The sequence below is a fragment of the Psychrobacter sp. S1-30-MNA-CIBAN-0213 genome (assembly GCF_040309845.1).
GTDB lineage: Bacteria > Pseudomonadota > Gammaproteobacteria > Pseudomonadales > Moraxellaceae > Psychrobacter.
Genome location: NZ_JBEOPE010000005.1, coordinates 173,015 through 229,162, shown reverse-complemented (window position 1 = coordinate 229,162; position 56,148 = coordinate 173,015). Strand labels below are relative to the sequence as shown.

General features: G+C 42.0%; 41 protein-coding genes and 2 tRNA genes. 31 read left to right on the top strand and 12 right to left on the bottom strand.

The window, feature by feature from the left end:
• Nucleotides 1-73 (bottom strand) — tRNA-Val (locus AAEY87_RS07420).
• Nucleotides 74-598: 525 nt separating this feature from the next.
• Here AAEY87_RS07420 and AAEY87_RS07415 point away from each other — a divergent pair.
• The 7 genes from AAEY87_RS07415 to AAEY87_RS07385 all read left to right on the top strand — a co-directional run bounded on the left by AAEY87_RS07415 (nucleotide 599) and on the right by AAEY87_RS07385 (nucleotide 11,138).
• Nucleotides 599-2,236: a cardiolipin synthase gene (locus AAEY87_RS07415; RefSeq protein WP_350656590.1), complete on the top strand. Its 1,638-nt coding sequence runs from the start codon at nucleotides 599-601 to the stop codon at nucleotides 2,234-2,236.
• Nucleotides 2,237-2,315: 79 nt separating this feature from the next.
• Entirely contained in the window at nucleotides 2,316-3,785 is a 1,470-nt protein-coding gene (locus AAEY87_RS07410; RefSeq protein ID WP_350656589.1) for a tetratricopeptide repeat protein, read from the top strand.
• 295 nt (nucleotides 3,786-4,080) lie between these two features.
• Nucleotides 4,081-5,652 carry a 3-deoxy-D-manno-octulosonic acid transferase gene (locus AAEY87_RS07405; protein WP_350656588.1) on the top strand — a complete coding sequence of 524 codons (1,572 nt, stop codon included), beginning with the start codon at nucleotides 4,081-4,083 and terminating at the stop codon, nucleotides 5,650-5,652.
• Between the two features lie 186 nt (nucleotides 5,653-5,838).
• On the top strand, nucleotides 5,839-6,600 hold the full coding sequence (locus tag AAEY87_RS07400; RefSeq protein WP_350656587.1) for a 16S rRNA (uracil(1498)-N(3))-methyltransferase: 762 nt from the start codon (nucleotides 5,839-5,841) through the stop codon (nucleotides 6,598-6,600).
• A gap of 206 nt (nucleotides 6,601-6,806) precedes the next feature.
• Nucleotides 6,807-7,943, top strand: coding sequence for an extracellular solute-binding protein (locus AAEY87_RS07395; RefSeq protein WP_350656586.1), 1,137 nt, complete (start codon nucleotides 6,807-6,809; stop codon nucleotides 7,941-7,943).
• Nucleotides 7,944-7,996: 53 nt separating this feature from the next.
• Nucleotides 7,997-9,673, top strand: coding sequence for an ABC transporter permease (locus AAEY87_RS07390; RefSeq protein WP_502945456.1), 1,677 nt, complete (start codon nucleotides 7,997-7,999; stop codon nucleotides 9,671-9,673).
• A gap of 277 nt (nucleotides 9,674-9,950) precedes the next feature.
• Entirely contained in the window at nucleotides 9,951-11,138 is a 1,188-nt protein-coding gene (locus AAEY87_RS07385; protein WP_502945457.1) for an ABC transporter ATP-binding protein, read from the top strand.
• Between the two features lie 81 nt (nucleotides 11,139-11,219).
• Here AAEY87_RS07385 and AAEY87_RS07380 read toward each other — a convergent pair whose 3' ends face one another.
• Nucleotides 11,220-12,068, bottom strand: coding sequence for a methyltransferase domain-containing protein (locus AAEY87_RS07380; protein WP_068328272.1), 849 nt, complete (start codon nucleotides 12,066-12,068; stop codon nucleotides 11,220-11,222).
• 67 nt (nucleotides 12,069-12,135) lie between these two features.
• Entirely contained in the window at nucleotides 12,136-12,411 is a 276-nt protein-coding gene (locus AAEY87_RS07375; protein WP_068036394.1) for a hypothetical protein, read from the bottom strand.
• Nucleotides 12,412-12,757: 346 nt separating this feature from the next.
• Between AAEY87_RS07375 and AAEY87_RS07370 the strand changes: the two genes are divergently transcribed.
• The 8 genes from AAEY87_RS07370 (at nucleotide 12,758) to AAEY87_RS07335 (ending at nucleotide 22,772) form a co-directional block, all read left to right on the top strand.
• A complete protein-coding gene (locus AAEY87_RS07370) occupies nucleotides 12,758-14,479 on the top strand; it encodes an alpha/beta hydrolase family protein (RefSeq protein WP_350656584.1) in 1,722 nt (573 codons plus the stop codon).
• A 110-nt stretch (nucleotides 14,480-14,589) separates the two neighbouring features.
• Nucleotides 14,590-14,769, top strand: coding sequence for a YdcA family protein (locus AAEY87_RS07365; protein ID WP_082787220.1), 180 nt, complete (start codon nucleotides 14,590-14,592; stop codon nucleotides 14,767-14,769).
• Between the two features lie 325 nt (nucleotides 14,770-15,094).
• A complete protein-coding gene (gene gyrA, locus AAEY87_RS07360) occupies nucleotides 15,095-17,863 on the top strand; it encodes a DNA gyrase subunit A (protein ID WP_350656583.1) in 2,769 nt (922 codons plus the stop codon).
• Between the two features lie 148 nt (nucleotides 17,864-18,011).
• Nucleotides 18,012-19,082, top strand: a complete 1,071-nt coding sequence (gene rarD, locus AAEY87_RS07355) for an EamA family transporter RarD (protein ID WP_068036388.1) — start codon at nucleotides 18,012-18,014, stop codon at nucleotides 19,080-19,082.
• 237 nt (nucleotides 19,083-19,319) lie between these two features.
• Entirely contained in the window at nucleotides 19,320-20,390 is a 1,071-nt protein-coding gene (gene rarD, locus AAEY87_RS07350; protein WP_350656582.1) for an EamA family transporter RarD, read from the top strand.
• A gap of 148 nt (nucleotides 20,391-20,538) precedes the next feature.
• Nucleotides 20,539-21,207, top strand: coding sequence for a glutathione S-transferase (locus AAEY87_RS07345; RefSeq protein ID WP_068036384.1), 669 nt, complete (start codon nucleotides 20,539-20,541; stop codon nucleotides 21,205-21,207).
• Nucleotides 21,208-21,363: 156 nt separating this feature from the next.
• Complete coding sequence (locus tag AAEY87_RS07340; protein WP_350656581.1) at nucleotides 21,364-21,612, top strand: hypothetical protein; 249 nt, start codon at nucleotides 21,364-21,366, stop codon at nucleotides 21,610-21,612.
• Nucleotides 21,613-21,656: 44 nt separating this feature from the next.
• Entirely contained in the window at nucleotides 21,657-22,772 is a 1,116-nt protein-coding gene (locus AAEY87_RS07335; RefSeq protein ID WP_350656580.1) for a ribonuclease Z, read from the top strand.
• 1 nt (nucleotide 22,773) lies between these two features.
• Here AAEY87_RS07335 and AAEY87_RS07330 read toward each other — a convergent pair whose 3' ends face one another.
• Nucleotides 22,774-23,772, bottom strand: a complete 999-nt coding sequence (locus tag AAEY87_RS07330) for an ATP-binding protein (RefSeq protein WP_350656579.1) — start codon at nucleotides 23,770-23,772, stop codon at nucleotides 22,774-22,776.
• A 68-nt stretch (nucleotides 23,773-23,840) separates the two neighbouring features.
• Here AAEY87_RS07330 and AAEY87_RS07325 point away from each other — a divergent pair, with 68 nt between their 5' ends.
• Entirely contained in the window at nucleotides 23,841-24,836 is a 996-nt protein-coding gene (locus AAEY87_RS07325) for a serine/threonine-protein kinase (RefSeq protein ID WP_350656578.1), read from the top strand.
• Nucleotides 24,837-24,917: 81 nt separating this feature from the next.
• Here the strand turns inward: AAEY87_RS07325 and AAEY87_RS07320 are convergent.
• From AAEY87_RS07320 to AAEY87_RS07310, 3 genes are all read right to left on the bottom strand, one after another.
• A tRNA-Leu gene (locus tag AAEY87_RS07320) sits at nucleotides 24,918-25,002 on the bottom strand.
• A 255-nt stretch (nucleotides 25,003-25,257) separates the two neighbouring features.
• Entirely contained in the window at nucleotides 25,258-27,018 is a 1,761-nt protein-coding gene (locus tag AAEY87_RS07315) for a sigma 54-interacting transcriptional regulator (RefSeq protein WP_350656577.1), read from the bottom strand.
• A gap of 82 nt (nucleotides 27,019-27,100) precedes the next feature.
• Entirely contained in the window at nucleotides 27,101-28,459 is a 1,359-nt protein-coding gene (locus AAEY87_RS07310) for a two-component system sensor histidine kinase NtrB (RefSeq protein ID WP_350656575.1), read from the bottom strand.
• Between the two features lie 135 nt (nucleotides 28,460-28,594).
• Here AAEY87_RS07310 and rimO point away from each other — a divergent pair, with 135 nt between their 5' ends.
• The 12 genes from rimO to AAEY87_RS07250 all read left to right on the top strand — a co-directional run bounded on the left by rimO (nucleotide 28,595) and on the right by AAEY87_RS07250 (nucleotide 43,620).
• Nucleotides 28,595-30,190 (top strand): 30S ribosomal protein S12 methylthiotransferase RimO, encoded by a 1,596-nt coding sequence (gene rimO, locus AAEY87_RS07305; protein ID WP_350656573.1) that lies wholly within the window; start codon nucleotides 28,595-28,597, stop codon nucleotides 30,188-30,190.
• Nucleotides 30,191-30,412: 222 nt separating this feature from the next.
• The gene (pyrH, locus tag AAEY87_RS07300; RefSeq protein WP_068036369.1) at nucleotides 30,413-31,138 is read left to right on the top strand and encodes a UMP kinase; all 726 of its coding nucleotides are present in this window, start codon (nucleotides 30,413-30,415) and stop codon (nucleotides 31,136-31,138) included.
• A gap of 130 nt (nucleotides 31,139-31,268) precedes the next feature.
• Nucleotides 31,269-31,823: a ribosome recycling factor gene (frr, locus tag AAEY87_RS07295; protein ID WP_068036368.1), complete on the top strand. Its 555-nt coding sequence runs from the start codon at nucleotides 31,269-31,271 to the stop codon at nucleotides 31,821-31,823.
• A 284-nt stretch (nucleotides 31,824-32,107) separates the two neighbouring features.
• A complete protein-coding gene (gene uppS, locus AAEY87_RS07290) occupies nucleotides 32,108-32,863 on the top strand; it encodes a polyprenyl diphosphate synthase (RefSeq protein WP_068328241.1) in 756 nt (251 codons plus the stop codon).
• Between the two features lie 73 nt (nucleotides 32,864-32,936).
• Complete coding sequence (locus tag AAEY87_RS07285) at nucleotides 32,937-33,746, top strand: phosphatidate cytidylyltransferase (RefSeq protein WP_068036365.1); 810 nt, start codon at nucleotides 32,937-32,939, stop codon at nucleotides 33,744-33,746.
• A 149-nt stretch (nucleotides 33,747-33,895) separates the two neighbouring features.
• The gene (gene ispC / locus AAEY87_RS07280; RefSeq protein WP_350656572.1) at nucleotides 33,896-35,098 is read left to right on the top strand and encodes a 1-deoxy-D-xylulose-5-phosphate reductoisomerase; all 1,203 of its coding nucleotides are present in this window, start codon (nucleotides 33,896-33,898) and stop codon (nucleotides 35,096-35,098) included.
• 33 nt (nucleotides 35,099-35,131) lie between these two features.
• Entirely contained in the window at nucleotides 35,132-36,508 is a 1,377-nt protein-coding gene (gene rseP, locus AAEY87_RS07275; protein ID WP_350656571.1) for an RIP metalloprotease RseP, read from the top strand.
• A gap of 264 nt (nucleotides 36,509-36,772) precedes the next feature.
• Nucleotides 36,773-39,235: an outer membrane protein assembly factor BamA gene (bamA, locus tag AAEY87_RS07270; RefSeq protein WP_350656570.1), complete on the top strand. Its 2,463-nt coding sequence runs from the start codon at nucleotides 36,773-36,775 to the stop codon at nucleotides 39,233-39,235.
• 151 nt (nucleotides 39,236-39,386) lie between these two features.
• A complete protein-coding gene (gene lpxD, locus AAEY87_RS07265) occupies nucleotides 39,387-40,403 on the top strand; it encodes a UDP-3-O-(3-hydroxymyristoyl)glucosamine N-acyltransferase (RefSeq protein WP_068036357.1) in 1,017 nt (338 codons plus the stop codon).
• A gap of 111 nt (nucleotides 40,404-40,514) precedes the next feature.
• Nucleotides 40,515-41,024, top strand: coding sequence for a 3-hydroxyacyl-ACP dehydratase FabZ (gene fabZ / locus AAEY87_RS07260; protein ID WP_068036355.1), 510 nt, complete (start codon nucleotides 40,515-40,517; stop codon nucleotides 41,022-41,024).
• 189 nt (nucleotides 41,025-41,213) lie between these two features.
• Nucleotides 41,214-41,993: an acyl-ACP--UDP-N-acetylglucosamine O-acyltransferase gene (gene lpxA / locus AAEY87_RS07255; RefSeq protein ID WP_068328231.1), complete on the top strand. Its 780-nt coding sequence runs from the start codon at nucleotides 41,214-41,216 to the stop codon at nucleotides 41,991-41,993.
• A 274-nt stretch (nucleotides 41,994-42,267) separates the two neighbouring features.
• Complete coding sequence (locus tag AAEY87_RS07250; protein WP_350656567.1) at nucleotides 42,268-43,620, top strand: sodium-dependent transporter; 1,353 nt, start codon at nucleotides 42,268-42,270, stop codon at nucleotides 43,618-43,620.
• A gap of 100 nt (nucleotides 43,621-43,720) precedes the next feature.
• Here AAEY87_RS07250 and tgt read toward each other — a convergent pair whose 3' ends face one another.
• Nucleotides 43,721-44,872: a tRNA guanosine(34) transglycosylase Tgt gene (gene tgt, locus AAEY87_RS07245; protein WP_350656565.1), complete on the bottom strand. Its 1,152-nt coding sequence runs from the start codon at nucleotides 44,870-44,872 to the stop codon at nucleotides 43,721-43,723.
• A 285-nt stretch (nucleotides 44,873-45,157) separates the two neighbouring features.
• On the opposite strand from tgt, the gene AAEY87_RS07240 reads away from it, so the two are divergent.
• Nucleotides 45,158-45,751 carry an SOUL family heme-binding protein gene (locus AAEY87_RS07240; protein WP_350656564.1) on the top strand — a complete coding sequence of 198 codons (594 nt, stop codon included), beginning with the start codon at nucleotides 45,158-45,160 and terminating at the stop codon, nucleotides 45,749-45,751.
• A gap of 164 nt (nucleotides 45,752-45,915) precedes the next feature.
• On the opposite strand, the gene asd is transcribed toward AAEY87_RS07240, so the two are convergent.
• A complete protein-coding gene (gene asd, locus AAEY87_RS07235) occupies nucleotides 45,916-47,049 on the bottom strand; it encodes an aspartate-semialdehyde dehydrogenase (RefSeq protein WP_068036343.1) in 1,134 nt (377 codons plus the stop codon).
• A 423-nt stretch (nucleotides 47,050-47,472) separates the two neighbouring features.
• Between asd and AAEY87_RS07230 the strand changes: the two genes are divergently transcribed.
• Nucleotides 47,473-48,603 (top strand): endonuclease/exonuclease/phosphatase family protein, encoded by a 1,131-nt coding sequence (locus AAEY87_RS07230; RefSeq protein ID WP_350656562.1) that lies wholly within the window; start codon nucleotides 47,473-47,475, stop codon nucleotides 48,601-48,603.
• A 491-nt stretch (nucleotides 48,604-49,094) separates the two neighbouring features.
• On the opposite strand, the gene AAEY87_RS07225 is transcribed toward AAEY87_RS07230, so the two are convergent.
• The 3 genes from AAEY87_RS07225 to AAEY87_RS07215 all read right to left on the bottom strand — a co-directional run bounded on the left by AAEY87_RS07225 (nucleotide 49,095) and on the right by AAEY87_RS07215 (nucleotide 54,532).
• The gene (locus tag AAEY87_RS07225) at nucleotides 49,095-49,340 is read right to left on the bottom strand and encodes a hypothetical protein (protein ID WP_068036338.1); all 246 of its coding nucleotides are present in this window, start codon (nucleotides 49,338-49,340) and stop codon (nucleotides 49,095-49,097) included.
• A gap of 482 nt (nucleotides 49,341-49,822) precedes the next feature.
• The gene (locus AAEY87_RS07220) at nucleotides 49,823-51,226 is read right to left on the bottom strand and encodes a peptidylprolyl isomerase (protein WP_350656560.1); all 1,404 of its coding nucleotides are present in this window, start codon (nucleotides 51,224-51,226) and stop codon (nucleotides 49,823-49,825) included.
• Nucleotides 51,227-51,433: 207 nt separating this feature from the next.
• Nucleotides 51,434-54,532: an LPS-assembly protein LptD gene (locus AAEY87_RS07215; protein ID WP_502945455.1), complete on the bottom strand. Its 3,099-nt coding sequence runs from the start codon at nucleotides 54,530-54,532 to the stop codon at nucleotides 51,434-51,436.
• 484 nt (nucleotides 54,533-55,016) lie between these two features.
• Between AAEY87_RS07215 and AAEY87_RS07210 the strand changes: the two genes are divergently transcribed.
• The gene (locus AAEY87_RS07210; RefSeq protein ID WP_350656556.1) at nucleotides 55,017-56,144 is read left to right on the top strand and encodes an aminoglycoside phosphotransferase family protein; all 1,128 of its coding nucleotides are present in this window, start codon (nucleotides 55,017-55,019) and stop codon (nucleotides 56,142-56,144) included.
• Nucleotides 56,145-56,148 lie beyond the last annotated feature (4 nt).

Here is a 56,148-nt window from a genome sequence, read left to right as displayed (position 1 = left end):
TGGGTGATGACGGATTCGAACCGCCGACATTCTGCGTGTAAGGCAGACGCTCTACCAACTGAGCTAATCACCCTGAGTGAGGATACAACGAAGCACTGCTTCGTCCGAGCGCAAGAGAATTTACATTGTCGTAAATTCTGAAAACTACGCATCCAAACTAGGTATTACTGAAATCCTATAAATAGAATTTTCTAAAGCTTTTATTAACTAAAATAGTCACGCTCTAGTTAATATCGAAATACCTTAACGATAATTTCTACAACTCAAAACTTATTAATTAAAGCCCCTTGCTGTGGGTGTGTATTATATAGATTTACAACTGCCTGTCAAATACTATTTTATAAATATATCAAATAATTAAAAACAGGCTGCAAATATGGGTAAGAGTAGCGGTATCCGATTGTGATAAATAACCAAGATATTTTAAGCATGCTATTGTTTATTAAGGATAAATCTAATCCAGATATGCGAGTAACGTTGATTGTTAGAATTCACTATCAATAATCATTTATTAAGCGTTACCCATTGTTTGGTAGATAAAAGCTACTATACTACCTAACTATTGACATTCGATATCCATATTTTTTTACGTTGATTGGTGGAGGCGGTTATAGAAGCTTTAGCAGCTGAGCAGCACCTTGCATCGTGGTCTTGGGGTGATTTTGCAGGTTTAGGTCTTATATTACACATCATCTTGATGGTGGTAATGACTCTGCGTGTGGTCTCGGTACAGCGCAATATCGGGGTGGCAATTGCGTGGATAGCGGTTCTATACACGTTACCTGTGGTTGGCTTTATGTCCTATATTCTGGTCGGTGAGCCTATGATTGGCCGTCGTTATCGTAAGCGTGTGGATCAGGCAAGCCTACTGATGAATGATATGGCAGCACGTGAGCGTTTGGTGTTTGATCAAGGACAGGATTTGCTCCCGGTCAATTACCGCGGTGTCAGCCGTATTGGTACTCGCTGGACAGGGTTTGGGGTATTTGCTGGGCATCAAATGCAGTTATTAACTTCTTCCAGATCATTTTTTAATCGTCTTATCGATGATATCGACAATGCCAAGCGTACGATTCTTATAGAGTTCTACATTATTTACCCTAAGGGCCGAGTTATAGATGTGTTGCAGTCCTTGAGGGCTGCTGCTAAGCGCGGGGTAGAATGTCATATATTGATCGATAGTGTCGGAAGTTTTAGCTTTTTTAATAGCTCTGAGCATCGAGCATTAGAGCGGGCAGGAGTGTTTGTTCACCAGTCGTTACCAGTAGGATTATTTAAGACGCTGTTTAAGCGCTCTGATCTGCGCAATCATCGTAAAATCGTCGTGATTGATGAGCATATCGGTTATACCGGTAGTTTCAATCTGGTTGATCCGAAGTTTTTTAAACAAGACAAAGGTGTCGGACAGTGGATTGATGTAATGATGCGCAGTGTCAGTCAGCAACCGATTAGCATTGCCACGGCTATGGCCAAAGTCGTTATTACTGATATTGGTGCTGAAAATAATGACAATCTATATGCGCTGGACAAACGGGTGAACAGTTACACTCGTAAGCTATATGTATTGAATCCTACTATCAATGATATTAACAGCCGGATTCAAGTGCTCGTTGACGATTTAGATAATTATATACCTACTGTAGCAGGAGCGACCTCGATTGCGATACCGCAAATGCCAGTTGTTGATAATGTAATCGCTCAGCTAATACCCTCAGCGCCACAAGTGACCGCCCACGTTATTTATAATACCTTAGTAACTATTATTCACCGTGCTAACAAACGTATCCAAATTACCACGCCTTACTTTGTGCCAGATGAAGCTTTGTCAGGGGCGCTCGAAATAGCGGCGAAGCGCGGCGTCGATGTGACGTTAATTATTCCAGAAAAGGTCGATTCATTTCTAGTACAGCATGCTTCACAAGCTTATTATCAAGAACTGCTTGAAGCTGGCGTAAAGATTGCATTATTCCAAGGTGGACTATTACATACCAAAACGGTAGTCATTGATGACGACTACTGTCTTTTTGGTACAGTGAATATTGATATGCGTAGTTTTTATTTGAATATGGAAGTCAGTTTGGCAATTTATACGCCTGAAATGGTTGCTCAAATCGCTGACTGTCAAGATACTTATCTACAAAACTGTCGCTTTTTGAGTTTAGAAGAGTGGCGGCAGCGTCGTGATTCTGAACGCTTATTTGATAATGTAGTACGTCTGTTTAGCCCCTTGTTATAGTATTTATAATTATCTTATGACTTATGCATTACTTAATGATGTCATTAGTGATTTGTATTAAAAAGGATATGCTCATATTATGCTTGCCAAGTCTAATTCTACTGCAGCTAATGTCATTAAAACCTCCCTTGATTATATGGCGGAAGGCTATTGGCAAGACTTTGTAGCGAATCGTCCTATCGCAGGTGGTATTGCTTACGAGTTACAGTTGCATGAGTGTCAATTGGATGAATCGCTCGTTAGCTTACAGCGAGTAGATACGCTGATTTCACAGATACGTCGTGATATTGCAAAGTCCAAGGGTAGCTCTGGAGCTTTAGATGAAGTTACGCTATTAACAGACGATAGCTATCGTAATTTGCTGCTGTTCTTGGCTTTTTATGCAGGACGAGTATTAGCGAAGCTTTGGCAAAGTGAAGTGCATTGGTATGGTCAGTTTGAGCTACGTAAACACTATTCTGAGCTGCCATTGGTTGCAGATGACTTTTATCAACATATGGCGGTGGTATATGGTGATAAGTGTAAAGGTAATGCAAATGTTTTCTTCGCGTTAGAGCCTATAGGTTTGCGTCTGTTTGGTCATATTGATCGGCAGTTTCAGGCGGTACAAGGTAAGCAAATTGCCAGCGGACTTTATCAAGCAGTAAGCGCGCGACTACCGCAAAATACTAGTAATGCAACAGCTGAACCAAATTTAGAGCATCATTCTGAATCAGTAGGTATTAGACCCATATTGATTACTGATGAAACTTTTCAAAACCAACGGCTACCAGTCCAAGCTACCGAACACAGAGAAATTCCTGTTACCAAGCTAGTCGTAGCACAGCAAGCTAAGTCGTCAATAGTCGATGCAACAGCGAGCGTCAAACCTAAAATATCTGAAACGCCTATTAATCTCAGCGCGACTACCACCCAACTACAAACTGTTAAACACTCAAAGGCTTCTGTAACGCCAGAGATTTTTACGCAATTGCTTATAGAGTTAAAGGAGATTGAAGTAGCGCAAGATGCTGGCAACGATGATTACCTGCAAGCGTGTAAAATACTGGATCAGTTCGAGCGGCATATTGCGCGGCAAAACAAGCCACGTGACCAAATGCAGTTTTCAGAGCTGCATCAAACATCCCGTCAGCAGGCGTTAACTTTGCTACAAAACGCTAGTGCGCTCGGTAATACCGATGCAATGTTACGACTGGCCATGTATGAATTATTAGGCGAAGGGCTGATAACGGATACAGAAGCTAGCAAAGTAGCAGGTGTGGACTGGGTCAAGCAAGCTGCAAACGATAAAGATGTCCGCGCTCAACGCCTGCTTAGTAAAATGTACTATCAAGGCGTAGGAGTGTCACAAGATATTAATAGCGGTAAGTATTGGTTAGAGGAGGCCGCTAAAAATGGTCATGTAGAAGCAGCAGAGCTGGTGACCCAGTGGCAGGACGCGCAAGCATTAATAACGACTCAAAAACAAGAGCAGCATAGTATTAAACGTTATCAGCTCTTGATTGGAATAGTATTAGTTGGCGCGATATTATTAGTTGTATTTGTATGATAACGAAACATTAACTCGTAGACTTCACAAATATACTTTTAACTTTATATAGTTAGTTTAAAACAAAGCAGGGATAAGTATAACGGCACTTTCTTATTTTTGAGTATGAACATACTATATACTTTGTTTTGATATTAGAAATAATCGCAAGGTTTTGCTATCTAGTAGGTCAACTATATAAATTTTAAGCATTCGAGTCACTAAGTTGTATGGCTTTCCTACAATTTGCGGTAGAATTGACCAATTGTTGACTGCTTATTATGTGGTTTTGTCTATTATCAAACTGGGCTTCTTCATGCCATCATCTTCTGTACCACCATCTACTGAGTCTGAGTCATCATCGGCTGTCCGTACAGACTCTAATAATTATGCTATGAATCACTCTTTGCTACCTAAACGTGCAGCTCGCACGCCACCTTGGTATTATCGGCTTATTATTTCGTTGTTAAAGCCGTTATATCGTATACAGGTCTGGCGTCGTTCGAACAGCCGTGACAATTATCAGCAAGAAGTAGCACAGCGTTTTGGCAAGCAGTACCCGCCGCGTCCTGTATCTAACGCCAATAATGTTGGTCATAAAATAATCTGGTGTCATGCCGTCTCGTTAGGAGAGACCAATACGGTCGCGCCCTTGCTCGATGCCTTATTGGCGCAAGGTTATAGTATATGGCTAACCAATACTACGCAGACTGGTCATGCACGCGGTGCTAGTCGCTTCGCTGAGGAGATTGCGCAAGGTCGTATGAGTCACAGTTATGTGCCAGTAGACACGCCTGCAGTTATCGAGACGTTTTTAGCGCATGTACAACCAGTTGCTGCATTATTTGTAGAGACTGAGCTGTGGGCGAATATTCTAGCGACTTTATCGCAGAAGAATGTCCCTAGTATTCTCGTTAATGGACGGCTATCGGCAGCTTCTTTTACCCGTTATCAAAAGATAAGTGCAGTAAGCACCAGCATGATGCAAAACCTTAGTTTAATCATCGCGCAAGATAGCGAATCTGCTAAACGCTTTCGACAGTTGGGTGCAGATAGTGCTCAGATACGCGTTGCTGGCTCTCTTAAATGGGTCATCAATACGCCTAAAGCTGTCAATTCCAAAAACGCTACTGATTCCAAACTAGCGACTGACAAAGTCGAAGAAGAGCGCGCTATTACTGAGCTGTCGAATCTGTCTGATTCGCGGACTGATTCATTACATTATTCATTACCTAATTCGCAGTTTCTAGACCGTCCAGTTTGGATAGCGGCGAGTACTCATAGCGGTGAAGAAACTACGGCCTTAACATTGCAACAGCAACTGTTAGATACACCTGAGCTTACTGAAACACTACTCATCATTGTGCCCAGACATCCTGAACGCTTTGATGAAGTGGCTGAATTGATTAGCAAGTCAGGTTTGCAGATGGCACGGCGTAGTAAGGACGAAGCTGTCACTACACAAACGCAAGTTTATCTAGCCGATAGTATGGGTGAGCTGATGCATTGGTATGCACAAGCAGATGTAGCGCTCGTCGGTGGCTCTCTAGTTGATATAGGTGGTCATAATCCAGTTGAGCCTATGAGTGTAGGTAAGCCGGTACTCATGGGACAATATACCCAGTCTTGCCAAAGCGTCGTAGATAAGCTGGCAAGTGTTGGTGCTTTATATCAGCCTAATAATCCCTTTTATAAAGCGCTTGGCAGTAATGAGCATTCAATAAACGAATCCAAAAATGATATTGAATTGATATATCAGCAGTTAAAGTTTTGGCTGAGTCATCCAGAATCTGCTAAGCAAGCAGGGCAGGCAGGCGCGCAACTAACCGTCCAACAGCAAGCAGTCTTGACTCGTCAACTGGCAATGATAGAAGAAACGATTGAGTAGTTTACTAGGGTTTGTCCTCATTTTTATTACCATTATCAAAATGAGGACACGCCCTAATGCTTGACGTTAATTCTGCTCACGGTTATTACTTGATTGTTTTTAGCTTATTGTGATTAGTTCATTATTAATTTCAATCACTCCATTCTAATTGGCGCTCACTCTTATTTTTATTAAGCGATATGCTGTATGAATTGTATTTTGTTACCCACCTCTAATATTGCGCAGCCTTATGCGCAAATTACTGCTTCCGCACAAATCATCCATGTCAATAAAGTATTGAACTTACAAGTTGGTGATACGCTTAAAATCGGCGAGCTTGGCGGCAATCTTGGCACAGCCATCATTGATAGCATTGCGTCTGACAATATACGACTACGTGAGGTGCAGCTTGATACTGCGCCACCAGCTAAGTTAGATGTTACTGTGATTTTGGCATTACCGCGTCCCAAAGTACTACGCCGCTTGATTATGGACATGACGGCACTGGGTGTTCGCGATATCGTCCTAATCAACAGTTACCGTACCCAAAAAAGCTACTGGCAAAGTCCGTTGCTTACGCGACTTGATGAGTTTGTATTGGAAGGTCTGCAACAAGGGGTCGATACGATAGCGCCGCGCATTACTTTACAAAAACGCTTTAAGCCGTTTGTGGAAGATCAGCTGGCTAGCTTAATTACCCATAATGCCATAGTCGCACACCCTTATGGTGAGCAGTCATTCTCACAGTATTTACAGCAGCTATCTTATGAGTCGCTATCGTCTTCTACCAAGACTACTTTGCCAAGTGTGGTTTGCATCGGCGCTGAAGGTGGCTGGATTGATTATGAGATTGAACTGTTTCATGAACAGGGCTGTGAGGCGGTACATATAGGCTCAAGAATTTTGCGTACAGAGGCAGCTGTCAATGTGATTTTAGGACAATGGCTAATACAGAATAATCAAGATTAAGCTGTCTGAACATGAGGTATAACTTGTCTCTTATTGAGATTATTATCAGGAAAAATAAATGTATTGATAATTAATCTCATTTCGATTAGTATGTTGCTTCTAGTTTTTTCATTAATTAATTAGCATTTTGATGGCTTAAATGCCTAATTAATCGCTCATCATATAACGCTATCTCACCTATCTGTCGTACTACTATGGAGAAGACCATGTCATTGAACGCGGTTGCTGAACGCCTATCGTTGACTCGCCCTGTTAAGGCCACTTTATCTGTTGCTGTCTTTAGCATGATGATGGGTCTAGTGGGCTGTAATAATGCATCTACCCCGGCTGAAAATGCGGACGTAGAATCGCAAACGCCAGCAACTGAAGAGTCAAGTAATGATGATACAGCAGCGACTTCAGAAAATGATCAAGTGGTCACGATTTATTCGTCACGTAATGAGCAACTTATCAAGCCGTTACTAGATAAATATACCGAAAAAACTGGCGTGAAAATCGAGTTAGTTACTGATAAGACGGGTCCATTAATGGCGCGCTTACAAGCTGAAGGTCAGAACACACCTGCAGACATGTTATTGACTGTTGATGCTGGTAACTTATGGCAAGCAGCGCAGCAAGGGCTACTGCAACCAGTCGCTTCTACCGTACTTGAAAGTAATGTACCTGCCAAATATCGTGATCCAAAAGGTCAATGGACAGGTCTGTCATTACGTGCGCGTACGATGTTCTATGATCCAAGCAAAGTAGATGCCGATCAGCTATCTACTTATGCAGATCTTGCAGATCCAAAGTGGAAAGGCAAGCTTTGCTTACGTACCTCGAACGCAGTATATAATCAGTCTCTCGTTGCTAGTATGATAGAAAACTTAGGCGCTGAAAAAACTGAAGAGATTGTTCGCGGCTGGGTAGCTAATTTAGCCACTGACGTGTTTAGTAATGATACCAGTATGTTAGAAGCTATTGCGGCAGGACAGTGTGAAGTCGGAATTGCCAATAGTTATTATTATGGTCGACTGCTCGATGAAAAACCTAACTTCCCTGTGAAGATATTTTGGGCGAACCAAGATACGACGGGTACACATGTGAATATTTCTGGTGCCGGTGTGATAACGAATTCAGACAATCCAGATGGTGCGCTCAAATTGATGGAGTGGCTATCTTCTGATGAAGCCCAAGGTATTTATGCCAGCTCTGATAAAGAATATCCTGTAAAAGAAGGAATTGATGAGTCAGATATGCTTAGATCTTGGGGTACATTTAAGCAAGACGGTATCAACGTCCAAAGATTTGGCGAACTGCAAACGCAAGCAATCCAAATGATGGATAAAGTGGGTTATAAATAATCTGTTATAAAGTAGTTTAATCTCTATGCGTCTGACAGGGTAATATTTGTATTATGACAATGACAAAAGCGTCTGCTAATAAAGACAATACTGTCAAAGATAGCCCTGTCAATGACAATGGCGTTGCCCGCCAAGAGCGTATAGTTGCCAAGCGTATTTTTTCGAAATCAGTCTTAGGGCTGATTTCGTTGTTTATGCTGATACCGATTTTAGTTGTCCTCTTTGCATGGACGCAGCCAGTAGCAGATATTTGGACGCACATGCGCGAGTATGTGCTGCCGCAAGTCCTCAAAAACACCGTTATTTTATTGCTGATGGTAACAGTCATTGCTGGTAGTATTGGTACGGCATTGGCATGGATAACCAGCATGTACCGCTTCCCAGGACAGCGGTTTTTTTCGTGGGCGCTGATGTTGCCGCTGGCGATGCCTGCCTATGTATTGGCATTTGTTACGGTAGGGATTGTTGATTTTAGTGGACCGCTACAGACTGGTCTACGTGATTTGGGCATTAGCACGGCAATACCTTCAGTACGTAATGTCTGGGGTGCAGGGCTGATACTGTCATTAGCGTTTTATCCTTATGTATATCTGCTGGCAAGACAAGCTTTTTTATCTCAAGGTCGGCGTGCTATTGAAGCAGGTCAAATGCTTGGGCTTAGCCGCAGTCGAGTGCTATTTCGTTTAGCACTACCGCAAGCTCTGCCTTGGATCATCGGTGGTTTGTTGCTAGCAACCATGGAGACTCTGGCAGATTTTGGTGCCGTCTCGGTATTTAACGTCGATACTTTTACCACTGCTATTTATAAAGCATGGTTTGGATTTTTCAGTCTAACGACTGCTGCGCAATTGGCCGCCTTACTTATCGGTGTCGTATTCATTGTGGTATTGTTTGAGCAGTATTGGCAAGCAAGGCGTGGCAACGCGGTCACACAAGGAAGCAATCGCCGCCTTGAGGCCAGTACGCCTGCGAAACTTGCGATGACACTACTGTGTACGATAGTCTTTCTTATTGCCTTTCTCGTACCATTTTTACAGTTGTTCTATTGGACGGCGATGAATTTTCGCCAAGATTTCGATGCGCGTTATATTGATTTTGTGACCAATAGCTTAATGATTGCCAGTATGACTACACTGCTTATTGCCTTTCTTGCCATCATTATTGCGTGGATTAAGCGTCAATATTCTGATAAAACAACGAAGCTCATGATTACGTTGGCTAATTTGGGCTATGTAGTACCTGGCACAGTGCTCGCTGTGGGTGTTTTTATTCCTATAGCATGGCTTGATAATCAGTTAATCGCCTTTGGAATTACCTCAAAGCAGGTGCTATCAGGTAGTGTCATTGTTATGTTGCTGGCGCTCTCAACCCGCTTTATGACCGTGAGCTTCCAGCCTATCGAACGTCAGCTGCAGCGTTTAACTGTTAACCAAGAAGCTGCTGCAAAACTACTCAGTGATAGCCCGTTACAGCGTTGGTATCAGGTTGTACTGCCTGTACTTAAGCCTGGTATGCTGACTGCTTTATTGATGGGTTTTGTTGAAGTAATGAAAGAAATGCCAATTACGCTCATGACGCGGCGGCAAGGTTGGGATACGCTGGCCGTACGAGTGTTTGAGATGACTAGTGAAGGGATGTGGGCAAGGGCAGCGTTACCAAGCTTACTTATCGTACTGGTTGGATTGTTTCCAGTCTGGATATTACTGCGTCAAAGTGATAAAAACAGTTAGGGTAGTCGATACACTTTAAAACTGCTACATCATTGTCAAAACTGCTACATCGTCATTCTGATTTAAAGTACTATATATATAGCGACACTCAATTATCATTATTTATAATTCATCTTTGTTTTTATCGCATTAATCATTCTATCGCTCATTGGTAACACCTATGCATACTGACCTTATTAAAGACTCAGCAGACCAAATGGCTCAATCTAAGCTCAAATCTACTGATACGAAAGTTGCGCTTGGAGATATCAAGCAAGCCTCTACATGCGCTGTCATTATGCCGCAGTCTATGCAACACGAATCAGCTGGTGCTGATAAACCTTATTTGAGTGTCAAAGATTTAGTAGTCGGTTATGATGATATGATCATCGTTGATGGATTATCGCTAAATCTACAGCAAGGTGAAATTGGTTGTTTCTTAGGGTACAGTGGTTGTGGTAAAACCACAGCATTACGTGCTATCGCAGGGTTAGAGCCTACACGTCGAGGCACTATTAGTTTAAATGGTCATCGTCTAACAGAACAGACAGCGCGCACCTCTTTTGCTGTTGCACCTGCCAAACGCGGCATGGGTATGGTGTTTCAAGATTATGCATTATTTGGGCATCTAAGCGTGGCGAAGAACATCGCTTTTGGTCTCAATAAATGGTCAGCTGCCGACAAAAAAGCGCGAGTGGCTGAGATGCTAAACCTCGTTGAACTAACTGAGCATGCAAACAAGCGTCCATCTGAAATCTCAGGTGGCCAACAGCAGCGGGTTGCGCTAGCACGAGCGTTGGCACCTAAGCCTGAATTATTGTTACTCGATGAGCCATTTTCTAACCTTGACGTAGTACTGCGCGAATCACTTGCTATGAGTGTACGTGATATTCTTAAACGTACAAATACGACAGCAATATTGGTCACCCATGATCAAAACGAAGCCTTTGCCATCGCAGATAAAGTGGGCGTTATGCATAGAGGCGAGCTGGTGCAATGGGCAACGCCAAGTGAGCTATACCACGAGCCAATCAGTCCGTTTGTTGCCGAGTTCGTTGGTGAAGGGGCTATGATAGACGGTATTATTAAAGAGGGGCATGTTGAGACGGCGCTTGGCGATATCTATCGGCGAATGGAAGTCTATGATAAGTCCGGCCAGCCGCAGTACTGTGAGTATGATTATCCTAATGGCACACCGATTAAAGTTTTGGTCCGTCCCGATGATATCATTCATGATGATGATAGTACGCAGACTGCTTTGGTAGTAGGGCGTGTGTTTCGCGGTGCCAACTATCTATATCGTTTACAACTTGATGATGGACAGACGGTTTTATCCTTAGTCGCCAGCCATCATAATCATGAGATTGGATCGCATATTGGTATTTTGCCCTTACTCGAACACGTGGTCGTGTTCGATGAAAAAGAGATCAATGCCACGACTTGGTCAGAATACGATAGATCATCAAGAGTTGAAGAGACGAGGTAGTAATCGACATTTTAATGCAAGAAGATGACTGTTATTAAAATGGCCGTAATGAAACGATTGCAGTGAGACAGTCTTTTATAATTAAGTTTGACGAGTCGCCATGATATGTAAATAACGGCCAAGCCATTTATAAGGTTCTTGTTGCGAGTAGCGTAACTCCATTCGAATGACCGCTTCAGGGTCATTATGCCCACCGCGCTTTAATGGTGCATAATCATGAAATACGCGCAAACCGCTCTCTAATATAATTTGATAATGATGCTGTTGTAGCCACGACGCAACTTCTTGTTTGGCAACTGGATAATTGGGCGTCAAACTCTTGTTGTTGTCAGCTTGATAATCAGCTTTATCAAGTAAGGTATCGAGCAAATTAAAATTACCCATGATTAAGTTGCGGTAGTCAAAGCTCGCAGGATTATAAAAACATAATGACAGTACGCCCTCATCATCAAGCTGATTATCAAAGAAACTCATCACTGCCGCAGGGTCTGCTAGCCACTCAAGTAAGGCATGACACAGTATCAAATCAAACTTACCCGCATCATCTTTAGCCAGTTTAGCTTCAAGCTCTTGGTATGGGCAGACGTGCCAAGTAATATCAGGGTTTGTACCCTCCTGTTCGGCACTCACTTTTGCTTTTTCAAGCATATTAGCTGATATATCATTGATGACAACTGTATGACCTTGCACCGCGAGTTCTATTGCAATCTGTGCCAGCCCTGCGCCCACATCCAAGATACGTAATGGTCGTCCTAGCGTTTGACTTAGCTGTTCGACGTAGCCAAAGATATCGCGACGTAAAACAGCCAATCGAATGTCGCCTTTTAAACCACCATAGACCTTTTTTTCAAAGTGATCGGCAATGGCGTCAAAGCTACGGTCGCTACGTTCGGTTTCTAGTGCTATCAATTGGTTTTCATTATTTATCATTAAGTTTAAATCTGCTATTTATTTTATGGGAAGCGGTATTTTTACTAATATGGTTGAAGGTTTACCTCTACCGTCGTCTATTGATCACCCATTTGAATACCAGCTTAGCTAAGGTAATAACGACAAATACTACTACGATAAATACCCAAATGCCGTTGCCTTTTAGATTGTCTTGGTAAGCTTGCGCTAAGTAGCCGGACAGTATCATCGCAATTAGTAGTGAGCCCCAACGCACAAAGGGCAAGGCGCGGTTGTTATGGTTGGGGAAACTGACGGCATAATCGCTAGAAAAGCTGTACAGTACCATAGCCAAAATCCAGACGATAACAAGAATAATATCCATAACGATAAATGCCTATTTAGTAGTTGCTGATACAAAAAGTTGTGAAAAGTATTTAGGATGTGAGGGAGTAGTGTAGCGAGTAGAAATTTTTTGTCTACAATAACCGAAAATTCCTTCTATCAAATATGTGTTTTGAACATGTACGTATATTAGATGTAGCACTCAAATGACAGACGATTACACGGTTTTCAGTAGCTTTTCATAACCGTTTGCGGTATAACCAATAAGGTATAAGAGTTAATAATAGTTAAGTTATCACTACCAAAAAGCCTATTATAAAGGGGCTTTTGACCGACTGCCAAGGACGTTCGGCGGTTTCATTTTATTACTGCTAAGGATAGCAAACATGACCCATTCTCAATCTAATAACAACATAGATGGCAATCAAAAAAATACTGCCTCTGTCTATACCCCTCAAACATACGCCATTACTACCTCAACTAAACCCACCATGTTACGTTGCACGCTATCAGTTGCAGTGGCAAGTAGCCTGCTATTACTAGCGGGTTGTGGAGATGATGATAACGATCAAATAATCACAGCTTATCCCACGTCCGTTCAGTCTGTTAGTGCGTTTGATAAAACTCAAATAGATAATAGATTTGGTCTGGGAAATACTGCAACACCTGCTGCGAAATGCGATATCAAAATAGAAAAGGTCAGTTATCCGACTAAGGGTGCTGCTGGCGAGCGCACTAATGCAACTGCTGCATTGATGTTACCCAGTGGTGATAGCGCTGACTGTCAAGGTGATCGACCTATATTGCTCTATGCTCATGGCACCACTACTGAAAAGGTCTATGACTTTAGTCAAGTGGGCAATCCGCAAAATCCTGCTGGCTCAGAGGCAACACTCATAGCAGCGAATTTCGCCGCCCAAGGTTATATCGTCGTCGCACCTAACTATGCTGGTTATGACGACTCTGATCTTGGCTATCATCCTTATCTAGTCGCCGATCAACAATCCACTGATATGGTCGATGCCTTAGATAGTGCGCGCTTAATTATCGATAGGCAACAGCACGCTAATAATACCAAGTACACTAATATCGATGATTCTGGTAAATTGTTTATTAGTGGTTATTCGCAAGGTGGCTATGTGGCAATGGCAACGGCAAGGCTATTAGAGCAGCAAGGTAAGCCAGTAACAGCGATAGCACCCTCATCAGGTCCTTATGCGTTAGCTGCTTTTGGTGACTCTATATTCTCAGGAAATGTCAATATCGGAGCTACTAGGTTTGCGCCGTTATTGGCAACTGGTCTGCAGAAAAAGTATAAAAACATCTATAGAAACACCACGGATATTTTTACGACCAACTATTCCAATACTCAGCTACCAAGCTTGTTAAGCTTTGGAGAGCTAGTAGCCGCTAACAAGCTACCGGATAACGCATTGTTTGAAAATAATCCTCAAAACAACCCTACACTTGATATGCTACCGCTACCCACCGTTCCTTTTGCGTTCTTAGGGTTTGCGGATGATAACTATCTTATCAAAACAGATTTTCGCACTACTTATGTAGCTGATGCGCTACAAAACCCTGATAGTCTGTTGGCTGAAACGGGTGTACTTCCAGCCGCTAATCCGCAAAACAATTTGCGTAAAGCTCTGAAAGCTAATGATCTACGCGGTTATATCCCTAAAATGCCAACGCTTATATGTGGTGGTAATTCAGACCCAACTGTATATTATGATCTAAATACCGGTTCGATGACCGCCATATTGCAGCAAGCAGGTGCGGCTCCAGCCTCTAATCTTAATATCACGGTCTTGGATGTGGATGTAAGAAATAATCGAGGAGCAGTGACTCCGATTGGTAGTGCTATGAGCAACCCGTGGATGTCAACGACAGCAATAGATAATATCCAAAGTAGGTTTACTACTACTTTGACAGCAGTCCAGAATAAAGCTGTTTCAGACGCTCAACAAGCAGGCGTAACTGACCCTACATTATTAGCACAAGCCGCAGGCGCTGCGATATTAGCCAGCTATCATGGCGGTCTAGTCAGTACCTCTTGTACTCAAGCCGCGCGTGAGTTCTTTGACCAAAGCTTTACAGCGTTATAAGAATTCTTAAGCTCAATCATTTAGATAGCTTATAAATTTGGAAGAACTGCATCTTGAGAGGTGCAGTTTTTTAATGGATAAATCATTATAGTTAATAACACTGAGAAAATATGAAATCAATCATTGCATCGCTGCTCACATGTGCTTTTATCATTGCACCTATTAGTCATGCCCAAGCACGTAATACGCCTTGCTCAGGAAAAATGGGCGGAGTAGCTCATTGTTCTAAAGATGGTAAATTTATATGTAAAAATGGAAAAATCAGTCAATCCAAAAAAATATGTCAATAACAATGTTTCAATATTAGCAGCGATAAATCTACTATTTAAGAATGTTAGTAAGCGCTTCAAAACATTGGTTGCTAATGAGCTGTTTTGCTTGATTTTAATGACACGTAGATACCCCTAAATCAGCAAATTTGTGCTAAAATAGCTTCTTTTATTCAACATTAAAACTATCGCCATTTTCCTATTGTTTTGCATGCTTGGTAGTGATTTTTTATAGTTCGTATATCGATAATAGCTGCGCTTTTGTGCAGCTGTATTTTTGTATGGCCATAACCAATTCTAGTAAAATTGCAAGCTTCAGAGAAAGTATGTGAGTGAAGGAGTGTATATGAGCGACTCGATCAGTCCTATTGCCATCGTGGATGAATTAAAGCAATCCTATTTGGACTATGCGATGAGCGTGATCGTCTCGCGCGCGCTGCCTGATGTGCGTGATGGGTTCAAACCGGTACACCGTCGCGTGATGTATGCGATGCATGTGTTATCTAATGATTATAACAAGCCATACAAAAAATCGGCCCGTGTGGTTGGTGACGTCATTGGTAAATATCATCCACATGGCGATAGTGCGGTATACGACGCAATCGTAAGGATGGCGCAGGACTTTAGCTTGCGTTATCCAATGGTTGACGGTCAAGGTAACTTTGGCTCGATTGATGATGATCCTCCGGCTGCCATGCGTTATACCGAAGTACGTATGACCAAGCTTACCCATCAGATGCTTGCTGACCTAGACAAAGACACGGTTGATTGGGAAGATAATTACGACGGTTCTGAGCGTATGCCGAGTGTGTTGCCTGCACGTGTTCCTAACTTGCTAGTTAATGGTGCGACAGGTATTGCTGTCGGTATGGCGACCAATATGGCACCGCATAACTTGACCGAAGTGATCAATGCTTGCTTAGCTTATGCAGAGAACCCGCAAGTATCAGCCGAAGAGCTGATGACGCATATCTCAGGCCCTGACTTTCCAACGGGCGGTATCATTTATGGTCGTGCTGGTATTTTAGATGCTTATCGTACTGGTAAAGGCCGTTTACATGTACGTGGTCGCTATATTATTGAACCAATGAGTGATACAGGCGTCAACCGCGACCGCGAACGCATTGTATTTACCGAAGTGCCTTATCAGACTAATAAAGCAAAACTAATCGAACGTATCGCTGAATTGGTCCGTGACAAAAAGATTGAAGGCATTACTGAGATACGTGATGAGTCTGATAAAGATGGTATGCGTATTGCCATTGATTTACGTCGTGGTGAGACGGCTGAAGTTATCGTTAATAACCTGTTTCTTCAAACACCACTCGAATCAAGCTTCAGTATTAACATGGTGGCACTCGATAATGGCCAGCCAAAATTATTGACTTTACGCCAGCTGATCGCTGCTTTTGTACGCCATCGTCAAGAAGTAGTGACGCGCCGTACGATTTATGAGCTAAATAAAGCCCGCGTACGTGGTCATTTGCTCGAAGGTTTGACTGTTGCGCTCGCGAATATTGATGAAATCATTGCCGCGATTAAAGCCTCTGCAAACCGTGGATTGGCACGTGAAAGCCTGCTCAATAATACTTGGGGTTCAGGTAGTGTCGTTGCGATGCTAACCGCTGCTGGTAGTCAATCAGTACGTCCTGAGTTTATCGAGGGCGAAGATCCAAAAGCACCATTTGGCTTAATTGAAGGCGAAGAACGTTATCGTTTATCACTTGAGCAGGTCAACGCGATTTTGGATATGCAGTTGCATCGCTTGACAGGTCTTGAGCAAGACAAATTAACGGAAGAGTATCAAGATTTATTGCGTGAAATTGCCCATTTAGAGTCTATCCTTGGTGACTTTGATAAATTGATGGCCATTATCTCTAACGAGATGATCGAGATTCGTGATAACTTTGGTGATGAGCGCCGTACCGATATCATAGATTCGCGTACTGACTTCAACCGTGAAGACCTCATTCCTGAGCAAACGGTAGTAATGACTGTCTCTCGTACTGGCTATGCAAAAACCCAGCCGATTGATGATTATGTGGCGCAAAAGCGTGGCGGTAAAGGTAAGTCTGCAACCGCAATGAAAGAAGATGATGTCATTGATCATCTGGTTGTGACCTCAACGCATGCAACGGTATTATGCTTTACTGATACTGGACGTGTCTTTAGTTTACGTGGGTTTGAAGTACCAATTGCCAGTCGCGGAGCCCGCGGTCGTCCGCTAGTAAACCTGATTGGTCTAAATGGTGATGAAACAGTCACCACAATATTGCCAATTCCAAAGATAGTGGAAGAATTATCTGTAAAAGGTGAGACTTCATCAACAGACACGTTAATAGATAATGATATAAATGGTGATGACGCTGCATTAGAAGGTAGTAATGAAGCAGAGCCTCCTTTTGTGTTCTTTGCAACTGCCAATGGTACAGTGAAGCGGGTAGAGCTTAAGCAGTTTGCAAACATTCGCTCTAATGGCTTGATTGCTGTTGGTCTAGAAGAAGGCGATAAGTTGGTCAGCGCGCGCATTACAAATGGTAGCCAAGAAGTCATGCTGTTTGCTTCAAGTGGTAAAGCCATTCGTTTTGATGAAAATGATGCTCGTGCAATGGGTCGTACCGCAAAAGGTGTACGTGGTATGCGTCTCGCGACTAATGAATTTATCAAGTCATTGGTCGTAATCGAAGATGACGTCCGCGAGATTCTAATCGCTTGTGAAAATGGCTTTGGTAAACGTACCTTCATTGATGAGTTCAATACGCAAAACCGTGGTGGTGGCGGTGTTATCGCTATCAAGACTAGCGACCGTAACGGTGCTCTAGTTCGTGCCACTAAAGTTGAGCCTGAAGATGACATTATCTTAATCTCAGACAAAGGCACGCTAGTACGTACGCCAGTTGAGCATGTGGCCAGTTCTGGTCGTAATACTCAAGGTGTTACTCTCATTCGTCTATCGAAAGATGAAAAATTGGTAGCAATGGCGCGTGTTGAGCACGAAGAAAGTGACAATGCCTTAGTTGATGCGATGAGAGAAGATGGTACGTTTGAGCCAGAGGGTCAAAAGCAAATAGATATAGATGCTGCAACTGAAAATACAGTGCCTACTGACGAATAATTGTGACGAATGAATGTCTAGTTGAATAGCTTTTTAGTCTAGTTCTTCATAACTTTTCTATAAAAAAGCCTCTGACGTTATCGTTGGAGGCTTTTATTTTTTCCTTCTAAAAAATGCCAACAAAGTTCTATTTTTTAAGGCTGCTGTTATGCTTACTACTAATCAAACCTTTCAGGGAACCGTCGCATCGGTATCATCAAGCTTTTTATTCTCACTCATGTTCCTATTTGGGCTATTTATGCTGCCCTTGTCAGGCACACAGGTGGCATCATGGCGTGTGTTGATGATGCTATTGAGTCTAGTATTATTGGTCAGTTTTACCAAGCAGTGGCAGCATGTCTTTGATTATCTAAAAACCTTAAAGACGCCAAAAGAGTGGCTAATATTTGTATTACCAACACCGATTTTGGGTGGGCAAATTTGGCTTTTTATGTGGGGTCCGGTAAATGGTTATGGTCTTGATGTTACCTTGGGCTATTTTTTATTACCATTAGTAATGATATTAATTGGACGCTTTTTTTATCATGAATATATGAGCGCGCTACAGTGGGTAGCGGCGCTATGTGCAGCGCTGGGTATTGGCTATGATATATTTCAATACGGATCGATATCATGGGTGACTTTGTTTGCATGCTTGGGATATCCGCCATATTACCTATTACGGCGTAAGCTTTCCGTGCCACCAATTACTGGTTTGCTTTCTGATTTGACCTTACTGACGCCAGTGGTGTTAATAATGCTGTACTTTAGTGGCGGCTTTAGCGTGGCGGCACAGGAAAGTAAGTTCTGGTATTTACTACCGTTGCTCGGGGCATTTAGTGCACTTGCAATGTCACTCACAATGGTTGCTAGTAGCAAATTACCTGTCTCATTATTTGGGGCTCTTAGCTATATAGAACCTATGCTGTTATTTGTGTTATCTATCACAGTTCTGAGTCAAAGTTTGGATGAGGGAGGCTCTTTATTCATGTATGGCATGATTACTTTGGCGTTAGTATTCATGATTATGGATAGTGCCATGGGTTATGTCATTCGGCGTCGTGATGACCGTTTGCATGGCTATAACGAACCACAGGTGGGCGGCTTTCCACCGCGCCGTCGTTTGATAGACCACCGTATAGACGGTGTATTAAAGGCGCATCGTTTTCGTAAAATACGTCGTTATCAGAAAAAAATGCATAAAATACAACGAAAAATAGAGCAGCTAGACTCAAGGTAAATGGTTGTAAGAAATGAGTTGGCAGTTGAGTTGACGGGCCAGTTAGGTAGACATATTGCTTATGTAGTCTGACTTTGACATAATGATTTCCATTATATAAGTATGATGAATATAAAGTATTTATCTCAGTATTATACGGTTATCTTATAGACAAAAAGCCTCTGACGTTCGCGTTTGAGGCTTTTGTTTTTTTTCTAAAACTGCCAAGGAAGTGCGCTAATTTTTAAGGCTGTTGTTATGTTCACCTCCAACCAAACGTCGCAGGGTACTATTATTGCGGTGGCTGCCAACTTTTTATACTCGTTGTTATTTCTGTTTGGCTTGATTATGCAGCCGCTGTCGGGTACACAAGTTGCCTCGTGGCGTGTGCTCATGATGTTATTTAGTTTGGTCCTTTTAGTCAGTGTGTTAAAGCAGTGGCAACATATTTTTGATTACCTAAAGACATTAAAAACCCCAAAAGAGTGGTTCTTATTTATCATTCCCACTCCTATTTTGGGCGCACAAATTTGGATATTTATGTGGGCACCAGTCAATAATCTTGGTTTAGAGGTGACTTTAGGTTACTTCTTATATCCAATGATTATGATTATGGTTGGTCGGTTTTTTTATAATGAAGACATGAGCCTGTTACAGTGGGTTGCAACACTTTTTGCGGGTGCAGGCATTGCCTATGATGTCTTTCAATACGGCTCTATATCTTGGGCGACGTTATTTGTCTGTTTGGGTTATCCACCTTATTATCTGTTACGTCGAAAAATGGCTGTACCGCCTATTACAGGTCTTATCTCTGATCTTGTCTTATTATTACCTGTCGTTTTGGTTGCGTTATATATGAGTGGCGGTTTTGAATTGGCCATATCCACAGATAAGCTTTGGTATCTTTTGCCATTATTAGGAATTATCAGTACAGCAGCAATGTCATTGACAATGGTAGCCAGTCAGAAGTTGCCAGTCTCATTATTTGGGACTTTATGCTATCTTGAACCGATATTCTTATTTATATTTTCTGTCACTATTTTGCATCAAAGTATCGAGGAGGGTGGCTCCTTATTTATGTACGGCATGATCTTTGTTGCGTTATTGATTATGATTATGGATAGTGCGCTTGGTTACTTAGCACGCCGCCGTGACAACCGTCTAGATGGTTACAATGAACCGCAAGTTGGTAGCTTTCCACCGCGTCGTCGCCTAAAAAACCGCCGAATTAAAGGTGTATTGGCAGCACATCGGTTTCGTAAAATCAGACGCTATCAATCTAAAATAAATAAGATGTCGCATAAAATTGATCAGCTATATTCAAGATAATCCCTAAAAGAGCGACCGATAAAACTGACCACACAGCCATTGTTTTTCACTGTCATTAGGTAATCGTGATGTGTTAAAGCATTAGCAAGTGCGCTATCATCAATGATATTAAGACACTACTTTTTTTTATTATTATTGGGATAAATCTATGTTACATTTGCATCATTTAGAGAATTCACGTTCATTCCGCATTATATGGCTTTTAGAAGAATTAAATGTAGACTATCAGCTAACTTGTTATGAGCGTAACAAAGCTTATCGTGCGCCTGAAAGTTTGAAGAAAATCCATCCGCTTGGACACACCCCAATTTTAGAGGTGAATGAGCGTGCGCTGGTTGAATCAGGCTTCATCATTGAGTATCTGCTTAAGCATTATGATAAAGAACAGCAATTCAAACCTACTGACGATAATGAAGAGGCATGGGAAGCTTATACTTTTTGGCTACATTTCTCTGAAGCATCAATAATGCCATTATTAGTGATGCGCTTGGTATTTACCAAAGTAGTCGAAAAATCGCCAATGCTCATTAAGCCAGTGAGTAAAAGCATTCGTAAGCAAGTTGAAAACAACATGATTAGTGATAGTCTTACTACAATGCTAAACATGATGGAACAGCAGCTACAACACAATCATTGGTTTGCAGGCGAAGCTTTTAGTGCCGCTGATATTCAGATGCATCTTGTGGTTGTTGCTACCAATGCGGGCAGTGGGCTTGATAAAGTGAAGTATGCCAATATATTAAATTGGCTAAAACGTTGCGAAGCGCGTGATGCCTTTAAACGAGCTGAGACCAAAGGCGGCAGCGTTCAATTTTAAATATACTTACTTTACAAAAACACCCTAAGTTTTGAATTCTTATAGATTTTGAAAGCTTACAGACATTTTATCCAGTATTCTTGTATATTGATTTTGCTTGGGGTATGTTGAATTCAATGTACCCTAGCAATAAACAGTCCTTCAAAAGGTAGTATGATGACAGACCCTAATAAATTAAATACCAAACTTGCGGATTCCGATAAGGACAATCTTGCACAGCAACAAATTAATTCTCAGCAAGTGTCTGTTAAGGCATGGTCGCAAAAGATATTGGTCGTTTTGTTGTGTGTAGCAAGCTTTTACGGGGGCTGGAAGTCACACGAATCTAGCATGGTCAATCAATGCTTTGCTAGTGGCGGGCAAATCGTTGAGGGTGATAAGACCATCCTATGCAAATTGTCATAAGTTATATTAAATATGCACAACTCTTTTGCTACGAATGATAAGCCATGCTGCAACTAACCTTTTTAGGTACATCAGCCGGTGTACCGACCAAGCAACGCAATGTGACGGCGCTAGCGATTGAGTGTCTTAATCCTTATCTGTCAGGATCTAATCAACAGCAGAGTAAAAAATCGCGTCCGTGGTTATTAATTGACTGCGGTGAAGGCACACAGCAACAACTGCTCCATACCAAACTATCACTACATCAGCTTACCGCTATTTGTATTACTCATGTGCACGGCGACCATTGCTATGGTTTGCCAGGATTGCTCGCTAGTGCTGCTATGTCAGGACGTACCGCGCCGCTGATTCTCATCGCACCCAAAGCTATTGCCAAACTATTAGATGCTGTAACACTAACCACTGAGTTGCATTTTCCATTTGCCATTAATTTTATGGCGATTGAAGATTTGCTGTCTCAGCCAGATAGTGAAAATAAAGGTCAGGTAAATATTAGCTTAGACAAGCAGCAACAGCTAGCGATAGATATTCACCCTTTGTCACACCGTGTACCTTCTTATGGTTTTGGTATCACTCAGACTATCAGTCGTCGCACGCTCAATACCGACAAGTTGCTAGCAGCTGGTATTCCAGCTAGTAAGTTGTGGGGGAAGTTGCAGCAAGGTGAAGATGTTACAACTGAGGACGGTAAGCAGTTACGCTCAGCAGATTATGTCAATAATGATGAGCAGCATACAAGAGTAGTGGTGGCTGGTGATAATGATACGCCAAGTCTTTTAACTTCAGCGCTACGAGATGCGGATTTATTAGTGCATGAAGCAACTTATACAAATGAAGTCTTAACCAAGATTCAAGCGAAAAATCTAGATTTTGATCCCATGCATAGTAGTGCTCAGTTGGTGGGCAAATTTGCCCAAGATATCGGCCTACCTAATCTAATTTTGACGCATTTTAGTGCCCGTTATCAGAGTTTTGATAATCCAAATAGCACGACGCCTAATATGGGGTATATCCGTTTGGATGCCGAAAGCGTTCATCACGGTAACTTATGGTTAGCAGCTGATTTTGCGCAATATAGGGTAGATGGCGCAGCAGAATTAGTTGACGGTCAAGCAGAAAGCCGCGTACAGTATTTAGGATCTGCACGCGACAGTAAATGAGCTAAGACTGGCTATCTGCAGCAGCCAATTGTGATTGTCCTATCCAGTAGCGACTAAACTGATAAGCGACACGCCCCGAACGTCCGCCACGCTCCGATGCCCAACGCAGTGCCGCCGCTCTAATGGTTTCATTAAGTTCTTTATCAAGCTCTTCGTCAACCGCTTTGTCATTGCTATTGTTATTACTATTAGCATTCATACCGTCGCTAGTCAGTTGTGCTTGCTGTAAGCTTAGATAATGCTGAACAATCTGTAAATACGTTTGCTGATTCATTGGATAGAATGATAACCACAAACCAAAGCGATCAGATAGCGATACTGTCTCGTCAATGGTTTCATAAGGATTGACCTCATCGGTGTTTCCATCATAAATATTGACGTTGTCTTTCATCAGCTGGGGCAATAAATGTCGGCGATTACTAGTCGCATACACCAGTAGCTTATCTTGCTCAGAATCAAGCGAACCATCCAATACACTTTTTAGCGTACGATAGCTTTCGTCCTGACCGTTAAACGCGAGATCATCACAGTACACCACATAGCGACTACCGCAATCAGCCGGTAGCTCATTGATGGCTGCGCGAATCTTGTCTAATACCAATAAATCATCGCGCGCAATCTCAATAACGCGTAAACCTTCGCTATGATAGGCTTGCAGTAATGCCCGAATCAGCGATGATTTACCTGCGCCGCGTGTCCCTGTCATCAACACGTGATTGGCTGGATAGCCTTTAAGGAACTGGCGTGTGTTTTGTACCAATTTTGACTTTTGGGTGTCGATACCATGTAAGTCATCTAAACTCAAAAATAAATTAACGGCTAACGGCTCTAAATGTCCGGTGCGACCACCAACCCAGCGATACGCCAGCTGTGCAGGATCAATTTTAATGGTTGGGGTCACGTGCTCTTCTAAATATTGACTTAATAAATCCAATAAAGGGGCAGGTAGGGCGTAATTAGTAGATGGTTTATCAGTAGACGAATTAGTTGGTTGAGACATAATTACTCTAATAATCAAGGTTACGTTTAATTTAGTTTATAACGGTTTTAGAAGGGCTGAGTGATACCATGAAAAATAGTGCCAGCAATCCGCCTACAATACAAGCGATAACGCAAACCTTGCGTATGCAAGCGGAAGAGCTATTGCCAAAAGTGAGTAATGTGCTGACAAAGCTAGGCTATCATGAGATAGCACATCAACGTATTAGCCAGCAAAACAATGACCAAAAGCGGCATGTTAAAGCAACTAGCTATCAAGGGCTAACGCGTGCAAGCCATTCGCAGTTTGGTCGTGTCATGATTAAATGGGAGCTTAGTCATGACATTAACCATAAGTTGTCTACATTAAGCCATGAAGTTGCGGCCTTAACTGCTGTGAGTCATTCCCAGTCGACTCAAGCTATAGTACCACCAGCATTAGCTTTCGAAACCGTATATGTGAACGTTTTACAGCAAAGATGGCAGCTTAATCTCCTTGCTATGCCGTACTATGAAAATGGTAGCTTAGCGCCGCAGTTAAGTAATAAGAAATACCCATTATTAAGCGATGAAAAAAAACAGCAAATCATAAAACAGGTTGCGCGCTTGATAGCCAATCTTCATAAAGCTGGATGGCTACATAATGATATTAAACCGAGTAATGTTTTGCTAGATAGTTTTCTGCAGAATAGTGCGGATAATAGCAACATAATGCCTAATTTGCTGTTGACTGATTTTACATTAGCAGAGAATGTTGATAAGCCCAGCACAGCAAATCCTGCAGGTACGCCAGCTTATCTCGCGCCTGAGCGCTGGCAAGGGCAGGGCGCAACGGTACAAAGTGATATCTACGCATTTGGAATAATGCTGTATGAAGTGCTAACAGGCGCTCGACCATTTAAAATTGATAATCAAAGTTGTGAGTCGTTAAATGAGTGGGCGATTCAGCATTGCCAGCAGTCTATTCCAACCTTGCCGCTAGAGTATCAGGGCTATCAAGGAATCATTAATAAGGCATTAGCGAAACGAGTAGAGAGGCGGTATAGAAGTATGGAAGAGCTGTTGAAAGATTTGAAAATAGTTTAAGTCAAAAACCAAATCGTAGACACAAAAAAACCTGCTAAAAAGCAGGTTCTGATATTTGGTCTAAGATGTACTATCCGAAAATGGTGGGGCTGGAGAGACTCGAACTCTCACACCTTGCGGCGCCAGAACCTAAATCTGGTGCGTCTACCAATTCCGCCACAGCCCCATTTTCGTTACTCTATCATCAAAAGCGTTTAAACTCAAACACCATCTAGATAAATAACTGATTCGGTAGTGCGTCTCAGTGGTTGGCTATTATATAGAGTTTGAATAGTTTGGCAAGACCTTTTTGCAATTAATTTTAAATTAAACGTGTTTTTTTGCATGATTAATTATAAGCGATTGATAATATTATGATTTATAAATCATTATTTTTATAACCATAGTGATACTTCTACTGGTGAACCGTATCTAATTCTTATTACTCTTCTGATCGATTGTCTGATGAGCCAATATCGAGTAGTTGAAGCTTACGGGTTAACGTATTGCGTCCCCAACCTAATAAATTGGCTGCCGCAATCTTTTTGCCGCCACTATGAGTAAGCGCCGCGTCCAGTAATACGCGTTCGAAATCAGGCGTTGCTGTCTGTAAAATATCGGTTTCGCCCGCTTGTAGAGATTCTTTTGCCCAGTCTGCGAGCACTTCTTGCCAAGTTAATGTGGTAACCGAGTAAGAGGTAGGCTCTAAAGGCTGCATTAAGTCATTATGATAAGCGTCATTATGTGGCTGATTAGATTGTTGCTGCAAGGAATGATGATTATTAGCCAAGAGCTCAGGTGGTAAGTCTTCAATCAAAACTGTGTCGCCAGTTGCCATGACCGTTAGCCATAAGCAGACATTTTCGAGTTGACGCACATTACCTCGCCAGTCAAAGGCTTGCATGAGACGTAGTGCTTCAGGGTGCAGCTGCTTTGGTGCAGTGTTCATTTGCTTAGCAGCGCGCTGCATAAAGTGTGCGGTAAGGGCGGGGATATCCTCACGGCGTGCTCGTAGCGGTGGTAATGGCAAACGAATGACGTTGAGACGATAAAATAAATCTTCGCGAAATCTGCCTTGTTGTACGAGATGTTCTAGGTTTTGATGAGTCGCAGCGATGATACGCACATCAACCTTGATAGGTTGCTGGCCACCAACGCGATAAAACTCGCCATTCGCCAATACTCGCAGCAAGCGTGTCTGTGTACTAAAAGGCATATCACCGATTTCATCTAAAAATAGCGTGCCACCATCTGCCTGTTCAAAGCGGCCTTGCCTGCGCGTAGTAGCGCCTGTAAAAGCGCCTTTTTCGTGCCCGAATAGCTCAGACTCTATCAAATCATGTGGAATGGCCGCCATATTGAGCGCAATAAAGGGTTGTTGCTGTCGTGGTGAGTGCTGATGTAAAGCGCTGGCGACCAGCTCTTTGCCAGTCCCTGACTCGCCAGTAATAAGAACAGTGATAGGAGAGTGTGCTAATCGCCCGATTGCTCGGAAGACCGTCTGCATGGCCTGCGACTGTCCAATAATGCCGTTGGGATTGTTGTTAGACTTATCAGTAGTTTTATCTTTTATTAAATGCTTATCTTTGATCTCATTGTTAGAGCCGCTAATCGGTTTCGTTTTTAGATTAAGCTTGTTCTCTTTTTCTGCCTGAGCTTTGACATCGGCTTCGGCTTGCTTATTATTTATATGATTAGTCGGCTGATAATTGATAGCTTTATAAATCGTTGCGACCGCATCATCTAGATCAAAGGGTTTAGGCAGATATTCAAATGCACCTGTCTGATAGCTGTTGATAGCAGAGGTGAGATCTGAGTGGGCAGTCATGATGACAATAGGCAGCTGAGGGAAATGCTTATGCACCCATTCACTAAACGATAAGCCATCCATCATCGGCATACGGATATCAGTTAATATCACATCTGGCAACTGCGTCGCTGATTCGTGCTGTTGTAAGATATCATTAAGCTGGGTCCATGCTGCCTGCGCTTGCGTAAAGCTGACAACCATAAAACCAGCGTCTTCAAAAGTATCCGCCAACACTAAACGCAATGCCGCATCGTCATCAATTAGCCATAAAGTCGCAGGGTTGTCGTTGGGTGCATTATTGACCGTTACTTTGCTTGCTTGCTCATTTGTTAGTTCATTATTCGATGTTTTATTATCGCTTTTAGGTTTATAGTTGTCGTTATATTCAGTCATGTATCAGGCCTAATGAGCAATTATTTCAGGGTTATTATTAGTAATTCAGGATTGGCATTAGCTTTTTATTTAGCCGTTATATTTACGCGTTAAGTGTTGGCTGATTAAATGGTAAATACAGCGTAAAGCATGTTTTTTTGGATTGACTATGATTCTTAAATTGAGTGGAGCTAACGTCAATCATACCATGATGTCGGCTGATAATATCTTGAACGATAGACAGCCCTAAGCCTGTACCAGCTGCACGGCTGGTTACCATCGGGAAAAATATTTGCCCGATTAGCGCTGGATCAATTCCTGAGCCGTTATCGGTAATAGTGACTTGCAACACTTGTTTGTATTGCTGACTGCCAATAGTATGCTGAAAAGCAACGCGCGTTTGGATATGCAATTGTGGTTTATAATTATCATCATCAGCTTGAATGTCGGTCACTTTTGCATTATCGGACTCAAAGTTATTTACCGAATGCTGCTCTGTCATTGCCTCACAAGCATTATTCACTAAATTTAAAAATACTTGGATTAATTGGTCTTTATCCGCATTCAGCTCAGGTAAAGATAAGTCATAATCACGTTTTAAAGTTACTTGTGGATAATGACTCATAACCAAGGTAAGGACATGCTCCAGCGGCTCATGAATATTGACAGCTTGCCAGTTTGGCAATTGATTAGAGCCAAGAAGTTGCCCGATGAGCTGGGTTAAACGATCGGTCTCTGAGATAATAATATCGGTATAGCTACGCAGCTTTTCAGTGGTTTTTTGCAGATTTTTATTAATATTTGGTTCAGTGATAAGAGAAGGGCTTTGATTGCCAAAAATAAAAGTGTCACTGAATTTGATGAACTGCCGCTGTAATAATTGCGCTGCACCGCGTATACCAGCAAGCGGATTTTTGATTTCATGGGCGACCGAGCGCAGCATATGACGGGCAACGTTATATTGTTGCTGCTGACGTTGTTCTTCTGAGATGCGACTTTGTCGATCCTTGCCCCACATCTCAATGATAAAAAAAGGCTGCTGCTCATAAATGACTGGGGTTACACTATAATCCACTGAGAGTGATAAATTGCCATTCAGCGGTGTGCTGATAAAGTGATCATGATCGATGAAAGGTTGTTGATAGCGTTTTGCTTGATGAAATCGTTCTGTCAAAGAGCAAGTTGGTTCATTGATACCTTTACCAATACTCTTATCAACATCAATATTGTTATTATCACTATGGTTTCTATTATCTGTTGACGTCAACTCTTCGGGTGCAAGCAGCGTCAATATTGATTGATTGAGCAAGCGTCCACTGCTAATAGCCAGTAATTGCTCAGCTTGGGCGTTTAACCAAGTAATTGATAGTTCATCATCGACCCATAAGATAGCTGTGAACAAATGCTGTGATATAAATGCTAAGTCAGGTGTTGGTTTTGCGGGTATCAGATTGGTTGTCATGGCTATTGCCTAGGATGAAGGAATACTCAATATAATATTTAACCATAAATCAACACTATAGAGCGGCAAAACTGGCGATTTTTGTAAAAAAAACGTACAATGCGCACAGCCAATTTATCTCTAGCAAGGTCAGCCATGCCCAATATTTCTACCGAGTCGATTAATACGACCATTACCACCTCACAGCCAGCTTCTACACCAAAAGACACTGCCACCATTTTTAATCCTGCTAAGCTAAATATAGCGCAAGAGCAGAGTCAGGCAGATACTAGCCAACCTTACCATCATAAAGCCAACCACAATCAAAACCGTAGCATTGAGCAAAGCAGCAATGTGGTTTCAGCTACGTCGAATAAAGCGACAGCAGCAACTGCTAATGCACCAGTTAACGCAGCACCGAAGATTGGTTTTGTGTCACTAGGTTGCCCAAAAGCATTGGTGGATAGTGAGCGCATTATCACTGAGCTGAGCCGTGATGGTTATCAAGTGGCGAGCGACTACGAAGGTGCAGACCTAGTTGTGGTGAATACTTGCGGCTTTATTGAATCAGCGGTACAAGAGTCGCTTGATGCAATCGGTGAGGCGATCAGCAAAAACGGTAAAGTTATCGTCACAGGCTGCTTGGGTAAAGAGGCGGATAAAATCCGTCAAATGCACCCAGCCGTCTTAGCAGTGACCGGTGCGCATGCTTATGATGAAGTGATTACAGCAGTTGCACAGCATGTACCCAAGCCAAATCGTAGCCTAGATGCAAACTACGATCCGAAAATAGATTTGATCAATGAAGCGGGTATTAAATTGACCCCAAGCCATTATGCTTATCTAAAAATATCAGAAGGTTGCAACCATCGTTGTACTTTCTGCATTATTCCAAGTTTGCGCGGTGACTTGGTTTCGCGTCCGATTGATAATGTGATGAATGAAGCGATGGCGCTTAAGAATGCTGGCGTGAAAGAGTTGCTCATTATTTCACAAGATACTTCCGCTTATGGGCTAGATCTTAAATATAAGACCAGCTTTTGGAATGGTATGCCGCTTAAGTCGAAATTTTATGACTTATGCCAAGCGCTAAATGACTTAGGTATTTGGGTACGTTTGCATTATGTCTATCCGTATCCGCACGTGGATAAAGTTGTTGAATTGATGGGCGAGAAAAAACTATTGCCATATCTCGACATTCCCTTTCAACATGCCAGCCACCGCATCCTAAAAGCGATGAAGCGTCCGGCGCATAGTGAAAACACCTTGGCACGTATTCATGCTTGGCGTGAAATTTGCCCTGATATCGTCATTCGTTCAACCTTTGTCGTCGGTTTCCCTGGTGAGACGGAAGAAGACTTCCAATGCTTGCTTGATTGGCTGGTCGAAGCGCGCCTTGATCGCGTTGGCGCTTTTACGTATTCAGAAGTAGAAGGTGCGGTTGCTAATGATCTGCCCGATCACGTACCTGAAGACGTCAAGCAATCTCGTTATGAGCGTTTAATGACGCTACAACAAGACATATCAGCGCAAAAGCTGCAAGAGAAAATCGGCAAAACCTTAACCGTCTTGGTTGATGAAATTGATTATGATGAAAATGTTGCTATTTGCCGTAGCTATGCCGATGCACCAGAGATTGATGGTCATGTGTACGTTGACGATATCACCGCCAAAGTGAAAGTCGGAGCGTTCTTAACTGTCACCATTGATGATGCTAGCGAATATGACTTATTTGCCAGTTATCAAGGCTAATTGCATATTATAAAAGCGCTGCATGATTTTTGATTGTTGCTGCCCAATAAATAGCTAAATGAAAACCCATCGTTCATTAAAGTTGAAAATTGCCCAATCGTGGGCAGTTTTTGCTACAATTAGCGCAATTTAGCCTACTTGCCTATTTTGGACTGCATGTCTTAACCTGTGTTCCAACCTTATTGGTTTTAACCATAAATTAACGATAAAAAAGGTGCCCTCATGTCTGACAAAAATCCCCGTTACTCTCGCATATTGCTCAAATTATCTGGTGAAGCCTTAGCAGGCGGCAAAGATATGGGTATTGATACCGAAGTGCTCGACAAGATGAGTTTGTCTATCGCGCACCTGCGTGGTCTTGGGGTACAAGTCGGCATCGTCGTCGGCGGCGGTAACTTATATCGCGGCGCGCAGCTACAAAAAGAAGGCCTAGTTGGCCGTGTCACTGGCGATCAAATGGGTATGCTAGCTACAGTTATGAATGGTCTTGCGATGCGTGATGCCCTTGAACGCCGCAATATCAAAACGCGTTTGATGTCAGCGTTGCCGATCGGTGAAGTAACCGAAAGTTATAGCAGCCGTAATGCGATTCGTTATCTCAAAAATGGTGACGTTTGTATCTTTGTCGCTGGTACTGGTAACCCTTTCTTTACTACTGATACCGCCGCTTGTTTGCGCGGCATTGAGATTGAAGCGGGTCTTATTCTAAAAGCGACCAAAGTTGATGGCGTCTATGATAAAGATCCAAGCTTACATAGCGATGCTGTCAAATACGACGGTTTGACCTTTGATGAAGTATTAGAACAAAAGCTTGGCGTGATGGATTTGACCGCTATTGCATTATGCCGTGAGCACAACGTACCGCTACAAGTCTTCGATATGACCAAGCCTAATGCTTTATTAAATGTCATTATGGGCGAAAATGAAGGTACGCGCGTTTATCATTAATTAAGAATAATAGTTTATAAACAGATAGATAATAACTAACTGTTATAAATTACCGTAAAATAATAGCTAATGAACACCTAATAACCTAACAACATTGAGTATTATCGGTATCGATAAATAAGGACACATAATGATTAATGAGATTAAGAAAGACGGCGAAGCTCGTATGGCCAAGACTTTAGAGGCGCTTGAGGGCACTTTTAGTAAGGTTCGTACTGGTCGTGCACACCCAGGCATGCTGTCAGGCGTTATGGTTAGCTATTATGGTGCAGATACACCGCTTAACCAAGTAGCGAGTGTCAACGTTGAAGATTCGCGTACGCTACTAGTGCAGCCATTTGAGCGCACTATGGTGCAAGCGATAGATAAAGCCATTCGTGAAGCAGATTTGGGTCTTAATCCAATGACTGCCGATGTGATTCGCGTACCAATGCCAGCTTTGACAGAAGAGACTCGCCGCGATATGCAAAAACTTGCGCGTGGTGAAGCTGAAAACAGCCGTGTTTCTATCCGTAATATCCGCCGCGATATGATGAACGACATCAAAGATTTGGCGAAAGAAAAAGAAATATCTGAAGATGAAGAGCGCCGTGCTAGTGATGATATTCAAAAGATCACTGATAAGTTCATCGAGACTATAGATAAAAAACTTGATACTAAAGAGACTGAGTTGATGGCAGTATAACTGTATTCTTCTTGGTGGTAGTTTAAATAGACAGTCAGTAGCCTTTTATTACTATTGGCTGTCTATTTTTATATATGTTGATTTATAAGTATTAAGTGCAGTGCTCCATAACAGAGACCTTAATATTATAAACTGATGATTTCCGCTTATGATAAATCTGTGGAATTTAGGCGCTAGACTTTTTAAATCTGATAGCGCAGGTTATGATAAATGCAGCGTTTTTAAGCCAGCTTCTTAAAACAGTATCGCTGACAAATTTACCTTTATAATAAGCAGTATAGTCCATGTCTACTTCAGCCCCTTTGGGTTCTATCATTATCCCTCGTCATATCGCTATCATCATGGATGGCAATAACCGTTATGGCAAAGCAAATGCTTTAGGTCGCGGTGAAGGACATATTGCCGGCAAAGATGCACTAGATCCTATTGTTGAGTATTGTCTAGATACTGGCATTGAGGTGCTCACAGTATTTGCATTTTCAAGTGAAAACTGGCAACGACCGCCAAGCGAAGTGGCGTTACTTATGCGTCTGCTGACCTCAACGATTCACGAGCAAATGCCGCGAATGAATAAGTACCGTATTCGGCTACGTTTTATTGGCGACCGCAGTCAGCTCGACAATGACTTACAAGCGTTGATGCTGGATGCAGAAGCTAAAACGGCACATTTTGAAGCGATGACACTAGTGATTGCTATCAGTTATGGTGGTCAGTGGGATATCGCCAATGCCGCAAAACAGTTGGCTCAACAAGTTGAAGCGGGTAATTTACGTGCTGAAGACATTGATAATGATTTGCTAGGTAAATACGTACAGCTAGCCGATGAGCCTGCCGTGGATATGTTAATAAGAACAGGTGGTGAATATAGAATTTCCAATTTCTTATTGTGGCAATCAGCCTATGCAGAGCTATTCTTCACCCAAACATTGTGGCCAAATTTTGTTGCAGATGAACTTGCAGACATGATTAAAGAGTTTGCGCAGCGTCAACGCCGCTTTGGTAAAACCAGCGAACAAGTTGAGACGCAGGCATTGCGCTAGTTAACGCATTTGTATTAACTGTTATACTATAGTACTGAGCAAATGTTTATTATCACTATAAGGCCTGACTGGTATGTGGCAACGGATTAAAACAGCAATTATTTTAATTATTATTGTTGGGATTGCACTGTTTGCAAGTCAAACGCCCATCTTCTTTGCACCGTTACTGGCGATTGGAGTAACTATTGCTGCGCACGAATGGACGAAGCTCATGCCTGCATGGCGTCAGCCTGTCGTTTTTGTAATGATGGTGCTAGCCATAACTTTGATATCCTTGATGCTTGAAGTCACATGGGTGCTTTGGTGGGTGGCGTCTTTAATCATTTGGCTAATGGCGTTATCTTGGGTCGGTAAGTTCCCTACGCATACTAACTGGTATGGCAAAAAGCTGAGTTTGATGGGGGTGGTGATATTAACCGCATCGATCACTGCGATGTTTTACTTATGGCAGCTGTCAGCATGGTGGCTGATGTATGTATTCTTATTGGTATGGTGTGCAGACAGCGGTGCTTACTTCGTCGGGCGTAAGCTAGGTCGGCGCAAAATGGCACCCAATGTTTCTCCAAATAAGAGTATGGAAGGGCTAGCTGGTGGGTTGGTTACAGGCTTGCTAGTGGTTATCGTTATCAGTGTCTTTAAACTACAGCTGACTGGTGTGGCTTTGGTCGCCTTTGTCGCGCTCTCTGCAGTGACGATTTTGGCATCAGTATTGGGTGATCTATTTGAGTCAATGCTTAAACGCCGTGCCAAAGTAAAAGACTCAGGGACCATTCTACCGGGTCATGGGGGTATTCTTGATCGTATTGATTCACTATTATCCGCTACTCCGATATTTGCGCTCGGTTTTTGGGGTCTGCAACACTTAGGATTAATAGTTGTCTAAACTTTCAAGAGCTTCCAAGTGTCTCAGTCTGTCCGTTTATCTCTAATTTATACTTTGAAAAGTCAGCAATGAATTGTTGCTGACCAAATATTTTTGACATTCAATTTTGAATAACAACTTTTTAACAATATTCATGGGCATTGATAGTTATGACGCAACGCATCGCTGTACTTGGCGCAACGGGCTCTATTGGCGACAGCACGTTAGCAATTCTAGCGTCGCATCCACAAGACTATGACGTCTATGCTTTATCAGGTCATCAGCGTTTAGATAAACTATTTGCACTATGCCAGCAGTTTGAGCCGACACGTGTATGTGTGTCGACGGCTGATGTCGATAGTTTTGCTAAGCGACTTGGCGCGGCAGGCTTAACGATTGATGTGGTAGGCGGTGATAATGGTTTAATAGACATCGTAACCGATACGCAGGTTGATACCGTAGTCGCAGCTATAGTTGGGGCGGCAGGACTGCCATCGACATTAGCTGCTGCGCGCGCTGGTAAGCGTATTTTGCTTGCCAACAAAGAGGCGCTCGTCATGGCAGGGCAAGTGATGATTGCAGCAGTCAAGAGCCATAATGCAACCTTGTTACCTATTGATTCTGAACACAATGCAATTTTTCAATGCTTGCCGACGTCTATTCAGCAAAATAATACTCAGATTCATGAGCCAAGCCATGGCGTACGAAAACTATGGCTAACCGCTTCAGGTGGACCATTTTTACAACAGTCTTTTGAGCAAATGCAGCGGGCAAGTGTAGCCGAAGCAGTCAAACACCCAAACTGGTCGATGGGTCAAAAGATATCGGTCGATTCTGCAACGATGATGAATAAGGGGTTAGAGCTAATAGAGGCCTGTCATTTATTCGATCTACCAGAGAATAAGATAAATGTGGTTATTCATCCACAAAGTATCATTCACTCAATGGTAGAATATAGCGATGGTAGCTTTTTAGCGCAGCTTGGCAGTCCAGATATGAAAACGCCAATCGCGCATGCCTTGAGTTATCCTAAGCGCATTAATAGTGGCTCACAGCCATTAGACTTATATGCGTTAAGTGGGTTGGAGTTTATCGAACCTGACTTACAGAAATTTGCTTGTCTTCGTCTTGCACGTCAAGCCATGCAGACAGGTACGCAAGCTACTATAGTACTGAACGCTGCTAATGAAATTGTAGTCGCCGCATTTTTAGCGGGACAGTTGCGATTAACTGATATTGCTGAGATTAATGAACGAGCGTTAACCGAGATACAAGTGCCACTATTAGATGAAAATGCTGATATTGAAGATATTTTGGCGATTGATAAAATAGCACGGCAACATACCGAAGCGCTTGTCGCTAAAATGGTATAACCAGATTCAGAGCAACCTAAACGAGAAAAGATCATGACGTTTTTACTAACGCTGCTAGCGGCGATTTTTGTCTTAGGGCCTCTGATTGCACTGCATGAATGGGGTCACTATATAGTGGCACGACTATGCGGCGTCAAAGTGCTGACGTATTCTATTGGTTTTGGCCCAAAGCTGACTGGCTGGACGAGCAAAAAAAGCGGTATTGACTACCGTATATCTATGCTGCCATTGGGTGGTTATGTCAAAATGCTTGATGAGCGGGAAAGTGAGGTAGCAAAAGATGAGCTGCATTTGGCCTTTAATCGCCAGCATCCGCTAAAAAAGATTGCTATCGTTGCTGCTGGTCCAATCATGAACTTTATTATCGCGATTGCGCTATTTTGGGTATTGTTTATGACCCCATCTGAGCAATTGGCCACTAAGATTGGACAAGTTTTACCAGATACTCCAGCGGCAATGGCACAGTTGCCAGTCGGGGATAAAATTATCGCGATTGATGGTCATGAAGTACAGACGTGGGAAGGCATTAATTATCGCTTGGCAGGACGGATGGGTGAGACAGATAACGTCAGCATCACTCTGCAATCAGATGAACAATCTACGGATGCTGCGAAGACCTATCAAGCACCTGTGACGCAGTTTATGCAAGGCGATGCTAAAGGAAAAGATGCGTTAACCAGTTTTGGAATGTTACCTTGGCAACCACAGATTGCGCCAATCGTTGGTGACTTATCTGCTGATGGCGCAGCGCTTCGTCAAGGCTTAGCAGTAGGCGATCGCATCACTGCGATTAACGATAAAGAAATCAAAGATTGGATTAGCGCCACACGAATTATTCGTGATAATCCAGAAGTACTACTAAGCTTTACCGTCATACGTGATGGCAAGACAGTACAGCTACAAATTATGCCACAAGGCAAGAAAGACAATCTTGGTAATGCCTACGGTCAGATTGGCGCTATGGTTGAACAATCTGAGATTGTCATTCCTGATGCGTATAAAACCACGGTGGTCTACGGCCCTGGTGAAGCAATGGTAAAATCGTTTGAAAAAACTGAACAGCTGGCAGTAATGACAGTCAGCTCAATGGGAAAAATGATATCAGGTATGATCGGTCTTGATAATTTATCTGGACCTATTACTATCGCTAAAGTCGCTAAACAGAGCTTTGATATCAGCTGGGAGATGGTGCTATCTACTGCTGCTTTGATCAGCCTAAGCTTGGCAGTTTTGAATCTATTACCAATTCCTGTATTAGATGGTGGCCATATTGTGTACTATCTTATCGAGTTGATTCGCGGTAAGCCGTTATCGGAAGGGGTCCAAACCGTAGGATTAAATATTGGTTTACTCTTGCTGGCAGGTTTCATGGTGTTAGCGATTGGTAATGATATCAGTAGGCTGTTTTAGGTAAATGTAGTGTAACTTGTCAAGTAAGGCACGATACACTAACGTCTGCACAGATATCATGTTATGGTTATTCGGTTGATTTAACATCGTTGCTGCATCGATGCGACTGTACTAATCGTAATTTTTAGTTTATTTTATGATGCGTTTTATATAAAGTGTCATCTGTCATCCCATGTTTAAGTCGCAGACAGTGTGCTAATTGGGCTAGACAAAATACGCTTTTTAACTTAACTTAAGCAAGTTTTTTATTGACGGATAGTGTTTATGCGTACGCCTTTATTTATGAGTGCGGCTGGGTTGCCGTTAGTTGTAGCGATGATGAGTATGCCTGCACAGGCGGCAAACTTTGTGGTCACCGATATTGGCTTCAATGGTCTACAACGCCTAACCCCTGATAGTCTTTATCCAGTTTTACCTGTTACAGTAGGTGACACGGTTACAGATAGCAGTCTTGCAGCCAGTATTAAAGCACTGTATGCAACTGATAATTTTGCTAATATCCAAAGTCGTGTTGAAGGCAGTCAACTTAGTTTTGATGTCGTCGAACGTCCTATTATCGCTGAAGTTAACTTCGAGGGTAATAAGCTCATTCCCAAGGAAGGCTTAGAGCAAGGTCTTAAAAACGCTGGTCTATCCGCAGGTGATGTTCTTAAGCAGTCAACACTACAGGGTGTTGCGAACGAGCTACAACAGCAATATATCAGCCAAGGTTACTACAATAGTAATATCGAGGTTGATCAAACGCTGCTTGACGGTAATCGCGTAAAATTAGATGTGCGCTTTATCGAAGGTAAGCCTGCCAAAGTTGTCGATATTAACGTTATCGGTAATAAGCACTTTAGTGACGAAGACATAAAAGACGTTTTTGCAGTAAAAGAATCTTCATGGACACGTCTACTGTCCAAATCTGATCGCTATGCTAAAGAGAAGCTAGCGGCTAGTTTAGAGAGCTTAAAAGCATTGTATCAGAACGATGGTTACGTGCGTTTTAACGTCGATAATGCTGTGCTTAATATCAGTGAAGATAAAAAAAGTGTGTTTATCGAAATCAGCTTAAGCGAAGGCGAGCAGTATCAATTTGGTGAGATAAACTTCTTAGGTGAGCCGAAATTTGCTAACGATGAGCTCGAAAAGCTGGTTACTTTCAAATCTAACGAGCAGTACTCGCAAGCCAAGCTTGATGCGACTACTGCTGCGCTCAAAAGTCGCTATGGTAATGAAGGCTATTATTTAGCTCAGGTTCGTCCAGTGCCACGTATCAATGACGAAACTAAAGTCGTTGATATTGACTACTACATCGATCCTGCACGTCCTATTTATGTACGCCGTATTAACTTTAATGGCAATATAAAAACACAAGATGAAGTACTACGTCGCGAGATGCGTCAGTTAGAAGGTGCATTGGCATCTAATGATAAAATTCAGCTGTCACGTACACGTTTGATGCGTACGGGTTTCTTTAAAGCTGTTAATGTCGATGTAAAGCCAGTACCCAATCAGCCAGACCAAGTCGATATCAACTATTCTGTGGAAGAGCAGCCGTCTGGTAGCTCAACGATCGCTGCTGGTTATTCGCAAAGTGGCGGTGTAACGTTCCAGTTAGATCTTACTCAAAATAACTTCATGGGTACTGGTAACCGCGTCAAAGCTGCATTATCACGCTCAGAAACGCGTGACTCTTACAGCTTAGGTTACACTGACCCGTACTTTACTGAAAATGGTGTATCACAAGGTGTCAGTGCCTACTATCGTGAGACCAAATACGATGATAGAAACGTTAGTAACTATGTTACTGACTCTTATGGTGCTACGCTGAACTACAGTTATCCTGTTGATGAAACTAAGCGTGTCAGTGCTGGAGTAAACTTCGATAATACGTCAGTACGTGGCGGACGTTTCCTAGGAGTATCAAATGTCCAACAACTTGTTGATGATGGCGGTACGGTTGAAAACTTTGAGGGAAATGATGAGTTCTCTGGACGTACAGGTTTCAAAAACGACTACAATAGCTATAACCTATTGTTAGGCTGGGATTACAGTACGCTAGATCGCCCCGTATTTCCAACTAAAGGGATGAGCCATAATGTTAATGCGACCTTAGGCTTTGGTGACACGACTTATCAGAAAATGACTTATACTGGTAACCTGTACTATCCTGTGTATAAAGATGTGATCGCACGCGGTTATACTAAGCTTGGTTATGGTAACGACTTACCATTCTACGAAAACTTCTATGCTGGTGGTTATGGTTCGGTACGTGGTTATGAGGCATCGACCCTTGGTCCTAGATCAAAAGCTTACGATGATGCTATCAAAGGTGTTAACCGTTTTAAAGATGAAGAAGTGGGTGGTAATGCTTTAGCAAGCTTCGGCACTGAGCTAATTTTACCAATGCCATTTAAAGGTGATTGGGCAGATCAAGTACGACCAGTAATATTTGCTGAAGGCGGTCAAGTATTTGATACCAGTGGTAAAGAGGATCGTAATTTTGTTAACCCGGCTAACGGTTCTGACGAGTTTCCCGACCGTAGCGATCCTAATGATCCAGACAAGACCAAAAAAATACCCTTGTTATATCAAGATAATGATATGCGTTTTAGTGCGGGTGTGGGTGTTACTTGGTACACCCCAATCGGTCCAATCTCGCTTAGTTATGCCGTACCTATCGGTGATAAAGAAAATGATGAAACTGAGAAAGTTCAATTCCAGATTGGTAGCACGTTCTAGTCAGACTTATCATTTAAGAGTCACTCCATATTGAAGTGGCTCTTAAAGATAGGTATTGGTACTGCTTTATCCCTATTATTTTAATTGGTTGCTAAACTGAAATTCCAGCTTGGCACCAGTTTTATTTTTATTAATCATATTAACGCTAATTATGATAACGATTGAACAACTTATCTTCCAAATTGAGCAGCGCCAGCCAGTATTAAATAAAGCTGAGTTTAGTGCTGCCCAATTATGTCAGTCTTTAGATGGTGTCGGTAGTCTGACTGATGCGAATAGCATGCAGCTGAGCTTCTTAGCAGACCCACATTATATATCTAGTCTGGCGTCTAGTCAGGCTGGCGCGGTTCTCGTTACTGAACAATATCGCATGCAAGTTCCACTATCAACCATAGCACTAGTCGTAGCGTCACCTTATTTAGCTTATGCTACTAGTAGTCAGCTTTTTGCGCGTCGTATATTGAGTAATGGTATTCACCCAACAGCAGTTATTGCTAATAGCGCGGTAATCGGGGCTGATGTTCAAATTGGTCCTCATTGCGTGATTGGTGAAAATGTACATATCGGTGCGCGTAGTTGTTTGGATGCTCATGTAGTCATTGAATCATATACGCATATTGGTACTGACAGCGTGTTTAAGTCGCAGGTCGTTGTTGGACATGACTGTATTATTGGCGATTATGTTAGACTACATGCAGGTGTTAAAGTTGGTTCTGAAGGATTTGGTTTTGCACCGACGCGAGATCCGAGCAGCAGTGGTTGGGAGCGTATTGCACAGCTTGGTCGTGTGATAATTGGAAACCATGTACGTATTGGTAGTAATACCTGTATTGACCGTGGGGCAATTGATGATACTGTTATCGGCGATCACGTGATTATTGATAATTTAGTACAGGTCGCACATAACGTCCGCATTGGTGCGGGAACCGCTATCGCTGCCAATACAGGTATCGCTGGTAGTACTACTATTGGCAAGCGCTGCATTATTGGCGGGGCAGTAGGTATTACTGGTCATATTGAAATCACAGATGATGTTACTTTATCAGGCATGACCATGGTGACTAAGTCTATTAAAGTTGCTGGTTCTTATTCGTCAGGGACGTCAGCAATGCCAACCGCTAAGTGGCGACGGGCAGCAGTACGCTTTAAGCAATTAGGTGATGGCTAAATACATCGAATTTTAACTATCAACAATATTGTCAATAATATAATAGCTAACACTAGAATAAACAACACTATTAATCATAAACAGTACGCAAAAAAGCAAGGAAGCCCCATTATGAGCGCCACAGATATAGATACTTTAAATGATGAAGACATCAAAACACTATCTGAACAAGGCTTAACACTGCCGTTGACTTATCATACGCTCAAGCACTATCTACCACATCGTTATCCGTTTATGTTGGTCGATAAAATCACCGCTTGTAAGCCTGGTGAATGTATTACTGGTATCAAAAATGTGACCATCAATGAAGAGTTTTTTAATGGTCACTTCCCTGACGAGCCTATTATGCCAGGGGTGTTAATGGTTGAGTCTATGGCTCAAGTTTCAGGGGTGTTAGGCTTTATTAGTGCTGGTTTGACCGCAGAGGATGGTTATTTATATCTGTTTGCAGGGGTTGATAAGGTTCGTTTTAAACGCCGAGTGATTCCTGGTGATCAGCTAATTATCCGCGCCAAAACAGTGATGCAAAAGCATGGTATCTATAAGTTCGATTGTACAGTACACGTTGAAGATGAGCTGGCTGCTAGTGCTCAGGTGATGATAGCTCGTCAAGAGCAATAAAGAGCTAGTAATACTAATTGCTTTTAAATTAATAGTTGGCTAGCGTGTTTAAAGATTGACGTCAATACTGGCGATGAGAATAATCATTAATAATCATATTTATGATCGGAATTAGTATTAGCATTATCATTAAGGCTAGACTATCTGTTTTACCATTTACTCGCATCAAATGATACAAAGGCCTGCATTATGAGTCAGATTCATCCCACAGCGCTCATCTCACCATCTGCTACGATTGATGAGACAGCAATTATCGGACCATATTGTATCGTTGGTGATGAGGTAACGATAGGTGCGCACACCATTTTGCATCGTCATGTGGTAGTGACTAAACTAACGCGTATTGGTAAACATAATGAGATCTTTCAGTTTGCAAGTATCGGTGAGAACCCACAAGATTTGAAGTACGCTGGTGAGCGCACTTGGCTTGAGATTGGTGACCATAATAGTATTCGTGAAGCTTGTAGCTTGCATCGCGGTACCGTGCAAGATAAAGGTTTGACCAAAATTGGCAGTCATAATTTATTCATGGTTAATACCCATGTCGCTCATGATTGCTTAATAGGCGATCATAATGTTGTCGCAAATAATGTGGGTATTGCAGGACATGTGACTATTGGTAACAATACGGTTATAGGTGGTAACTCAGGTATACATCAGTTTTGCCGAGTAGATGATTATAGTTTAGTCGGCGGTGCTAGCTTAATCTTAAAAGATGTTGCTGCCTTTACTATGGTATCAGGTAACCCAGCACATGCGCATGGACTTAATATCGAAGGCATGCGTCGCAAGGGCTGGTCACAACAGACCATTGATGCATTACGCCAAGCTTATCTCACTATATTTAGATCTGGGCTAACGACTGTACAATCTCTTAAAGTTCTACAGGAAGATTTACTACCAAAAGAGCCAAAAATCCAGTTGCTCATTGACTCGTTGCAGCATAGTAAACGTGGAGTGGTACGTTAGCATAGTACTACCAAGTCACTAAATCCTTTTATATCAACCCCAGTATTTAAACGAGCCATACATAATTGTTATGGCTTTTTATGTTTATGACTACTTGACTTTTTTGGCCGCTTAGCAGAAACTGAGCGTTTACGGTATTGTAAACAATTCTTTCTTAATGTTGCTGAGCGCGTCACATTGATGCGTTGACTAAATAGCTTGATATTAATTATAACTATTTATAATAATCAGGGATGATTATGGACAGCATTAAGTGAAGCACGAGGAAAGAAAAATGGCTATCAATAAAAAAGAACATGCTCAATGGAGCTCAAGCTTTGGCTTTGTACTGGCAGCAGTAGGATCAGCAGTTGGTTTAGGAAATATATGGAAATTTCCATATATGGTCGGTGAAAGCGGTGGTTCAGCTTTTGTTATTGCTTACTTGTTCTGTATCGCGTTGGTTGGTTTTCCAATCTTAGTAGCCGAATGGTTAATCGGTCGCCGTGGCCAAAAAAACCCTATCAACTCTTTTGCGGATGTAGCAGCAAGCGAAGGCAAATCACGTAGTTGGGGTATTGTTGGTGCTACTGGTATTTTAGGTGGCTTCTTAATTCTATCGTTTTATAGCGTTATTGGTGGGTGGGCACTTAACTATATTACTAAAGTAGGTACAGGAAGTTTTACAGGTCAAGATAGTGATTCTGTCGCTGCGACCTTTGATGCTATGCTAGCTTCAGCAGGTACATTGACGATTTGGCATACCGTATTCATGATCATTACTGCTTTGATCGTTGGTATAGGTGTGACTAAGGGTATTGAAAATACTGCTAAAATTTTAATGCCGCTATTAGGTGTTATTTTATTCGTTATCGTTGGTTACAACGTTATGAATGGCGGTTTTGGTGAGGCAGTTAGCTATTTGTTTGCCCCAGACCTTAGCAAATTGACTGCTGATGTGATGCTCGCAGCATTAGGTCATGCCTTCTTTACGCTATCTATTGGTATGGGTATCATGGTTGCTTATGGCTCATATCTGGGTCGTGAAGTGAACTTACTCAAAACGGCACGTACTGTTGTTATTCTCGATACAGTTATTGCTTTGGCTGCTGGGCTAGCAATCTTCCCAATCATCTTTAGCAATGGTCTTGATCCTGCTTCAGGTCCTGGACTTATCTTTGTAAGCCTACCGATTGCTTTTGGTAGTATGGGCGCTGGTACTATTATTGGTACTTTGTTCTTCTTATTGATTACTTTTGCTGCAGTAACTTCGTCAATCTCATTACTTGAGCCGACAGTTGAGTTTCTAGAAGAGCGCACTTCAATGAGTCGTACTGTATCGACTATTGTGGCAAGTACGGTAATTTGGCTGCTAGGTATTGCTGCACTGTTATCATTTAACCTATGGTCTGATTTTACTATTATGGGTAATGGTATCTTTGATATTCTAGACAAAATCACTAGTAAATTCATGTTACCTTTAACAGGTCTTGCAGCGATCGTATTCTTTGGTTGGAAAATGGATCAGAATAGTATCCAGCAGGAGCTTGGCTTGTCCAATGGTGCTTGGCAGCTTTGGCAAGTAGTGGCTAAATTTGTTGCTCCGATTGCCGTAGTTGTAGTATTTATTACCACGCTAATAGGTTAGAGCTTGCGAGTGTTAAGTCATAAAATTGGTAAGTAGTAAAAAAGGGCTTAAGAATTATCTTAAGCCCTTTTTTTATGCGTGCCAATCTCAAAAACTATGATTAGCGCAGGTTTAGCTCAGGAACCGTTTGACCGCGCTTACTGTAAAACTCACTAACGAACTCATCGAAGATGTCTTGTTCAATAGCGTCTCTGATACCTTGCATCAAACGCTGGTAATAACGTAAGTTATGAATCGTTGCTAATTGAGCGCCTAGCATCTCTTTGCACTTATTAAGATGATATAAATAGGCACGGCTAAAGTTTTGGCAAGTATAGCAGTCGCACTCAGGATCTAATGAGCCTTCATCGTTACGATACTGGCTATTACGGATACGTACCACACCAGCGTTGTCTGTGTCGCCTGTGACGAAGTAATGACCGTTACGGGCGTTACGAGTCGGCATGACGCAGTCAAACATATCGACACCTCGGCGCACTGCTTCAACGATATCTTCAGGCTTACCAACACCCATGAGATAACGTGGCTTGTCTGCTGGCATCGCATCTGGCATATAATCTAAAACATCCATCATCTCATCTTTTGGCTCACCAACAGACAGACCACCTATTGCATAACCATCGAAACCAATCTCTAGTAGACCTTCAAGTGATTGCTTGCGCAAATCTGGGTACATACTGCCTTGGATGATGCCGAATAGGGCATTGGTACTGCCTAATCTGTTATGCTCGTCAACGCAGCGCTGTCCCCAACGTAGTGATAGCTCTAAAGATTTTTTGGCTTCATCGTGAGTCGCTGGATAAGGCGTACATTCATCAAATTGCATGACGATATCTGAGTTTAAGCTATATTGAATCTGCATCGACTTTTCTGGTGATAAAAACACCTTAGCACCATCAATAGGGGATTTGAAGTCGACCCCTTCTTCAGTAATTTTACGCATTGCGCCAAGGCTAAATACTTGGAAACCACCCGAATCGGTTAGGATAGGCTTATTCCAATGCATAAATTTGTGCAAGCCACCGAATTTATCGATAACTTCGGTACCTGGACGTAGCCATAAGTGGAAGGTGTTACCTAACACGATATCAGCGCCAATGGCTTCAATATCACGTGGCAGCATACCTTTGACCGTACCATAAGTACCAACGGGCATAAAGGCAGGCGTTTGCACGTCGCCATGATTAAGATGAACTGTACCACGGCGTGCACGCGTCTCGCCGCTGGCCGTTTTATGTAAGACAAATTGCATATAATAACCGCTATTTAAGCTATGAAAATGGCGCTAATTATAGCATTGTTAGCCATTTTTTGGACATAGATGTTTATGGGTCATCAATATAGGTATTTGATATTGTCCAGCTACAACCAAAAGATACAGACAGCGCAACTTAATGCTTGTTAAAGTAGAAAACGAGGTAATGAAGTATGGTACTAACAAAAGCCGTCAAGCACTGCTTTTGAATAGTGGAGACATAATATGACCAAAGCAATCTGTTTACTACTAAGCAGCTTATTATTTATATCAGGAGCAGCTATGGCTACCGAAGAGCCAGACTATACCGTTTTGTCACAAATTGATAACTTTGAGTTGCGTCGTTACGATGAGCAGCTGGTGGCGCAGACTTGGGTAACAGGTGATCAAGACGCTGCCAGCCGCGAAGGATTTAAGATATTAGCAGATTACATCTTTGGCAATAATACCGCGCCAAGCGGGGAAAGTAGCAAGGTTAGTATGACGGCTCCCGTTACCATGCAGCCTGAAGTTAAAAAAGGTAGCGACGAATCACAGAAAATTGCCATGACTGCGCCAGTAAATATGCAACAAGCCGATGGTAAATGGCGCGTACAATTTACTATGCCAAGCCAGTATACAATGCAAACATTGCCTAAACCAAATAATTCAAACATCACGATTAAAGAAATACCCGCGCAGACTTATGGCGTTATTAAATTCTCAGGGTTGGCAGGCAGTAAAAAGGTAGCAGAAAAAACGCAGGAGTTGCAGTCTTGGATGAATACACAGAAATTGGAAATGACTGGAGTTCCTGAATTAGCACGCTATAATCCGCCATGGACGCTGCCATTTATGCGCCGCAATGAAGTTATGATCGCTTATCAGCCAAAATAATACTAGCCTCAAAGCATATGACTAGCAGTGTCGAATTTGCTAAGTCTACCAAATATAATACCTATACTCTTTTTCCGTGCTACTCACATTTTTGGAAATGATATACCCATAAAAAAAGACAGCAAGCGCTGTCTTTTTCGTATTTGACTTTTAGAGGAATAATCTTAGCTGTTTTGCTCACGGATGATGTTTAGCATACGGCGTAATGGTTCAGCTGCACCCCATAATAGTTGGTCGCCAACCGTAAAGGCCCCTAGATATTCAGGACCCATATTAAGCTTACGCAAGCGCCCTAATGCCACTGTCAAAGTACCCGTTACTGCCACTGGTGTTAAGCGGTTCATGGTGGCTTCCTTATTATCTTCGACCAAATCTAACCACTCATTGCCACTGTTTTTCAGTGCTGCTTCAATTTCTTCTAACGGAATATCTTTTTTTAGCTTAATAGTTAGACCTTGTGCATGACAGCGCATTGCACCAATGCGCACACACATGCCATCGATAGGAATGTTGTTAGCTTCAGAGTTGCCAAGAATTTTATTGGTTTCAACGCCGCCTTTCCACTCTTCACGTGACTGCTTGTTTTCTAGTTGCGCATCAATATAGGGGATCAAACTACCGGCTAATGGTACGCCAAAGTATTGCTTAGGAAAGTCGTCCGAGCGTTGAGTTTGGGCGATTTTTTTATCGATTTCAAGGATGGCGCTTGCAGGATCAGCCAGCTCGTCTTTGACAGCATCATGTAGTACGCCCATACCATTAATTAACTCACGCATATTGTTTGCGCCTGAGCCACTCGCTGCTTGATAAGTCATGGCACTGACCCATTCGACCCAGCCTTTGTTAAATAACTCACCGATAGCCATTAGCATCAGTGACACCGTACAGTTGCCACCGATAAAGTCTTTTTTGCCGTTAGCTAAGGCACTATCAATAACAGTACGATTGACTGGATCAAGAATGATAATGCTATCGTCTTCCATGCGTAATGTGCTTGCCGCATCAATCCAATAGCCATTCCAGCCATTTTCACGCAATGGTTGGTGTACTTTTGAGGTATAGTCGCCACCTTGGCAGGTAATAATTACATCACAATCACTTAGTGCTGCAATATCATGAGCATCTTTTAGTTGGCTGGTCTTAATACCATCAAAGCTTGGCGCATTACCACCAGCGTTACTGGTTGAAAAAAATACGGGTGTAATACCATCGAAGTCATTTTCTTCTTGCATACGTTGTATCAATACTGACCCAACCATACCGCGCCAGCCTACCAAACCTACTGTTAAATTACTCATGAAACTTAATCCTTCTTACAATTATTTATTGCATCGCCAACCAATAACAATGCCGTGAATAGTTATAAAAAGCAAGGATTTTTAACTAATTTTAAGCATTTTCTATTCACTATTAATTATGATAATTATAACTTTTAGTTATTGCTATTGTAATAATATTCATTAGATTTACTAATCTTTAATAGTATTGAGTTAAAATAGGGTTAAATGTTTAGCTCTTTATTTATGGTAGGGGTCAAAATTGTAGTATTTTACGGAAGGCTAGGCTTAATTAATGTTCAATAGTAGGCTATAGTCTTATGAAATGCTAAAGTAGGCTTCTATTATCACTTTAGATGAGAATAATACAGGCTTTTGTCATCTAATGATGACGGATATAATTATCACTTCAACCATCAATTTAATAAACGGTTAATACATACTATGGATCTCTCCCTATTATATTATGGCGCACAGTGGTTAGCAGGGTTTATCGCATTTGTAACGGTATGGGGTTGGTTGCCTCTTGATAATTGGTGGGTGCGAGGTGTTGAATTTCCCCGTATTCAGATAATGGTACTGGGCGTCATTGCATGGGTTGGCATGTTAATGTTTTGGCCAGACTGGCAGTTAGGACAATGGTTGTTATTTATAGCTCTAAGTCTTACTTTGGCTTTTCAGCTCAGAATGGTATTACCATATACTAAGCTTTGGAAAAAAGAAGTTCAGAATGCAAAAGACAAACCAGAAGGGCAAGCCCATCAGCTTAAAATAATGGTATCAAACGTCCTTACTCCCAATGATAAAATGCAAAAATTGGTCGATTTGGTTAATCAAAGACAGCCTGATATTTTAATTACGTTGGAGAGTGATGAGAAGTGGGAAAAAGCTCTACATCAAATTGAAGCAGATTATCCTTATACTGTAAAAGTACCGCTAGACAATCTGTATGGTATGCATCTATATTCTAAGCTTGAGCTGATAGATCCTCAAGTTAAGTATTTAATGATAGATGATATACCCTCTATTCATACTCAGATGCGCCTGCAAAGTGGTCGAGTTATTTGGTTGTACTGCTTACACCCGATGCCGCCAAGTCCGACGGAAGCAGATAAGTCAACTACCCGTGATGCTGAGCTACTTATGGTTGGCAAACACATCAAAGATAATGATCAAACCGCGATATTAGCGGGTGATCTCAATGATGTAGCATGGTCAAAGACGACTCGCCGCTTTCAACGCATTTCAGGTTTATTAGATCCGCGTATCGGTCGACATTTTATTAATACCTTTCATGTCAAATATCCGTTTTTACGCTGGGCATTAGATCATATATTTCATAGTGCTTGCTTTACCGTGGTTGATATTCAGCGTATGCCTTCTATTGGCTCTGATCATTTCCCTGTTATGACTACTTTACAGTACGAACCAGAAGAGGCGAGTAAGCAGGAACAAAATGCTCCTACCGCTCAAACTGAAGATATCAAAGAAACAGAAAACAAAATTGAAGAAGGCAAAAAGGAAGGAACCAAAGTCTCAAAAGAGCATGCAGAAGAACAGGCGGATTTTAGTTAACATCATCGTTTAGCGCGCAGCTATTCTTTCTATTCAGTTAGGCGGATAAATGTAAGCTAAAGCGTACAACAAATAGGGTTTTTAGCCTCTAGCTACTCATATATGATTCCAATACAATAGCACCATCGACACAAGGATAGGCAAGGAGGCGGTGTTGAGACAGTAGCAATACAAGAACAGGTCAGCCCGCTGTCTTATAGGCTACTGTTTGTGACTTAGGATGAGTCGCGAAGGAAGAAACAATAATAATAACAATATGAAGCGTTAAAGCCCCGAACCAATCGCCCTAGGTTCGGGGCTTTTCTTTGTGTACTATTTCGTTAAATGATAAGGTTCTACCAAACTAAATACAGTAGCTCTAAATATAAAAAGCATATGCATTTGCATATACCTTTAAAAGCAATAATGATTTTCAAGCACGTTTATCTCACCTACAATCACCTCTTTGAAATAAGATAGGTTACTTCAATTGTTAGTTAAGCCAGTTATAATTACAAACCCACTTCTTCTTGAGTAAGTACACTGATTTTGATGGGTACAGCGTACAACCATGTCATACCAGCGGTACAGAAAAATTTTCCATCGCGAAAAGACACAATACGAGCCGTAAAGTCATTATCAATTTGATCGCTAATAGCACGCTCATCACTATCATCGTCTACTGCACACCAAATCTGTTTATCGCCACGATCTAACATCGCTCGAGTTAAGTCGCTACCAGTTAATTTATTGTCCACGTTTATGTATCCTAAATATCAAATATGATTATGGAGGTGTAAAAGATGCACTGCGATGCAGTGTTTTTATATTTATAATATTCATGACAGTCCCTAAAATGCTACCTCGTAAGATTTTTCATTTATAGCAATGAGATTAATGAAAAACTACTTGGGCTTAGCAAACTGTTGGAGCATTATATTTACCAAACATCAGCTGATTGTTACAGTTATTGTGAATAATGGTTAGGAATAGTACAAACAGTTATAAAAGGATTTAAGTTAACAATAAACCAACAAAACCAAACTCTAGTTGGTTGTAATAATACTAGCATATAATAAGCGACTTGCGGGGCGTAAAAAACATTGAGATTTCTTAATGATTAATTGAAAATTTAATTGCTATAAACGGATTTTAAAATAATAAAAAGGGCATATACATCTGTATACGCCCTTAAAAATCTATCAGCTGTAACTTAAGCTAAAAATATGATATCTAGATATCAATTAAGCACTTGGATGTAAGCACCAGCACGTAACTCTTGTAACCAATCTTCTTGGGCTTGTGGTGCTAAGCGTTGATACAGTGCTTGACGAGCCATGTTGCGGCGATACTGCTCGCTGACATCCCGTTGGCGTTTACCTTCGACTTTTAAAATATGCCAACCAAACTGAGTTTTAAAGGGCGCAGAGTAATCACCAACGGTAGTGTTTTTCATAACAGCTTCAAATGGGCCAACCATATCTTCTTCGCTTACCCAATCAAGATCACCGCCACGTCCCGCTGAACCTGGATCATCTGAATAAGTTGATGCTAGATCTGCAAAATCTGCACCTTTACGTAGCTGATCATATAGATCGTTAATCTTCTGTTCAGCAAGTGCATCAGTTTGTAGCTCATCCACTTTGACCAATATATGACGAGCATGCCACTGCGGTATAATCATAGTGTCACTAGCTTTTTTATTAGCCAGTTTAATAATATCAATGCCTTCAGGGGTCACTAGTGGAGCGCTAACGGCACCAACTTCAAGCTTAGTAATCTCGCTAGAGAGCTCTATGGGCAGAGCAGCAGCTTTATGAAAACCCATATCGCCACCTTGTAACGGAATTGGATAGCTGCCTTGGGCTGCGGCTACAGCAGCTTCAACATCGACATTTGGCGCTTGTAGACGAGTACGTAATACTTGAGCGACTTTTAGCGCCTCACTACGTTGAGCTTCAGATAAGCGACTATAGTCATCTATATACGGTACGCGAACGTGAATAGTTTGATATTCACTTTGATTTAGGCGCTTGGCTTCCGGAGAGTTCAAAAACGCATCAATATCTTGCTCACTGATACGTACACGGCTGGTGATTTGGCGCTGTTGCAAAGACTGAATAGCAGCGTCTTCAATCAGTTGTGAACGTAAAGCGGCATAGCTTCCTGCTTGATTGGCATCTAGACGTTGCTGTAGAGCGCTAATACTACCGAGTCCTTCAGACTGAGCAATTTGTGCAAGACGTTGATTGATGGCTGCTTCATCGGCCTTGAGACCGACACGATTGATTAACGAGAGTTGCAACTCACGTAGAATCAATGCATTTAATACCTCAGACTGCAATTGCGCTGAATTGGCGATAGGCTCGCCAGCTGCTTGCGCACGTGCTTGGGTTTGAGCAATAGCATCGACTAAGTCGCTTTTTAAGATAGCGTTATCATTGACTAGAGCAATAATACCGTCAGTACTATTAGCAGGCGTTAAGCGAGCATTGTTGTTTTGACTAGCAGTTGCAACGTTTGGTTGCGCATTTGCAGGTTTAACAGTTGCTGCTTGACTACTAAAGCTTATTAAAATGCCTGCGCTCATACCCATAGAAATTAGTACAGCACGGCTGGTCTGACGTAAAGAAAAAAATCTCATGATGCTCCTCATCAATGTCATCGCATCGGATGGTGTTTGGGCAATGATCTTCATAATTATTCGCAGGTTACATTACGAATAATCATATATTGAATACTCTTGCCCACAATGTTATTACGTGATTGTTTAGTCTATTGAATTGCTTCAATTACTACATTATCGCTCATTAATTTAAGACTGCTAAATCAATATTTCTAAAAATTTCTGCTAATCTTTCCAAGCAGTTTGTACTGGCTCAAAGCCTAAGACCTTATCCGCAAGTAAGCGGGTGAGACGACTGCTACCACTGCCAAGCCCGTTGAGCCTAATCTCTGCCATAATCGCTTGCGTAGGTTTCTCTTTAAGGTTTAAATCATTATAGTAGCGGCGACCATAAACTGCAAAACCAATACAGCAGTCTTCATAATCAATACCGACGAGTGCATCTAGCATTTTATCACTACGATAATCGTATTGTCCTTGTGCCAACACGCGCCAACTGTTATTAACAGGGAAAATTGCCGATGCTGTAAATGCAGATAATGGCAATTGGTCAGTATTCTCATCACGCTGGCGTTTGACAAAACCGACGTTAAATAAGCTATTATCTGACGGCTGATAGCGTAGCTCTGTCGTAAGATAATTGAGGTCGTAGCTGTTATTTAAAGCGCCACTAACATCAACCCATACGTTATTGTAAGGTTGGGTGCTAGCATTCCATACCATTCCAGATGATGAGGTGTTAAATACTGGCGTCTGATCATCAAGAGTGACGCGCCCATCACCATAATAGAACTGCTCTGCAATGCTACCATCAAAACGTGTCACACCCGTTGCGTCGATGTAACGATAATTGATACCTGGAGTAATGGCATGCAAGTCTTGCAAGCGATCATGTCCTAAGAACCAACTGTCCGAAAATAGCTGTTCATAGTTAATAGACGCAATACGAGTATTGAAGTTAGGAATATCGTTTTGGTCTTCAAATGGTGAGTAAGTATATTTTAGACGCGGACTAAGTAGCTGATAGCCGCCCATTGTATCGTCGAAGGCACCAAATGGTGAACCAGGGCGATAAAAGTGCAGACCAGCATCAATACTAGCTTGTGGTACAAATACTGATTGATTACCGTCCTCTTTATTTAATTGGTTATCCTCTAAGCTATCTTGATCATACGAGGTGTACAGGTGTTGCAGGCTAAGCTTGGGTTTTACATAACCCCATGCAGCTTCAATCGGATAAGTAGTGCTTAACTTGTTATAGACACGTACACCGCTCTTTTCATCTTCAGAACCATCATCAATGGATTTTTTGAAGTAAGCTGAGTCGTGAACGCCAGTAATATCAAAGGCATCTAACCATGGTAGGCGGTAATTTAATGATAACTGTGGTAGACGTGAGTAGGGCTTATCTTTATCTTCTAGCGCATCGCCTGCGTTAGTAAATGCACTGAGCGTTTGGAACGTTTCAAGTTTTAGCTCACCATTAACATAATCATTGTAATAATTAAGTCGGGCACGTCTTGGCAGGTTCAACGTATTGTCTGATAAACCCAGCGTATCAAAGTCGTTAAGGTAGTCTTCGTCAGACACATAACTGTACTTCGCATCACCACTCAAACGTGGAATGCTATTCGATGACCAATAATGATCATAGAAAAAGCTACTCCGATCCTCATCGTCATACTCTTTGTCATTAGGTAAATATGAGCCGTTAAAGATACCTTCGCCATATTGCTCAGTTAAATAACGGAATTCACCTGAGAGCATCGGATTACGATTGGTATAGAGATGGGTATTTAACGTGGCATCATAGTTAGGTGCTAAATTAAAATAATAAGGGATGTCGATTTCGAGACCACTTTCGCTACCGATACTCGCGCTAGGTAATAAGAATCCACTACTACGGCGGCTGTCGATAGGAAAGTTGAAGTAAGGTAAATAGAAGACAGGTACATCAGCGATACGAAAGGTAGTATTATAAGCTTCACCGCGCCCAGTCTCAGTATCTAGATCAATGCTTTTAGCATCGAATTGCCACTTGCGATTTGTGGGCGGACAGGTGCTGAACATCACCTCATCAAGCTCATACTGAGTGTCGTTAGGTCGATTCAAACGCTTGGCGTAGCCATGTGCTTGCAATTCCACACTGGCAAAAGCCACTTCATCAGCAGTTGATTGTCCAGTCTCAGTATTATAAGCCAAGTTATCTGCAACACCGATGAGACCACCCTGTGCAGCCTTGTTCGTAATACCAACTTTACCATTATTTCGAGTGTTGCCATTGCCAGTGGCTTGGTCAGTAAACATCACTTTGCCTTGCGCAGCAGCAACGCCATTGGTCAAATCAAGCACGACTTTATCGGCTTCGATATGCTGAGTGCCTTGGTCGATAATGACGTTGCCTGATAGCTCAGCATAATCTACATTATCGTAGTAGCCGTAATCAGACTCCGCAAACAGTGGCGCTTGATTATTAGGAACGCCGTTAAGATTGGTATTTGCCTGTCCGCCTGCTTCATTTACTGCGCGCTGGTAATTAGGATTACGTTTAGGATTAACCCATTGGCCTTCACAGCGCTGAGCGCTATCTACGACCCTTGGAAGTAGCCTTAAGTTTTCACCTACTTTTGGAATGGTTTGCGGCGTAGGCGTTAGCGTATTTTGAATACCGTCTTGTTCAGAGCTAGTAGTCTGTTCAGAGTTTATAGTATGGTCATTATTTCTTAAAGTTGACGGATCAGTATCTGGAGTCAGCTCATAAAATTCTGCTAAACGCATCAGACTGTCTTGAACACTTTCATCATTAAGATTAAGACGATTGTTATCAATTGCTGAATTCTTATTCGTATTTTGACGTGTCTGCGTTGAACTCTTATTATCGCTTTTATTGAATGATCGCTCTGCTTCAAGAGCTAGGTTTTGAGTAGTTTCAGTTACTGGCAGCGCAGCTATGGTGTCAGTTTCAGTAATTACATTATCAGCAGTTAATTTGCTATTAGAGATGAAATCATCGCTAGAAGTTAAGTTATAACTGGTATCTTTAGTCTGATTGCTAATCGGCGCGACAGCAATTTGCTCAGAGTTGGCAAGCTCAATAGTGGTTGAAGAGTCCAAATCTGTCTTTGGTATAGTGCTTAACTCATTACTATAGCTATTGCTGTATTCTTTGGTAGGAGCACTAGCAATACTAGGGCTGTCAGAGATTAACGGTGCTGCCTGCTTATCATCGCTCATTACTGTAGCAGCGCTCACAGTCAAGCCGGTCAAGCTCAAGGCACCAAATAAAATCAAACGAATGCTTTGGTAAAGCGGAGAATATAACAAGGGCACACCTATGATTGCAAAGCCTATGGGGTTGCGATATTTGGTTCAGTTGTATATTTTAATCTCGTCCTATATCTAAGCTAGACTGATAAAAAACCAGTTTGAGCCAATAAAAACGAGTCAATAGCAAAGGTATATCTGACCACTATACGATAATATAGATTTGGATATCCGGTCATATTACAACTATTGATGAGTTATCATAGTCAAAAAAAACCAAATCAGCTACACTATTCATCAAATTTTATGACGTAGCAAGACGTTTTTACCATTAATGCTCAGCACAGCGCATAAAATGAGGCTTAAAAATAACCTAAAACGTCCAGCAAATAAAAATAGCTCGTCATTTTAGCAAGTATTCACTTTATTTATTACTAATTTAGTCATTAATGCTAGGTATTTTTGACGATTGTATTTTCAGTATTATTGTTCTTACAATTATCAAGTACTTAAGCTTATTGACTGTTAACCTGCGATGCACTTTATGACAGACCATATAGTTTTACAGCCTGATGCCAATACTAATATCAATACTGATGTCGATAACAGTACCCGTCAGCAGCAATTAGAGAACTGGTTGCAGCAAGTATTTGAAGATCAAACGTTTATTCTTGATAGCTTACCGGGTGATGCCAGTGCACGCCAGTACCATCGCATACAACTGTTTGATGCTAACAGCAGCGATGATACCCCAGCAGCACGGTATATCGTCATGGATTCCGCTGATGAGCAAGAAGCAATGCAGCAGTTTGTCAACGTTACTAAGCTGATGGCGCCTGCAATCAATGTGCCAGAGCTTATTGCCCAAGATATGGCACAAGGGTTTTTGGTACTACAAGATTTTGGAGCGACAGAGTTCGCGCACTTATTAGTTGATGCGCCAACTGCAAAGGTGAATGACTGTTACCAGTTGGCGATGAAAACATTAGTCGATTTACAAAAAACGCCTGTGCAGACAGCTCGCGTAGAGCACGAACTGCCTGATTATGATAGCGCAATGCTCAATCGTGAAATGGATTTGTTCCGTGATTGGTTCATACCTTATATTGGTGTAAGCCTTAATGAGAAGTTATGGGAAAATCTAAAATCGGCCTTAATCGATGATATTTTGACTCAACCGCAGGTGATTGTTCATCGTGATTATCACAGTCGCAACTTAATGCAAGATCAAGCAGATCATTCGCGCTTAGGCGTCATTGATTTTCAAGATGCTGTAATCGGTGCATATACTTATGATTTGGTATCCTTAGTGCGTGATGCATATGTTGAATGGCCAGAGAGTCAGGTATCAAGCTGGGTTAATGATTTCTGGCAATTGCAGCAGCTAGCAATGCTACCGACAGCGGACAGTGCTGAGCAGTTTGAACATGATTTGAATGTGATGGGTGTACAACGACATCTAAAGGTATTAGGAATTTTTATTCGTTTGTCTGAGCGTGATGGTAAAAACCGCTATTTGGCTGATATTCCAAAGGTCATGAGCGATCTCCTTCTTGAGTTAAATTGGCTGGCTGAACAGGGTAATGATGCTATGAAGCTAGCTGTACTACCTTTTAATCAATGGCTACAAGATAGCGTATTACCTGCTTATCAAGACAAGTTTGCATCGTAATAGA

Coding starts and splice junctions, on each gene's coding strand:
- AAEY87_RS07315 (WP_350656577.1), bottom strand. CDS start 27,018: ATGACTGAATATAACGACAACTATAAACCTAAAAGCGATAATAAAACA.
- AAEY87_RS07335 (WP_350656580.1), top strand. CDS start 21,657: ATGCTGCAACTAACCTTTTTAGGTACATCAGCCGGTGTACCGACCAAG.
- AAEY87_RS07380 (WP_068328272.1), bottom strand. CDS start 12,068: ATGATAAATAATGAAAACCAATTGATAGCACTAGAAACCGAACGTAGC.
- AAEY87_RS07405 (WP_350656588.1), top strand. CDS start 4,081: ATGCCATCATCTTCTGTACCACCATCTACTGAGTCTGAGTCATCATCG.
- rarD (WP_068036388.1), top strand. CDS start 18,012: ATGCTTACTACTAATCAAACCTTTCAGGGAACCGTCGCATCGGTATCA.
- rarD (WP_350656582.1), top strand. CDS start 19,320: ATGTTCACCTCCAACCAAACGTCGCAGGGTACTATTATTGCGGTGGCT.
- tgt (WP_350656565.1), bottom strand. CDS start 44,872: ATGCAATTTGTCTTACATAAAACGGCCAGCGGCGAGACGCGTGCACGC.
- AAEY87_RS07210 (WP_350656556.1), top strand. CDS start 55,017: ATGACAGACCATATAGTTTTACAGCCTGATGCCAATACTAATATCAAT.
- AAEY87_RS07230 (WP_350656562.1), top strand. CDS start 47,473: ATGGATCTCTCCCTATTATATTATGGCGCACAGTGGTTAGCAGGGTTT.
- AAEY87_RS07365 (WP_082787220.1), top strand. CDS start 14,590: ATGAAATCAATCATTGCATCGCTGCTCACATGTGCTTTTATCATTGCA.
- AAEY87_RS07340 (WP_350656581.1), top strand. CDS start 21,364: ATGACAGACCCTAATAAATTAAATACCAAACTTGCGGATTCCGATAAG.
- rimO (WP_350656573.1), top strand. CDS start 28,595: ATGCCCAATATTTCTACCGAGTCGATTAATACGACCATTACCACCTCA.
- AAEY87_RS07250 (WP_350656567.1), top strand. CDS start 42,268: ATGGCTATCAATAAAAAAGAACATGCTCAATGGAGCTCAAGCTTTGGC.
- asd (WP_068036343.1), bottom strand. CDS start 47,049: ATGAGTAATTTAACAGTAGGTTTGGTAGGCTGGCGCGGTATGGTTGGG.
- AAEY87_RS07385 (WP_502945457.1), top strand. CDS start 9,951: ATGCCGCAGTCTATGCAACACGAATCAGCTGGTGCTGATAAACCTTAT.
- AAEY87_RS07325 (WP_350656578.1), top strand. CDS start 23,841: ATGAAAAATAGTGCCAGCAATCCGCCTACAATACAAGCGATAACGCAA.
- uppS (WP_068328241.1), top strand. CDS start 32,108: ATGTCTACTTCAGCCCCTTTGGGTTCTATCATTATCCCTCGTCATATC.
- AAEY87_RS07370 (WP_350656584.1), top strand. CDS start 12,758: ATGACCCATTCTCAATCTAATAACAACATAGATGGCAATCAAAAAAAT.
- bamA (WP_350656570.1), top strand. CDS start 36,773: ATGCGTACGCCTTTATTTATGAGTGCGGCTGGGTTGCCGTTAGTTGTA.
- ispC (WP_350656572.1), top strand. CDS start 33,896: ATGACGCAACGCATCGCTGTACTTGGCGCAACGGGCTCTATTGGCGAC.
- AAEY87_RS07220 (WP_350656560.1), bottom strand. CDS start 51,226: ATGAGATTTTTTTCTTTACGTCAGACCAGCCGTGCTGTACTAATTTCT.
- AAEY87_RS07345 (WP_068036384.1), top strand. CDS start 20,539: ATGTTACATTTGCATCATTTAGAGAATTCACGTTCATTCCGCATTATA.
- rseP (WP_350656571.1), top strand. CDS start 35,132: ATGACGTTTTTACTAACGCTGCTAGCGGCGATTTTTGTCTTAGGGCCT.
- AAEY87_RS07410 (WP_350656589.1), top strand. CDS start 2,316: ATGCTTGCCAAGTCTAATTCTACTGCAGCTAATGTCATTAAAACCTCC.
- lpxA (WP_068328231.1), top strand. CDS start 41,214: ATGAGTCAGATTCATCCCACAGCGCTCATCTCACCATCTGCTACGATT.
- gyrA (WP_350656583.1), top strand. CDS start 15,095: ATGAGCGACTCGATCAGTCCTATTGCCATCGTGGATGAATTAAAGCAA.
- AAEY87_RS07395 (WP_350656586.1), top strand. CDS start 6,807: ATGTCATTGAACGCGGTTGCTGAACGCCTATCGTTGACTCGCCCTGTT.
- AAEY87_RS07285 (WP_068036365.1), top strand. CDS start 32,937: ATGTGGCAACGGATTAAAACAGCAATTATTTTAATTATTATTGTTGGG.
- lpxD (WP_068036357.1), top strand. CDS start 39,387: ATGATAACGATTGAACAACTTATCTTCCAAATTGAGCAGCGCCAGCCA.
- AAEY87_RS07400 (WP_350656587.1), top strand. CDS start 5,839: ATGAATTGTATTTTGTTACCCACCTCTAATATTGCGCAGCCTTATGCG.
- pyrH (WP_068036369.1), top strand. CDS start 30,413: ATGTCTGACAAAAATCCCCGTTACTCTCGCATATTGCTCAAATTATCT.
- AAEY87_RS07330 (WP_350656579.1), bottom strand. CDS start 23,772: ATGTCTCAACCAACTAATTCGTCTACTGATAAACCATCTACTAATTAC.
- AAEY87_RS07375 (WP_068036394.1), bottom strand. CDS start 12,411: ATGGATATTATTCTTGTTATCGTCTGGATTTTGGCTATGGTACTGTAC.
- AAEY87_RS07390 (WP_502945456.1), top strand. CDS start 7,997: ATGACAATGACAAAAGCGTCTGCTAATAAAGACAATACTGTCAAAGAT.
- frr (WP_068036368.1), top strand. CDS start 31,269: ATGATTAATGAGATTAAGAAAGACGGCGAAGCTCGTATGGCCAAGACT.
- AAEY87_RS07240 (WP_350656564.1), top strand. CDS start 45,158: ATGGCTACCGAAGAGCCAGACTATACCGTTTTGTCACAAATTGATAAC.
- fabZ (WP_068036355.1), top strand. CDS start 40,515: ATGAGCGCCACAGATATAGATACTTTAAATGATGAAGACATCAAAACA.
- AAEY87_RS07310 (WP_350656575.1), bottom strand. CDS start 28,459: ATGACAACCAATCTGATACCCGCAAAACCAACACCTGACTTAGCATTT.